Here is a 56,790-nt window from a genome sequence, read left to right as displayed (position 1 = left end):
GCGCGCGTGGCGGGACGGCGACGACTACGTGGTGAGCGGATCCAAGATCTGGACCTCGCACGCGGAGGTCGCCGACTGGTGCGAGCTCCTCGTGCGGACGACACCGGTGAGCGAGGACGTGCCCAAGCACCGCGGCATCACGTGGCTCGCGATGCCGATGGACGCCCCCGGCATCACGGTCCGTCCGTTGCGCACGCTCGCGGGCTCGACGGAGTTCGCCGAGGTGTTCCTCGACGAGGTGCGGGTACCGGCCGCGAACCGCGTCGGCGCGGAGAACGACGGCTGGCGCGTCACGATGGTGACCCTGTCGTACGAGCGGGGGACGGCCTTCGTGGGGGAGGTCGTCGCCTGCCGCCGGGTCCTGGGTGATCTGGCCCGCGAGGCCCGCAAGAACGGACGCTGGGACGACGCGGTCCTGCGACGCAGGCTCGGCAGGCTGAGCGCGGAGTTCGGTGCGCTGTGGCGCCTCACGCAGTGGAACGTCAGCGAGTCGCAACGGTCGGGGAGCGGGGTGCCCGGCATCGGCGGGTCCGTCTTCAAGCTGCGCTACTCGCACGCACGCCAGGAGCTGTACGAGGCCGCGAGCGAGGTCCTCGGCCCCGGCGCGCTCGACCTGGGGCACGAGTGGACCCTGGACCGGCTCTCCTCCCTCTCGTACACGATCGCCGCAGGGACCTCGCAGATCCAGCAGAACATCGTGGCCGAGCGGATACTCGGCCTCCCGAAGGGGCGGTGAGGGCTCGTATGGACTTTCAACTGACGGAAGATCAGCGGGCATTGAAGGCAGGGCTGCGCGAGCTGCTGGAGGGGCGGTTCGACGGGGCCGCCCTGCGGGACGCGGTGGTGGACTCCGGGGCCCCCTCGCTGGACCGGGCCCTCTGGCGGGAGCTCGGGGATGCCGGGTTCTTCTCGCTGCGGGTCCCGGAGGAGGAGGGCGGGGTCGGACTCGGGCTTCCGGAGGCCGTGTTGGTCTTCGAGGAGGCGGGGCGCGCGCTGCTCCCCGGGCCGCTGGTGGCCACGTTCCTCGCGGCCGGGGACGTCACGGGAGCGGCCCAGGGGGCGACCGTGGTGACGGCCGTCTCCGGCGGGCTCGACGGTGGGCTCGTTCCCTGGCTCGACGAGGCGGACGTGGTCCACGGGGACGTCTCGGGCGCCGTACCCCTGCGCTCCGTCGATCCGCTGACGCCGCTGCACCGGGTGCCCGGCGCCTGCGAGGGGCCCGCAGCCGGGGAGGCGGACCTGCTCATCGCCGCCGAACAGCTGGGAAGCGCGGGCAGGACCTGCGAGATGGCGGTCCGCTATGCCCGTGAACGTACCCAATTCGGGCAGCCCATCGGGGCCTTCCAGGCCGTCAAGCACCTCTGCGCGCAGATGCTCGTCCGCACCGAGGTCGCCCGCGCCGCCGTGTACGCGGCGTCAATCACCGGTGACGGAACGGACATAACGGCGGCCAAGCTGCTCGCCGACGAGGCGGCGGTGCGGGGCGCACGGGACTGCCTTCAGGTGCACGGCGGGATGGGCTTCACCTGGGAGGCCGACGTGCATCTGCATCTGAAGCGGGCCTGGGTGCGGGCCGGCCTCGGGCAGTCGGCGGCTCGGGCGGAGGAGGAGCTGGCGGCGGCGCTGTGAGCCTTCGCTGCGAGCCTTCGTGGTGGGCGCGGAGAGTGATCGACTTGTGAAGTCCCCGAAGTGGGGGGAGGCTACTGAGCGTCGATATCGGGTTGTGTCCTATGCGTGACTCGTCACGGCATGGAGTCGGGCTTCCGCTCCGGTACCTTGTGTGAGATGCGAGTGGTTCTGAGGTCGAGCCATGCCGGTGTTGCCCCTGAGGCGGCGCCGGGCCCGGCAATGCGCACCGCTCGCAGTGCAGGAAGGGGCTTCATGCCCGCCTGTTCGACCCCCCGCAGCGCGCGTCGCACAGTATGCCGCACGCGTACTCCTTCGCGCTGGAATATGCCTGAAGCGCTTGTTGGGGTGACTGAACGTCAACCATGCTGTCTCTCAAGGGGATCACGTTCCGTGACCCTGTGGAGTCGCGAGGCGATGTGTCCGCCGGTTCGGATGGTGTGAGCGGTGCAGGTGCTTCAAGTTCAGCTGGAGGTCAGGCCCGACCCCGCCGAGGTGGGGCGGGCCCGAAGGTGGGCGCGTTCGCGGCTCGCCGGTTCCGGGATAGGAGTCGACGAGCCACTGGCCGAGACACTGATCCTGCTGATCTCGGAGCTGGTCACCAACGCGGTGGTGCACACGGGCTGTCCGGCCGTGCTGCGCATGCGGCTCCCGGACGTCCCGGATGTGCCCGAGGAGGCCGCGGAGGCCGGACCCGGGACGGTCAGGGTCGAGGTGGCCGACGCCAGCGCACGCCCGCCGAAGCAGCGGCACGCGGACGGCGACGCGACCAACGGCCGGGGCCTGGAACTCGTCGACGGCCTCGCCGACCGCTGGGGCTGGCAGGCCGAGGGCGCGGGAAAGAGCATCTGGTGCGAGGTGGACCGGTGCGAGCCGGGCGTCGCGGCGGTCGCGTTCGACGGAACGACCTACGAGGACGTCGCGTACGAGGCGGTCTGAGCCCCGCACGGTTCCGGTCTGAGGCCCGCCCGGCGGCGCCGGGCGCCCGCATGCGCCGTCACGTGCCACGATGCGCGGCCGTGCGCGGTCGGTGCAAAAGCGGCATAATTCATTAATCACCGGACGGGTGTTGACGTACCGTGTCCGATTGATCACGCTTGTGTGCAGCGATTCGCCGCGAGGGGACGTCGAGGGACGGTGGTCTGTGGCCCGGTCCTTGACGAGACGTGGGTCGCCGTCGGCGCCGGTCCCTTCGCGGTCGTGGAGGGCGGGACCAGTGCGCCGGAGCCGGATGGCGGCGTGCGCGGCGACGCGCTCGGGGCGGGAGCCGGGGCGCGCCGCCATCCGAAGGCTCACAGCACCGCCACCGGCGCGACAGGCGTTCCCGTGCCGCCGATGAACGGCTCGGGCATCGCGGAGAGAAGGAAGCTGTAGCGGGAAACTTCTGCACAGGCTGTGGACAACTTTTCCAGATTCCAGTTCTGACCCTGCAGCATCCCCATCTCGACCAGGTCGAGCGCGTGCACGGGCAGCCAGAGGTTCTCGATCTCGGGCGGGAAGATCTCGAAGGTGAGGGTGTCGTTGGCGACCGCCGCGACATCGCGCGCGTGGAACCACTCAGGGGTGCGGACCGACAGGCCGGGCGACGGATATCCGTACGCGTGCTTGTCACCCGCCAGATAGACCTGGATCTGCCCGGTGCGTACGAGGACGATGTCGCCGGCGCGGACGGTGAGCCCCGCGAACTCCTCGGCCTCCGCCAGGTCTTCGGGAGTGACCGCGTGGTCCCCGGGCAGCCGGTCGACGCCCTTGGCGCGGGCGACGTCGAGCAGCACGCCGCGCGAGACGAGGTGCGGCACCTTGTCGATGCCGCTGAACTGCGCGCGGGTGTGGGCGGTGATGGTGTCCGCCGGGCGGCCGTTGTAGATCTTCCCCGAGTGTGAGGCGTGGGTGAGCGCGTCCCAGTGGGTGGCCGTCTGCAGGCCCATCGTGACGGCGTCGTCGCTGGTGGCGACCGTGCCGGGGCCGAAGAGCTCCTGGTTGATCTGCACCATCGTGTGGAGGGGGTTGACCCGGCCGGGTATCAGACCCGTCTGGACGCCGTCCTCCTTGAGGGGCAGCGCGAGCGGGACGCGGCGGCCGGTGCGGATGGTGGCGGCGGCCTCGCGGACCACCTCGTCGGTGATGAGGTTGAGTGTGCCGATCTCGTCGTCGGAACCCCAACGACCCCAGTTGTTCACGCGTTTGGCGATGTCATGGAACTCGGCCGGCAGTGACATGGGTCCTCCCTGGGTCTTGTCTTCCGGTATCTGACGGGTCATAGAATCTAACGGTCCGTCAGAAACCGCGGGAAGGGGCCGGACGTGGGGAACTTCTTGGCAGGCAAGGTGGTGGCCGTGACCGGTGCCGGGCGCGGCATCGGCAAGGCGGTCGCGCTCGCCGCCGCGGCCGAGGGCGCGAAGGTCGTCGTGAACGACTACGGCGTCTCCATGGAGGGCGCGCAGCCGACCAGCGAGATAGCCGACGGCGTGGTCAAGGAGATCCAGGCGGCGGGGGGCGAGGCGATCGCCGTCGCCGATGACATCTCGACCATGGCGGGCGGGCAGCGGATCGTGGACGTCGCGCTCGCCGAGTTCGGACGGATCGACGGTGTGGTGTGCGTGGCCGGGATCCTGCGGGAGCGGATGCTCTTCAACATGTCCGAACAGGAGTGGGACCCGGTGGTCGCCACGCACCTGAAGGGCACGTTCACCGTCTTCCGGGCCGCGTCGGCGGTCATGCGGAAACAGGGGACGGGGACGCTGATCGGCTTCACCAGCGGCAACCACCAGGGGTCCGTGGCGCAGGCCAACTACAGCGCGGCCAAGGGCGGGATCATCTCGCTGGTACGCAGCGCGGCGCTCGGCCTGAACAAGTACGGGGTGACGGCGAACGCGGTGGCGCCCGTCGCGCGCACGCGGATGTCCGCCAACGTCCCCATGGAGTTGAAGGAGATCGGGGAGCCGGAGGACGTGGCCGCGCTGGTCACGTATCTGCTGAGCGAGCGGGCCCGGGAGGAGAAGATCACCGGGCAGGTCTACACGGTCGCGGGCCCGAAGATCGCGGTGTGGGCGCAGCCGCGTGAGCTGCGGGCCGGGTATGTCGAGGGCGGCTGGACCCCGGAGAAGATCGCCGACTTCCTGCCGGGGACGGTGGGGGTCGACCCGATGCCGATGCTGGCCCAGCTGGAGGCGATGGCGAAGGCCGCCGCCGCCAAAGACCGGCCGAACGCGTAGGCGGGGCGGTGGAGTTCGGATTCGGCCCTGCGGACGAGGAGTTCCGCGCGGAGGCCAGGGCCTGGCTCGGCGAACACCTGACGGGGGTGTTCGCAGGGGCGTCGGGGCGGGGCGGGCCCGGCAGTGAGCACGAGGGCGTTGCGGAAAGGCGGGCGTGGGAGCGGGAGTTGGGGCGGGGCGGGTGGATCGGGCTCGGGTGGGACACGGACTCTCCCGCGTGCGGGAATCGGCGGGCGACGTGCGGGAATCGGCGGGCGACGTACGGGAATCGGCGGGCGACGCTCACCCAGCAGGTGGTGTGGGCGGAGGAGTACGCGCGAGTGCGGGCCCCCGGACGCTACGGCCACATCGGCGAGAACCTGCTGGCCCCGACCCTGCTCGCGTACGGCAGCCAGGAGCAGCGTGACGAGTTCTTGCCGCCCATCGCGCGCGGGGAGGCGCTGTGGTGCCAGGGGTACAGCGAGCCAGGGGCCGGGTCGGACCTGGCGGGGCTGCGGACGGCGGCGGTGCGGGACGGTGGGAGCGGTGAGATGTACCGCGTCACCGGGCAGAAGATCTGGACCTCGCTCGCCCGAGAAGCGGACTGGTGCTTCGTGCTGGCGCGGACGGAGGCGGGGTCTTCCGGACACCGGGGGATCTCGTTCCTGCTGGTGCCGATGGACCAGCCGGGACGTATCGAGGTGCGGCCCATCAGGCAGTTGACGGGGACGAGCGAGTTCAACGAAGTCTTCTTCGACGGTGCGGTGGCGCGTGCCTCGCACGTGGTGGGGGGCGTCGGCAACGGGTGGCGCGTCGCCATGGGGCTGCTCGGCTTCGAGCGGGGGGTCTCCACACTCGTACAGCAGATCGGGTTCGCTGAGGAGCTCGGGGGCGTGGTCCGGGAGGCTCTCGACAGCGGGGCCGTCGACGACCCCGTGCTGCGGGACCGGCTCGTGCGGCAGTGGGCCGAGTTGAAGGTCATGCGGTGGAACGCGCTGCGCACGTTGGGCAGTTCGGGCTCCGGTGGTGACGCGGGTGCGCCCAGTGTGGCCAAGCTGCTGTGGGGCGGGTGGCATCAGCGGCTGGGGGAGCTGGCCATGGCGGTGCGGGGGGCGGTGGGGGCAGTCGGCCCCGGGGACTGGCGCGAGGACACTCCGTACGAACTCGACGCCCTGCAAAGGCTGTTCCTCTTCACGCGGGCCGACACCATCTACGGCGGCTCGGACGAGATTCAGCGGAACATCATCGCCGAGCGCGTGCTCGGCCTGCCGAGGGAGGCGAAGGCGCGATGAGGGGTGTCGTTTTCGACAGGAGCAGGGCCGAGGGGAGCAGGGTCGAGGTCGTCGACGACCTTGAGGTACGGGATCCGGGGCCGGGGGAGGTGCTTGTCGCTGTCGCGGCGGCGGGCCTGTGCCACAGCGACCTTTCGGTGATCGACGGGACCATCCCTTTTCCGTCGCCGGTGGTGCTGGGCCATGAGGGGGCGGGGGTGGTGGAGGCGGTCGGTGCGGGGGTGACGCATGTGACTGCCGGTGATCACGTGGCGCTTTCGACCATCGCCAGCTGCGGGGCCTGCGGGGAATGCAATCGGGGGCGGCCGACCATGTGCCGGCGTGCGATCGGGATGCCGGACCAGCCGTTCTCGCGGGGCGGCAGGCCGATCCACCAGTTCGCGGCGAACTCCGCGTTCGCGGAACGCACGGTGGTGAAGGCCGTGCAGGCCGTGAAGATTCCGGAGGACATTCCGCTGACGTCGGCGGCGTTGATCGGGTGCGGGGTGGTGACGGGGGTCGGCGCTGTTCTGAACCGCGCGAAGGTGGACCGCGGGGAGAGTGTGGTGGTGATCGGGACCGGGGGCATCGGCCTGAATGTCCTCCAGGGGGCGAGGATCGCCGGGGCGACGCGGATCGTGGCGGTCGACGCGAACCCCGGCAAGGAGGGGGTGGCGCGGCAGTTCGGCGCGACGCACTTCTTCGCGTCGGCGGAGGCGGAGGGCGTGAAGGAGCTGCTGCCGACGGGGGCGGACCACGTCTTCGAGTGCGTGGGCCGGGTCGAGCTGATCCGCCAGGCGATCGACCTTCTGGACCGGCATGGGCAGGCGATCCTGCTGGGGGTGCCGCCGGCCACGGCCGAGGCGTCGTTCGTGGTCTCGTCCCTGTTCCTGGACAAGTCGATCCTGGGCTGCCGCTACGGTTCGGCGCGTCCGCAACGGGACTTCGCGCTGTACGCGGAGCTTTATCTGGCGGGGCGCCTGCTCCTTGACGAGCTGGTGACGGAGACGTACCCGGTGGAGGACTTCGCGAAGGCGGTGGGGGACGCGGAGGCGGGGCGGGTGGCGCGGGGGGTGCTGACGTTCTGAGGGGTCCCTGCGGGGCTTGGGCGGGGCGGTGCCGGTATGTCCGTCCTCGCTATCGTCCGGTGGCCGTCCCTCGCGTGCGCTGCCCGGTGCGGGTGTTCACTGGTCGCTGCGGGGCAATCGGGTGGGTGGGGGGGAAAAGCTTGTTCGGCCAGGGAAACCCCGGGAGCACCGCCTAAGCCTTCCGGGCGAAAGTGCGGCGGTAGGCAGTTGGAGTCACCCCAAGAGCCGCCTGCAAGTGCCCCCGCATCGACTGCGCCGTACCGAACCCCGCATCCCGCGCCACCCGGTCCACGGAGAGATCGCTGGACTCCAGAAGATGGCGGGCCCGCTCCACCCGCTGCTGCGCCAGCCACTGGCCGGGGCTGATCCCCACCTCCTCACGGAAGCGGCGTGTGAAGGTGCGTACGGACATGGATTCCTGATCCGCCATGTCGCGGAGCTGGATCGGCTCGTGGAGGCGGGCAAGGGCCCACGCCCGCGCAGAGGTCGTCGTCGCCAACTGGGGTTCCGGAACCGGGCGTTGGATGTACTGGGCCTGGCCCCCGTCCCGGTGCGGCGGCACCACCGTACGGCGGGCCACCTCGTTGGCGACCGCCGACCCGTGATCGCTGCGTACGACATGGAGGCAGAGGTCGAGGCCCGCCGCCACACCCGCCGAGGTGAGCACGTCTCCGTCGTCGATGAAGAGAACGTCCGGATCCACCGTGATCCGGGGAAAGAGACGCTGGAAGTGCTCCGCCGACGACCAGTGCGTCGTCGCCGTACGGCCGTCGAGATAGCCGGCCGCGGCCAGGACGTACCCACCCGTGCAGATCGAGATCAGGCGCGTGCCCGGTTTGATCCGGGCCAGGGCCGAGGACAGCTCCTCGGTCAGGACGCCCTCCTCGTAGACCGGGCCCAGCTCGTACGAGGCCGGGACCACCACCGTGTCGGCGGAGGCCAGGCACTCCGGGCCGTTCTCCACGAGGATCGCGACGTCGGCGTCCGTGCGCACCAGGCCCGGCGGGCGGACGGACGCGGTCACGACCTCGTACAGGAGCTCGCCGTCAGCGGCTCTCGCGCGACCGAAGATCCGCTGCGGGATGCCGAACTCGAAGGGGATGACACCGTCCAGGGCCAGGACCACCACCCGGTGGCGGGGAGCGGTCCGCTTCGAAGCGGCAGTCGTCATCGTCGGGGCCATGGCCCGATTCTAGCTAATGCTGTCCTTTGGGCCACTCGTTCAGGAGTGGACGGATCCGGATGCTGGTTGTCGTGACCCAGACAGACGTGAATCAGCCGGTCGAGCCGCCCCTGGAGGGGCCCCTGGAGGCGCCGAGGAGACGACGCCGCATCCACCGGGCGTGGTTCGTCGCCGCCGTCACCTTCGTGACGATCATCGGCGCCGCCGCGTTCCGCTCCCTGCCGGGCCTGCTCATCGATCCGCTGCACGACGAGTTCCACTGGTCGCGCGGCACGATCGGCCTCGCGGTCTCCATCAACCTCGCGCTGTACGGGCTCACCGCACCGTTCGCCGCCGCGCTGATGGACCGCTTCGGCATCCGGCGGGTCGTGGCGGTCGCTCTCATCGTGATCGCGCTCGGCTCCGGGCTCACCGTGTGGATGCAACACGCCTGGCAACTGCTGCTGTGCTGGGGGCTGCTCGTCGGCCTCGGCTCGGGGTCCATGGCCCTCGCCTTCGCGGCCACCGTCACCAACCGCTGGTTCACCACGCGGCGCGGACTCGTCACCGGCATCCTGACGGCGGCCTCCGCGTCCGGCCAGCTGATCTTCCTGCCGCTGCTCTCCTGGCTGGTGGAGACGTACGAGTGGCGTCCCGCCGCGGTGACCGTCGCCCTCGCCGCGCTCGCCGTCGTCCCGTTCGTGTGGCTGCTGCTGCGCGACCACCCGGCGGACGTGGGCCTGAAGCCGTACGGCTCCGAGGAGTTCGTGGAGAAGCCCCCGCCCGCCACGGGCGCCGCGCGGCGTGCGGTCACCGTGTTGTTCAAGGCGGCACGCACCGGGCCGTTCTGGCTGCTCGCCGGGACCTTCGCCATCTGCGGCGCCTCGACGAACGGCCTGATCCAGACGCACTTCGTGCCCGCCGCGCACGACCACGGCATGCCGATCACGGCGGCCGCTTCGCTCCTCGCCGTCATCGGTGTCTTCGACGTCGTGGGGACGATCGCTTCCGGCTGGTTCACGGACCGCTTCGACGCGCGGCGGCTCCTTGCCGTGTACTACGCGCTGCGCGGCGTCTCGCTGCTCTTCCTGCCGCTGCTCCTCGCACCGACCGTGCACCCGCCGATGATCTTCTTCATCGTCTTCTACGGCCTCGACTGGGTGGCGACCGTGCCGCCGACCCTGGCTCTCTGCCGCGAGCAGTACGGCGACGACAGCGCCATCGTCTTCGGCTGGGTGCTCGCCTCGCACCAGGTGGGAGCCGCGCTCGTGGCCGTCATCGGCGGTGTCGTACGGGACACCTTCGGGTCGTACGACGTGATGTGGATCGCCTCCGGTGCGCTGTGCGCGGCGGCGGCGCTGATGGCCTTGGTCATCAGGCGGGTGGGGGAGGAGAAGGTGGCGGAGCCCGCGCTTACGTAGCGGAAGTGCCGGATGAAGCGGGCGTGTCGAACCTGCCGAACTTGCCGCGGTGGAAGAGGAGCGGTTCGCCCTCGTCGGTGGCGCCGAGGGCGTCCACCCGGCCGACCACGATCAGGTGGTCGCCCCCGGTGTGCACCGCCTGGATCGTGCAGTCGACCCAGGCCGGTACGCCGGCCAGGCGGGGCGAACCGGTGACGGGCGCCGAGTCGTACACGACACCGGCGAACTTGTCGGCGCCGCTCACCGCGAAGCCGCGGCACAGAGCGCCCTGGTCGGCGCCGAGGATGTTGACGCAGAAGACGCCCGCGCGCGCGATGCGCGGCCACGTCGTCGACGTACGCGCGACCATGAAGGAGACCAGGGGCGGGGTGAGGGAGAGGGAGGAGAAGGACTGACAGGCGAATCCGGCCGGGCCTTCCTCGCCTTCGGATGCCGGTGCCGTGACAACGGTCACGCCGGTCGCGAAGTTCCCGAGCACGCGCCGGAACTCACCCGCGTCGAGCGGCGCACGCTCGTCGTCACCGACCGCCCGCAACTGCGGCCGCGGAAGGGCTTCGACCGGTCCGGCGGTGGTCGGCGCGCCGACCGACCTGAGGTATCGGACGACGGTGGCCGCCATCCCTGCATGTCCCATCACACCAGCCATTGAAGCTGACGGGTCGTCAGATGGGAAGGGGCGCGGGCTGCCTCATCGGCGGTGCGAGCGCCCGCGTATCTTCAGCCCATGAAGTGGGGGGACACACGGGACGGCGCCAGGGACCCCTGGGACGGCGCCAGGGACCCCTGGGACGGCGCCAGGGACCCCTGGGGCGGCGGAATGGCTGCGGCCAGCGCGGCGTGCGCCGCTCAGCTGCCCGCGGCCGGAGTGGTCGCCTTCGTGCTCTCCCTGGACAACGACAGCTACGGGGCAGCCGAGGGTGGCGCCATCGGCCTGGCCTGCGTCGCCCTCTTCCTGCCGCTGCTCCTTCCGGTCCTCGGCCTGGTGCACGCGTGCGTGCAGGTCGTTCCGGCGACGCTCATCGGGCGGGCGGCGCGGCGGAAGGCCGGACGGGGCCCGGAGTGGGCTTGGGTGCTCGGTGCCCAACTGCTGCCGGGTGCGGGGTGGGGGCTCCTCTTCGCCGCTCTGGGCGGACCGTTCGTCGAACCGATGCTGTGGGGGGCGGCCGGCGGGGTGCTGCCCGCGCTGGCCCTCGCGTACTGGGAGAGGCGGGCGGGTGAGGGGCCCGTGCGGCTGCGCAGAATCTGGTTCCGGTCGGGGCTCGCCTCGGTCGGGCTGTGCGTGATGCTCATGGCGGCGGCCGGTGTGGCCACCGCCACGGGACTCATCAAGGAGTACGAGCCGCCGCGGCTCAGCGGCGAGCAGCTCGCCGGGGTGTGGCGGGACGAGGACGGTGACAGAGCGGTGCTGAAGCTGACGGCGGACGGGCGCGCCGAGTTCGCGGAGCTTCCGGCCGACGAGGAGTACGAGTCCGGCATCGTCGCCCCCGACGACGTCCTGGACGAGACGGGGCTTTCGGGCTGTGAAGTGACCGGCACCTGGACGATCGGCGTCGACGACACCGACGGCCGGCCCATGGTCGACATAGAGCTGGACGGTTGCCAGGGCTCGCGGGCCTGGTCGATCGGCGGCACGGAGGACGCCCCCGAGCTGTTCGTGACGTCCGGCGACCCGGACGCCCCCGAGATCGAGAAACTGGTGAAGGACTGAGGCTGCCTTTCGCTTCGGGTGGTCTTGAGGCAGCCTCAGCGGCCCTCGTACGACGGTGAGCGTCGTTCCATGAAGCTGGTGACTCCCTCGTTCGCGTCCGCCGTCGTCATGTTGATCTCCTGCGCCGCGGCCTCCGCCGCGAAGGCTGTCGCGCGGTCCGATTCGAGGGAGGCGTTGACCAGCTGCTTGGTCAGGGCGATGGCGCGGGTCGGCCCCGTCGCGAGGCGTTCCGCCCAGGCGCGGGCCGTCTTCTCCAGTTCGTCGGCGGGTACGACGCGATTGACGAGCCCGAGCCGTTCGGCGTCCGCGGCCGGTACGGAGTCCCCGAAGAACATCAGCTCCTTGGCCCGCTGCGGACCGACAAGACGCGGCAGCAGATAGGCCCCGCCGCCGTCCGGCACCAGGCCCCGGCGGACGAACACCTCGATGAACTTGGCCTGTTCGGCGGCGACGACGAGATCGCAGGCGAACGCGAGATGCGCGCCGATCCCGGCCGCGGTCCCGTTCACCGCGGCGATCACCGGCTTCTCGCAGTCCAGGACGGCGGCGATGAGACGCTGGGCGCCCAGCTTGATCGTGCGGGCCACGTCACCGGGCACGCGCTCGGCGGTGGCGGGGGCTCCGCGCAGATCGGCGCCCGCGCAGAAGCCCTTGCCGGTGGCGGTGATCACGACGGCGCGGACGCCGGGGTCGGACGACGCGTCGGCGAGCAGCGAGATGACGCGTTCGCGCTGGTCCCAGGTGACGGCGTTCATGGCCTCGGGCCGATTGAGCGTGATCCACGAGACGCCGTTGTCAGTGGCGTGGAGTACCAATGAGTCGAGGGGATCAACTGGACGTTCGGGGGAGGTAGTCATGGGTGGATCGGCTCCATTTCGCTGCGGGGTGCTCGGGTGGGTGGGCGGGAGAGATTCGCCGCGAAGCGGCGTCCTGAGAACCAACTCACCGGCAGACGGCCAAGGCGTCCAGCGCGACAGCCCCCTGCCCCCGCGGCAACACCATCAGAGGGTTGATATCCAGCTCCGCCAGCTCATCGCCAAGCTCAAGCGCCATCCTCTGTACCCGCAGGACGACTTCGACGAGCGCATCGATGTCGGCGGGGGGCGCCCCACGGACCCCGTCCAGCAACGCACGCCCCCGCAGTTCGGAGAGCATCGTCAACGCCTGGGACTCCCCGAAGGGCGGCACCCGCACGGCCACATCCCGCAGGACTTCCACAAGAACACCGCCGAGGCCCACGGTCACCGTCGGCCCGAACAGCTCGTCCTGCGTCACGCCCACCACCATCTCGACGCCCCGCTCCACCATCTGGCAGACCAGTACGCCGTCCAGCGCGATCCCTTCGTAGCGGGCGATGTCGGTCAGCTCCCGGTAGGCGTCCCGCACCTGACTGGCCGAGGTCAGACCGACCTTCACCAGGCCCAGTTCGCTCTTGTGGGCGAGCCGCGCCCCGGACGCCTTCATCACCACCGGATAGCCGACGAGCCCCGCCGCCCGCACGGCCGCCGCCGCACTGGTCACCAACTGCTCGCGCGGTACGCGAATCCCGTACGCGCGCAGCAGCTGCTTCGCCGCGTGCTCGCTCAGCTGCTGACCGGACCGCATCAGGGCCTGGGCCTTGCGGAAGGAGGGCGAGGCCGTGCGCGGTGCGTCGGCGAAGGGGGAGCGGTAGCGGGTCGTGAACCGATGGTGGTCCAGATAGGCGCGCACCGCCGTGATGCAGTTGGCGAAGGTGCGGAAGGTGGCGACGCGAGACGAACCGAGCAGCGTCGTACGGTAGGCCTCCTCGGTGCCGACGGGCGAGCCCCACACCACGCACACCAGCTTGTCCGTCTGCTCCGCCGCGTCCACCAGGTCCTGCGCGAGTTTGTCGCTCATGGGTGGAAAGGGCCCGGTGATGGGGCAGATGAGCACCCCCACCTCCGGGTCGTCCAGGATCGCATCGATGATCTTCCGGCCGCGCCAGTCGCCCACCGGGTGCCCGCCGTTGTCGACGGGGTTGGCGACGTTCAGGTAGTCCGGTATCCACTGGTGCAGCTCCGCCTGCTTGGCGTCCGAGAGCGCGGGAAGCCGCAGCCCCGCCTCGGTCGCCATGTCCGAGAAGTGCGCGCCCGTGCCGCCCGAGATCGAATAGACGACGACGCCCTCGGCCTGCGGAGGCCTCGCGCGCGCCAACAGGGCTGATGTGTCCTGGAGTTCGTCGAGCCCGTCCACGCGGATCACGCCGTACTGCCGCATCGCCGCGTCGACGACCGTGTCCGCGCCGGTGAGCTTGCCGGTGTGTGAGGCGGCCATGCGGGCGCCGGTCTCGGTGCGGCCGACCTTGACCGCGACGACGGGCACGCCGCGCTGGGCGGCGCGGTCGGCGGCGAGCAGGAAGGAGCGGCCGTCCTTGAGGCCCTCGACGTAACAGGCGATGGCTCCGACCTCGGGGCGTTCGGCGAAGTAGGAGATGAAGTCGGAGGTCTCCAGGTCGGCTTCGTTGCCGGTGGGCGCCCAGTGCGAGAGGCGTACGCCGATCTCCTGCATCGTGAAGACGGGGCGCCCCTGGTGTCCGGACTGGGTGATCAGGGCGATCGCGGGGCCTTCGAGGTCGTCGCGGAACTTCTCGAAGGCGTTGAGGTTGGTGTTGGGCCCGAGCAGCCGCAGCCCCGAGCGCTCCACGGCGGCGGCCAGGCGGGCCTGGGCCGCCGCGCCCTCCTCGCCGGTCTCGGCGAAGCCGGAGGCGAAGGCGACGGCGAACTTCACCTTGGACTCGGCGAGTTCCTCGATCAGGGGAAGGGGGTCACTGACGAGCAGTACGGCCAGATCGACCTGTTCCGGCAGGTCGGCGACGGAGGGGAAACAGGGGGTGCCGAAGACGGACTGACGGGTGGGGTGCACGGGATGCAGCCGGGCACCGCCCCGCTCGGCCCAGTCCATGAGCTGACGCGTGATGCCGGTGTTCGGCCGCCCTTCGGCGTCCGAAGCGCCGACGACGGCGACGGACTCGGGCCGGAAGAACCGGTCCAGATCCGGTACGTCGGCGTGCAGGGGGCGTCCGCTGACGTCCAGGTCGTCCGCCGTGGCGGCCTGTCCGTGGACGGCGGGTGCCGGGGCTTCGCCGCAGGCCACAACACGCGCGCGGCGGGGGTCGGTGGTGAAGGTGCCGTATGTCGATCCAAGCATCGGTCCGCCCGCTCCTGTGGGAAAGGAAGTCAACTGACGCATAGTCAGATTACTGAACTGACGCTGTGTCAGGAACAGTGCTGCACGAAGAGTTGGGGCGGCCCTTTAGCAGTACCCAGGTGCCCTGGGGCGCTACTCCCCCTCCTGGGGCGGGGGCGCCGGGAGGGGGCAGTATCGGCCACTGGGGGGTTTGTGAAGGGTTGTGGGGTGGGTGCGGGTTCGTTCTGGCTGGTCGCGCAGTTCCCCGCGCCCCTTTGGGGCGCGAAGTGTTCGTCGGGTGTCTGCGGCGTCGTCTTGGCTGGTCGCGCAGTTCCCCGCGCCCCTATGGGGCGCGCCCCTTTGGGGCCTTGCCCGTCAGTGGGGCGCGCCCCATAGGGCGTTGGTCGTCAGTGGTGCGTGGTCAGTGTTCTTGTGATCGCCTTTGCGATTTTGTCGGCGTCCAGGGCCATTTCTCGCAGCATTCCGCTGATGGGGTTCGTGAAGCCGGTGAAGTAGAGGCCGGGAGCCGACTTCGGGGTGCGGGCGCCTCGGACGAGCGGGGCGCCCTTCTCGTCGAGTACGCCGAGGTCGCCGAGGAGCGGTTCCAGGGCGCGGCGGTAGCCCGTGGCCGCGATGACCGCCTCGGGGCCGATCCGGGTGCCGTCGGCCAGGACGACCTTGCCGTCCTCGAAGGAGTCGACGGCGGCGACCGGTTCGACCTTGCCCTTGCGCACCGCGTCGATGAGGCCCACGTCCTGGACCGGGATCGCACCCTCCTTGACGCGCGAGTACAGGCCGGTGTCCGGGCGGGGCAGCCCCTGCGCGGACAGGTCGGGGACGCTCACCTTCGCGATCGGGCCCGCGAGGCGGTCCACGAGCGGGACGGGCAGCCTGCGGCACAGGATGCCCGTGCGCTGTGCCGGCCAGCCCGCCGTGGACCGGCGGACGATGTGCGGCGCGGTGCGCACCGCGAGGCGGACGCGGGCCGCGCCGCCCGCGACGAGGTCGACGGCGATCTCGGCGCCGGTGTTGCCGACGCCCACGACCAGGACGTCCTTGCCCTCGTAAGGGCCGGGGTCGCGGTAGTCGCTCGCCTGCACGAGTTCGCCTGAGTACGTGTCGCGGCCGGGCCAGTCCGGCAGGTGGGGCGTGTGGTTGTACCCGGTGGCGATCACCACCGCGCTGCCGGTCAACTCCCGTCCTCCGGTGGCGTGCAGGAGCCATCCGGTGCCGTCGGCCGCCCGCTCCAGGCGGGAGACCTCGACGCCGGTGACGATCTCCAGCTGGTGGAACTCGGCGTACTTCTCCAGGTAACGCAGGACGTTGTCACGTGAAACCCAGCGCCCGAAGGAGCGCGGTATCGCGAGCCCCGGCAGGGCGGAGAGGCGGCGCGTCGTGTGCAGGTGCAGGCGGTCGTAGTGCGTGCGCCAGGAGGCGCCGATCTGGTCGGACTTCTCGAGCACGACCGCGCGTATGCCGCGAGCACGCAGCGCGGCCGCGGCGGAGAGCCCGCCGGGTCCGCCGCCGACGACGTACACAGGGCGGTCTTGCTGTGGCGCTTGTGGGGGAGTGGTGTCGGCCATGGACCTGAGAGTAATCACGTGGTCACTTGATGGGGGACGGTCAAGCCCCAAACCGGTTGCGAATTGATCACGGGTGTACGCGGTGCGCCCTCTGCCCGTGGGTTTCGCGCCACGTCGGCGGGCCCCCGCGACGTACGCCCTCATGCGTACGCCTCTTGCGCACGCGTCGGGCATGCGTTGAACTGACGTACCTGAACTGACGTACCGTCAGAAGCCCGTACCGGCCTGGGAGAAGTCGCCCGCATGAGTACTTCGAGTTCCGCGACCCCGCGCTTCGACCTCCCCGAGCCCGACGCCTTCACCCGCCCCTACTGGGACGCGGCGGCCGAGGGACATCTGCTGATCCGCCGCTGCGAGGGCTGCGGCAAGGCGCACCACTACCCGCGCGAGTTCTGCCCGCACTGCTGGAGCGAGGACGGCACCTGGGAGCGGGCGAGCGGTCGCGCCACGCTCTACACCTGGTCCGTGGTCCACCGGAACGACCTGCCACCGTTCGGCACCCGCGTCCCGTACGTCGCAGCGGTCGTCGACCTCGCCGAAGGTCCGCGCATGATGACGGAGATCGTCGACTGCGAGGAGGGTGAGCTGCGGATCGGGATGGCGCTGAAGGTGACGTTCCGCTGCCAGGAGGGCGGCGCTGCCGTGCCCGTCTTCAGGCTGCGTAGCACGCCGTAGCGCACCGTGCTACCTTCGAAGAATGACGGACGTGATAGAGCCTGCGAAGACGATCACCCAGCGCGAGCTCCGGAACAATTCCGCCGCCGTCATGGACGCGGTGGAGGCCGGCGAGACGTACCACATCACGCGTAACGGCGTAGAGGTCGCAGAGCTGCGCCCTGTCGTACGCAGGCGTGACCTCACTGCCGAGGAACTTGTGAAGAGGGCACGCAGGTTGCCTCACGTCGACCACGAGCAGATGCGGCGGGAGTCCGACGCGTTCTTCGGGGCTGAGGATCGCGTCGGGGAGGACGATCCATGGGAGCGCGTGCGTGACTGAGCGACATCCGATCGGCGTGCTCGACACGTGTGCATACATCGACCTCGGGGACCTCGAGCCTGCCGTGCTGCCGGTGAGAGTGCGGTTGACAGCTGTGACCATGGCGGAGCTGCAACAAGGAGTCGCCATGGCCAAGGACCCGGTCGCGCGGGCCGCTCGTGTGGAGAGGCTGGCGGACGCGCTGTCCGCTTTCGATCCGATGCCGTTCGATGGAGCCGCTGCCGCGCGGTACGGCACGCTGGTTTCTTTGATCATCGCGGCCGATCGGGACCCCCGCCCCCGAAGGCTCGACCTGATGATTGCCGCGATCGCCTCGGCCGAAGGCTTGCCGCTCTACACGCGGAACGTGGCCGACTTCAAGGGGCTCGACCGGCACCTCACGGTTGTGCCGGTATGAGCGCGAGGGTGCCGAGGGCGCGGCGGCGGTCGCGGTCGGCCTGACATCCGTGGGCGTCGAAAACCGTTTCGGCTGGGAGCGTGCCGTGCGGGATCATGACCCATGGACTCTTCTCCGCGTCCCGGGTACCCCAGTCAATCCGACCATGCCGAGCATGCCGGCCATCCTGCCTGGCAGTTGACCGCCGACCTCGACGAGTTCCATTCGCGCGCGGCGGCCTTCCTGCACTCGGCGCCCGCCCTGCACACCGCGCTGCTCAGCGTCACCGACATGCTGCGCACGCGCGGGCTCCATGTGTACGGGAAGGAAGACCCCCTCTTCGGAATCCGCGCCGATGGTGAGGGCGCCGTGAGCGGTGCCTTCCTGTGGACCCCGCCGCACTTCCCCGCCCTCAGTCCGCTCGCCGACGCTGCCGCGGCCGACGAGCTCGCCGGAGTGCTCGCCGACGCGGGCCTCGCGCCTGCCGGGATCGGAGCCGAGAGCGCCACCGCGGGCGCGTTCTCGGCCGCCTGGCAGCGGCGGACGAACGCCACCCCCGTCGTCCACTACCCACAGCGGCTGTACCGCCTCGGCACCCTCACCCCGCCCTTGCCCTCACCGGCAGGCGGCGCGCGCGTCGCCACCGGCGCCGACCGGGAGCTGCTCGCGCGCTGGCACGGGGAGTTTCACGAGGCCATCGGGGAGAAGGCCGCGATGGACGCCGGCGAATGGGCCGACGCCCGTATCGCCTACGGAGGCGTCACCCTCTGGGAGACACCGGACGGCGCCCCTGTCGCCATGGCGGGCAACACCCGGCAGGTCGCGGGCCAGGTCCGGATCGCCCCCGTCTACACCCCGGCCCACCTGCGCGGGCGGGGCTACGCGGGCGCGGTCACCACCGTGGTGAGCCGTGCCGCGCTGGCGGCGGGCGCGGACGAGGTGCTGCTCTTCACCGACGTCGACAATCCGACCAGCAACGAGCTTTACCAGCGGCTCGGGTTCAGCCCGGTGCGGGACTTCACTCAGTACGGCTTCACGCGGTGACCGCTTCACGCGGTGACGCGGTGACCTTCACGGCCACAGCAGCTCCTTGACCCAGCTTCCGTCCGACTCCCTCCGGTACCGCAGCCGCACGTGCCGGCGCCGCGCCTCCCCCTGGAAGAACTCGACCTCCGCCGGTTCGAGTACGTACAGCGTCCAGCTCGGCGCCGGGGCGTCGGGCTCCGCCTGCGCGTGCTCCCAGGCGGCCTGGCTGGCGGCCACCAGATCCCCGTACGAAGGCAGCACTTCGCTCTGCCTGCCGACCAGTGCCGACGCCAGTGCCCCGGGCGAACGGCGGGCGAGATCGGCGCGGCTCTCGGTGGCGCTCGCTGTCGTGACCCGGCCCCGCACCCGGACCTGACGGCCCTGGACGGGCCAGTAGAACCCGAGCGCGGCATCGGGGCGCGCCGCGAGCTGGCGGCCCTTCGCGCTGCCCGCGTGCGAGCCGAAGTGCCAGCCGGCCGCGTCCGCGTCGTGCAGCATCAGCGTCCGCACGTCGGGGCGGCCCGACTCGTCCGCCGTGGCCAGGGTCATCGTGTGCGGCTCCACCTGGCCCGCCTCGGCCACGTCCACGAACCACTGCCAGAACAGGGGGAGCGGGTCGGCGGGGGCGGTCGCCGGGTCGAACGGGGGCAGTTCGGTGTCCCAGACGCGGAGGGCGCGGAGGAGGGCGCGGCCGTGGGCGGTGTCATCAGGCCTGGTGTCGGTGTCGTCCATCCGGCGAATCTACGCGAGGGCAATGGCGCACCCCGGGGGTCACCACCGCGCACCCCGAAGAGCGGCCACCACGCACCCCGGAGAGTCGCCACCGCGCACCCCGGAGAGCGGCCACCACGCACCCCGGGGCCCCCACCGCGCACCCTGAAGAGCGGCCACCACGTACTCCGGAGAGTCGCCGCCCCCTCACGCTTCACCGCCCCAACACCACCGTCCCCGACGAGCAGAACCACCCGCCCGTCCCCGAAGCCACCGCCACCTCCGGGAGTCTTCCCCCCGCCTTCCGCACCTGGCGGCCCTCGCCCGCCTCGCCGCGCAGCTGTCGCACCGCCTCCACCAGCAGGAACAGACCCCGCATTCCGGGGTGTTGGGCCGAAAGGCCCCCGCCGTCCGTGTTCGTCGGCAGCTCGCCGTCCCGCAGCAGGCGGCCCTTCTCCACGAAGGCGCCGCCCTCGCCCTTCGCGCAGAACCCCAGGTCCTCAAGCGTCACCAGGGTCATGTAGGTGAAGGCGTCGTAGATCTCCGCCACGTCGACGTCCTCGGGGCGCACCCCGGCCCGTTCGAAGGCGAGGCGGCCGCTCACCGCCGCTGGGGAGACCGTGAAGTCCTCCCACTCCGACATCGTCGTGTGCGAGACGTGCTCGCCCGTGCCGAGCACCCAGACGGGGGTGGAGGCACAGTCGGCCACGTACTCCTCCGCCGCGAGGAGCACCGCGCATCCGCCGTCGGAACGTATGCAGCAGTGCAGCTTGGTGAACGGGTCCGCGATCATCGGGCCGCCGAGCACCTCGTCGACCGTGATCGGGTCGCGGTACATCGCGTCGGGGTTGGTCGCGGCGTTCGCCCGTGCCTGGACCGCGACGGAGGCGAGCTGTTCGAGCGTCGTGCCGTACTCGTGCATGTGGCGGCGCGCGGCCATCGCGTACTTGGCGATCAGGGAGTGGCCGTACGGGACCTCGAACTGGAGGGGTCCGCGCGCGCCGAACGACAGGTTCGACGTGCGCCGGCTCGCCTTGATGTCCGCCCTCGCCGTCGACCCGTACACGAGGAGTACGGCGTTGGCGCGCCCCGCCGCGATCGCGTCCGCCGCGTGGCCTGCCATGACCTCCCAGGTGGAGCCGCCGACGGAGGTGGAGTCGACCCAGCGCGGCTTCAGGCCGAGGTACTCGGCGACCTCGACCGGGGCGAGCGTGCCGAGGCCCGCGGACGCGATGCCGTCGATGGCCTCGCGGCCGAGGCCCGAGTCGGCCAGTGCTCGGCGGGCCGCCTGGGCGTGCAGGGCGTAGGGGGTGGCCTCGTCGACGCGACCGCAGTCGGAGAGGGATATGCCGACGACGGCCACCTTGCGGGGGCGAGCTGCCGTCTCACGGTGGCTTGCGGCGAGGGGAGTTGGCATGAATCTGACGGTACATCAGGTACGGGTGGCGCAGGGAGGTGTTACGTGTCGTCGCGGGCCTGTGCATCTGGCGGGTGCCGTCTTAGCATGACGACCCGTCAGATCCGGGTCGGGTCGCCCTCGTGCACGGCGCCGAGAGGCACGGCCGCGACCCGGGGGAGGAGCCCGCCGATGGACGCCGCCTTCACCGCGGAGCAGGAAGAAATCCGCCGCACCCTTCGTGAGCTCGTCACCAAACGCTGCGGGCCGGACGAGGTGAAGACCGCGGTCCGCACCCCCGCCGGATACGACGCCGGCCTCTGGTCCGCCCTCGCCGAACAGCTTGGCCTGCCGGGCATCGCCATCCCCGAGGCGTACGGGGGAGTGGGGTGCGGCTCGGCGGAGCTCGCCCTCAGTAGCGAGGAGCTGGGGCGCGCCCTCACCCCCTCGCCCCTCTTCGCCACCGCCGCGCTCGTCGCCCCGCTCCTGGAGCGCCTCGGCACCGACGAGCAGCGGTCGGAGCTGCTGCCCCGCGTCGCGGAGGGCGGTCTGACCGCCGCGCTCGCCGTGCCCGGCACCGGGCTCGCCACCGCGCTCGGCCTCGTCGGGGACAACCTCGGCGACTGGTCGGGCGGCGGCCGTGCGGGCGGCGTGCAGGCCAAGCTCTCGGATGGCGACGGTGACGGTGGCTGGCGGCTCTACGGGCAGGCCGAGCAGGTACTCGACGGGCACAGCGCGGGGCTGCTCGTCGTGGCCGCGCACACGGGGGGCTTCGCCCGTTCCCGTACGCTCCTCTATCTCGTGCGCGAGGGCGCCGCCGGACTTGTACGGGCCCGGCAGACCTCCCTCGACGAGACCCGGTCGCAGGCCCGCATCGAACTGCGGGACGTGGAAGCCGAGTTGCTCGGCGCCGCCGACGATGCCGATGTGCCGGGGGCGCTCGCCGCGGTCGGTGACATCGCCGCCACCGTGCTCGCCGCGGAAGCCGTGGGCGCCGCGGACCGGGCCCTTGAGCGGACCGTCGAGTACGTCAAGCAGCGCGAGCAGTTCGGGCGGGCGATCGGGTCCTTCCAGGCCGTCAAGCACCGGCTCGCGGATGTGTATGTGCAGGTGCAGGCCGCGCGGTCGGCGGCGTACTACGCGGCGTGGGCGGCCGGGGCGGACACTGAACAGGTGGGGAGTTCCGAACAGGTGGGGGGCCTCGCGCTCGCGCAGTCGCTCGACGCGCTGCGGGCCGCCGCGTCGGAGGCCGTGCAGCTGCACGGCGGCATCGGGTTCACCTGGGAGCACGAGGCGCATCTGTACTTCAAGCGGGCGTCGAGCGACGAACTGCTCTTCGGGCCCGTCCACCGGCTGCGGGCACGCGCGGCGGAACGGGCCGAGCTGTTCGCGCCCGCGGAGACGCCGTCGCCCGAAGCGCAGCCGAAGGCGGCCGTCTGATGCCGCCCGGTGTGCGCCTGATGCAGAAGGTGTCGTCCACCCGGACCTTCGCGAAGATCGCCCCGCACTTCATCCCCGCCATGGACCGCACGGTGCACCGCCTCACGCGCGGCAAGGTGCTGCTCAGCGCGAAGATGCTGCCGGGGGTGATCCTGACGGTGCGCGGCGCCAAGAGCGGGATTCCGCGGCGCACCCCTTTGGCCTGTATGCCGGAGGACTCGGGGAGTTGGATCCTGATCGGCTCCAACTTCGGCCGTCCGGGGCATCCCGCGTGGACCGGCAACCTCATCGCCCATCCGGATGCCGACGTCAGCTGGCAGGGCGCGGACATTCCGGTCAGGGCGCGGCTGTTGGCGGGCGACGAGCGGGCGGCGGCCTGGGAGGCGACGCTGAAGTTCTGGCCGCCGTACGCGACGTACCAGTCCCGTGTGGAGCGGGAGATCCGCCTGTTCCGTCTGGAGCGGCGTACGGACTAGGGGGAGCGGGCCGGCCGCCCGGTAAGCGAACTCAGCGGCGGATCACGGGTACGCCGTGATCCGCCGCTGAGGTGACAGGACTTGAGAAAGCGTCAGAAGAGATGTGCTGGATGCCCTACTTCGTCGGCTTCTTGCCTGTTACGCCCAGATGCACCAACAGCGCGAGGTTGGGCTTCAGTTCGGCCTGCTTGACGCCCCAGGTCTGGAAGCCCCGCTGGTGCGAGGCGACCGCGGCGAGCATGGCCACCAGGGAACCCGCCATCGCGGCCGGGCTCACGTCCTTGTCGACCTTGCCCTTGGCCTGGAGCTCCTTGACCGTGTCCGTAAGGGAGTTGTTGACCGAGTTCAGGATCTTCATGCGGATCTTGTAGAAGCGTTTGTCGCCCTCGGCGGCGCCCAGATCGACGACCCGCAGGATCGCGTCGTTCTTGCGCCAGAAGTCGAGGAAGCCGTCGACCAGCTCCTGTGCGGTCTGCCACCCCGCCTTGCCGACCCAGGAGCGGCCGTCGAGGAGCTGGGTCAACTCCGCGCCCTCGGCCGCCATTTGCTCGGCGATTTCGAGGACGGCGCCCTCTACGTCGGGGAAGTACTGATAGAAGGTCGCGGGTGAAGTCCCCGCCTTCCGGGCGACGTCGATGACTTTGACGTCCCGGTAGGGCGAGGAGCTGAGCATCTCGCTGAGGCAGTCGAGCAGCTTCTGACGCGTCGCCTGACCGCGCCGACCGGCCACGCGGCCGTCGACGGTACGTACCTGTCCTGTCATGCCGTCAGCTTACCGAGGGGTGATCGGAGCGCGATTCGGCCGAGTGCAAATGGGGTTGGGGGCTGTATCGCGGGGCGTATTTCTCTCGATTTCGCGCGCCGGAGGGGAGCCGTGCTCGAATAGTTCGCCTGTTCGAATCAAGTTTCGCTCACATATCTCCTTCTTCTTGCGTCTTCTTTGTCCCACAACACCCCGATCCCGCCCCGGGTTCGCAACCACCGCCCCGGACAGGAAGAATCAGGGTGCGTGCCGCCGTAGCGGCTCGGTGGTGAGACGCTGCACGGGGCCGCTCATACGGCGCCCGCGTACGGGGAGGTGGCAGGGCAAGTGGTGGATCAGCTGACGCAGCACGATCCGAGGCGGATCGGCCCGTTCGAGGTGCTCGGCCGGCTCGGAGCCGGTGGCATGGGCCTTGTCTACCTCGCGCGCTCCGCGTCAGGCCGGCGCGTGGCGATCAAGACGGTCAGGACCGAGCTCGCCGAGGACCAGCTGTTCCGCGTCCGCTTCACGCGCGAGGTCGAGGCGGCACGGGCCGTGTCCGGTTTCTATACGGCCGCCGTCGTGGACGCCGACCCGCGCGCGGCCGTGCCGTGGCTGGCCACCGCCTACGTGCCCGCTCCCTCGCTCGAAGAAATAGTGAATGAGCACGGGCCGCTGCCCACCCAGGCCGTGCGCTGGCTCGCGGCCGGCGTCGCCGAGGCCCTGGAGTCCATCCACGGCGCGGGCCTCGTCCACCGTGACCTCAAGCCGTCGAACGTCCTCGTGGTGGAGGACGGCCCCCGCGTGATCGACTTCGGCATCGCGTCCGGCGTCTCCAACACCCGGCTGACCATGACGAACGTCGCCGTGGGCACACCCGCGTACATGTCGCCCGAGCAGGCGAAGGACTCACGCAGCGTCACCGGCGCCAGTGACGTCTTCTCGCTCGGCTCGATGCTCGTCTTCGCCGCCACCGGGCACGCGCCCTTCCACGGGGCGAACCCCGTGGAGACCGTCTTCATGCTGCTCCGCGAAGGCCCTGACCTGGAGGGACTCCCGGAGGAGCTGCGTCCGCTCATCGAGACGTGCATGCAGATGGAGGCGCCGCTGCGGCCCAGCCCCGCCGACCTCCAGGCCCAGCTCGCCCCGCACCTCTTCGCCTCGGAGAGCGAGGACGGCGACAGCGGCACGGCGTCCGCGTGGCTGCCGGAGCGGGCCGTCGCGCTCATCGAGGCCCGCAGGGGCGGCCGCCCGCCCGCACGGGCCGCGCTCGCCTCCTCCGGCCGCAGCGGCGGCCGCGGTGGCGCCCCCGCCGTCGCGCCGCCCCCTCCGCAGCACGCGCCGCCGGTTCCGCCGACGCAGCCGCCGCCCTTCGGGGGCGTGCCGGACGCGGGCCCCGTGCACCTCGCCGGGGCGAAGGTGCCGATCGGTCCGGGACCGCGGGTGGCCGACGCACGGGCCGCCGCCGTGAGCCTGCCGCCCACCGACGGCGGGCTCGCCGCCTCGTGGTCGCGGTCCAAGGCCGCGGTGAACGGCGCCGACCCCGTCGTGCCCGCCCCCACCGCCGCGCCGGACGCGGGGGCCGCGTGGCGGCCGTGGCGCTTCCGGATGTCGAACGACGTGTGGGGTACGCCCGCCGTGGCGGGGAACCTCGTCTACGTCACGTCCTTCGAGGTCCATGCCCTGGACGTCGGCACGGGCCGCCGCAGCTTCAAGACGCGGGACGTCGCCTGGTCCATGGCGGTCGCCGACGGACGTATCCACGCCTCGGACGGCCCCACGCTCTACGCCCTCGACGGCGCCGACGGCACCGACCTGTGGCGCCTGAACACCGACGCCTGGGTGTACTCCCTGCAAGCCGACCGCGGCACCGTCGTCACCGGGACGCGCGGCGGCGGCGTACAGGCGTGGGAGGCCGCGAACGGCGAGAAGCTCTGGGAGATCACCGGGGCCCAGACCGACTTCGAGACCCCCGAGGCCGGACCCGTCGTCCACGACGGCACGGTCTACGTCTGGCAGAACGCGCGCCTGCGCGCCCTGGAGGCCCGCACGGGCGACGAGCGCTGGTCGTACCCCATCGGCGACGCGGCCTCCTGCGGCGGCGTGCCCGTGCGCCTCGCGCCCGCCCAGGACGGGTACGTGTACGTGTCCGCTGGGTCGCGTGTCCTGGCGATCGACGTGGCCGCGGGCCATGTCCGCTGGCACTTCGAGGCGCCCGCCGCGTTCTTGTGCCCGCCCGCGTTCGCGCCGGGTCCTGCCGTCACCGGCGGTGGCGTGTACCTGGCGGACTACCTCGGAACCGTGTACGCCCTCGACGCCACGGACGGCCGTGACCGGTGGCGCATCGCCACGGAGTCCCGGGCGTCCATCGAGCCGGTCCTGGTCGCCGACGGCCACGTCCACGTGGGCAGCGGCAAGGGGCTCTACACGCTGGACGCGGTGACGGGCACCCCGAAGTGGCGGTTCCAGGCGGGAGGCGAGGTCGTCGGCACCCCCGTCGTGGCCGACCGGCGTATCCACTTCGGCTCGACGGACCACCTGCTGTACACGCTGAAGGCGGACGACGGCCGCCTGCGCTGGAAGCTGGCCACGGGCGGCGAGATCACCGGGGCGCCGGTGGTGCGGGATGGCGTTGTGTACGCGTGCAGCAAGGACCGGTGCGTTTACGCGCTGGACGCGGAGCGGGGGACTGGCACCGCTCGGTCCTAGCGGACCTGGGGGCTCCTCGGGCGCGGGCCGCACCTCGTGACGGCCGTCGCACCAGCTCTGGAAGGGGCTCCGGACGGCGGCCGTCCACTCGTGACGTTACGCCGTGTGCATGAACCCCGCCAGGTGGCGGACGGGGCTCCGGGTCCCGTTACTGCCCTCGCTCACCTGATACGGAACCCGCTGCTTCGCCCTGTGAACAGCCCCGCCTGCCGCTCCGGCGGCAGATTGCCGAGCGCGATGAGGTGCGGTGCCTGGGCCAGGGCCTGGGTGCGGGCCGCCTCCTTCGCCGCCCAGAGCGCGCGTACCGTGCCCTGGACCGGCTCGGTCGGGTACGAGGCGATGACCTCGGCCGCGTGGGTCGCCGCCCCCAACAGGCCTTCGGCTGAGGTGAGTTCGGAGACCAGGCCCGTCTCGTACGCCCTCCGTGCGGAGACCCGCTCGGCCGTACCCATCAGCGACATCCTGGCGGCCTCGCCCAGCGGCATGCGCTGCGCCATGAGGATCGCCTCGTACGCGCTGACCATGCCGTACGTGGTGTGCGGGTCGAAGAACGTGGCGTGATCGGCGGCGATGACGAACTCCGCCTCGCCCAGAAGATAGAAGGCACCGCCGCACGCCATGCCGTTGACGGCGGCGATGAGCGGCTTCCACAGGTCGTTGGCCTTGGGGCCGACGGAGAGGAGCGGATCGTCCATCGAGTAGGGGGAGCCGGGCTGCGGGACGTCCGTGTCACGATCGATGCCCGTGCAGAACGCCTTCTCCCCGGCTCCGGTGAGGACGATCGCCCGCACGGTGTCGTCGAAGCGGAACTCCCGCCAGACTGTGACGAGTTGTGTGGCTGTATCGGTGTCGATGGCGTTGTGCCGGGCGGGGCGGTCCAGCGTGACGACCGCTACGCCCGTGTCCTTGTCGATCGCCGTACGCACGCTCATGGCCGCTCCAGGAGCCAGCGGGGCATCGCGATCCCGTCCACGTCGGTGAACGCGACCTGCACCTTCGCGCCGATGCGCAGGCGGTCGGGGTCGACGGAGTTCAGCGGGGCGTCCGGGGCGGCGACGAGGTTGCCGACCAGGCGGATGCGGGGGGCGTCGGCCAGCTCGACGATGATCGCGTTGTACGGGGCGTTTGCCGCGTACGCGGGGAGCAGGGGTGGGTGCGGCCTTACGTAGGACCAGATGCGCCCCCTGCCACTCATGCGGCGCCACTCGCTGTCGAAGGACTGGCAGTGGGGGCAGCAGGGCCTGGGCGGGAACCTCAGCTCACCGCAGGCGGTGCAGGCTTGTATCCGGAGCTCGCCCTGGGCCGCGTACTCCCAGAACGGGGCGCCGTCTGTGTCGATCGTGGGGGACAGCAGGGGCTCGGTGGTCGCGTCTGCCATGTCTCGGCCTCTTCCGGGTGCGGGATCGTCGTGGTTGCTCGCGCCACGCGGCGGAGCCGCATATCGATACAGCCCCGCGCCCCTACGGGGCCCGGAGTAGTACTGCCGACGTCGGCACTCCCTCGCCCGCCGTGACCAAACACGTGGCCGCATTCGGCACCTGCGCCGTGCTCGTGCCCCGCAGTTGCTTCACGCCCTCGTTGATGAGGTTGAAGCCGTGGACGTACGCCTCGCTCAGGCCGCCGCCCCCGGTGTTGATCGGCAGGCGGCCTCCGCTCTCCAGTGCGCCGCCCTCCGTGAACGCGCCACCCTCGCCCCGGCCGCAGAAGCCGTAGCCCTCCAGGGACAGCGGGATCAGGGGGGTGAACGCGTCGTAGATCTGGGCCACGTCCACGTCCTCCGGGGCGAAGTCCGCCTGTTTCCAGAGGTGGCGGGCCGCCGTCCAGGCGGGGCCCGTCAGCGGGTCGTCGTTCCAGTAGTTGACCATCCCGTGGTGCTGCGCGGGCAGCCCCTGGGCGACGGAGTGGACGTACACGGGCTTCTGCCGGCAATCCCGCGCCCGTTCGGCGGACACGATGACGCACGCCAACGCGCCGTCCGTCTCAAGGCAGTTGTCGAAGAGGCAGAGCGGCTCGCTGATCCAGCGTGACGACATGTACATCTCGCGGGTCAGCGGGCGTTCGTACATCATCGCGGCCGGGTTCTGGTTCGCCCGGTTCCTGCACGCGAGGGCGACATTGAAGAGGTGGTCGCGGGTCGCCCCGTACTCGTGCATGTAGCGGCGCGCCAGCATTCCGATCTCGTCCGCCGGGCGGAGCAGGCCGAAGGGGCGTGTCCACTGGGCAGGGGTGGGGAGTTGGACCGCCGTGTTCTTCCAGGGGCGCGGCCCGCTGCCGCGCTTGCGGGAGCGCCAGGCGATGCCGACGCTCGCCTGGCCGGTGGCGACGGCTGCCGCGAGGTGCGCGATGGTCGCGCAGGAACCGCCGCCCCCGAAGCCCACCTTGCTGAAGAAGGTCACGTCGCCCGCGCCGATCGCCTTGGCGACCTCGACCTCGTCCGTCTCCTCCATCGTGTACGAGGCGAAGGCGTCGACCTCGGACGGGGCGATGCCCGCGTCGTCGAGCGCGGCGACGATCGCCCGGCAGGCCAACGTCTTCTCGTCCTCGGGCAGTTGTTTCGCGAACGCGGTCTGCCCGATCCCGACTATCGCTGTAGCGTCTTTGAGTGAAGCCATGGGCAACGACACCTCCGCGAGTGGCGAGGCTCCAGGGCTTCGCCATACGTCGTCCCGACTGCTGACAGCGCGTCAGGTTACAGCTAATCTGACGGATAGTCAGCTACTGCGGCGGAGGGGCTTGCGATGCGCGGCGACCTGGAGTGGGGCAGCATCCCGGGACTTGTCCGGGCGGCGGCCGAGCGGTTCGGGGACCGGGAGGCGGTCGTCGAGGGACGCACCCGCATCTCGTACGCGGAGCTGGGCCGGCGCGTGGAGCGGGCCGCCGGCGCGTGCATGGCCAATGGGGTCAACTCCGGGGACAGAGTGGCCGTCTGGGCCCCGAACACCCTTGACTGGATCGTCTCGGCGCTGGGCGCGGTGTCGGCGGGCGCGGTCCTCGTCCCCCTCAACACCCGCTTCAAGGGCGCAGAGGCGGCCTACGTCCTGCAACGCAGCCGCGCGAAGCTGCTCTTCGTGACGGGCACCTTCCTCGGCACGTCGTACGTCGCCTCGCTGCGGCGCGCGGCCGTGGAGGGGAAGGGGGAGGGCCCGCTGCCCGGTCTCCCGCACCTGGAGCAGGTGGTGGTCCTCTCGGACGACGCCCCGGAGGACTTCCGCACCTGGAAGGACTTCGTGGCCAGCGGCGACGGGGTGAGCGGCGGCGACGTACGGGAGCGCGCGGACGGGGTCGACGGCGCGGCACCCTCGGACATCATCTACACCTCGGGCACGACGGGCCGCCCCAAGGGCGCGGTCATCACCCACGCCCAGACCCTGCGCTGCTACGGCGTCTGGAGCGAGCTCGCGGGCCTGCGGGAAGGCGACCGCTACCTCATCGTCAACCCCTTCTTCCACACCTTCGGCTACAAGGCGGGGATCATCGCCTGCCTGATGCGCGGCGCGACGATGATCCCGCAGCCGGTCTTCAACGTGGACACGGTCCTCGCGAACGTGGCGGCGGAACGGATCTCGGTCCTCCCCGGCCCGCCCACCCTCCACCAGTCCCTCCTGGACCACCCCGCCCGCGACCAGCACGACCTGTCGGCGCTGCGCCTGGTGGTGACGGGCGCGGCGGTGGTCCCCCTGCAACTGGTCGAGCGCCTGCGTACCGAGCTGCACATCGCCACGGTCCTGACGGCGTACGGCCTCTCCGAGGCGAGCGGCATCGTCACGATGTGCCGCCAGGGAGACGCCGCGCAGGTCATCGCCTCCACCTCGGGCCGGGCCATACCGGACACGGAGGTGCGGGTGGTGAGCCCAGGCGGCGAGGAGCTCTCACCGGGCCACCCGGGAGAGATCCTGGTCCGTGGACACAACGTCATGCAGGGCTACTTCGAGGACCCGGCGGAGACGAAGAAGGCGGTCACGCCGGGCGGCTGGCTGCGGACGGGCGATGTCGGGGTCCTGGACGGTGCGGGCAACCTCCGCATCACGGACCGCATCAAGGACATGTTCATCGTCGGCGGATTCAACGCCTACCCCGCGGAGATAGAGCAACTCATCGGCGTGCACCCGCAGGTCGCGGACGTGGCGGTGATCGGTGTACCGGACCCGCGCCTCGGCGAGGTCGGCAAGGCGTACGTGGTCCGGCGCGCGGGTGCGGTCCTCACGGCGGACGACTTGATCGCCTGGTCACGCCGCGAAATGGCCAACTACAAGGTCCCCAGGGCGGTCGAGTTCGTGACGGAGCTGCCGAGGAACGCGAGCGGAAAGGTCCTCAAGCGCGAACTGCGGGGCCGCAGGGCCTAGTTGCCGGCCTGGCGCTCCCCGGCACTGCGCTCGACGCAGAACTCGTTGCCCTCCAGGTCACTGAGGGTGACCCAGCCGCGCCCGTCGGGCACCCGGTGGTCGCCCACGACCTTGGCACCCAGCTTGACGAGCCGCTCGACCTCTTCGTCGCGGGTGCGGTCCTGCGGCTGAAGGTCGACGTGCACGCGGTTCTTGACGGTCTTGGCATCGGGCACGGTCACGAAGAGCAGCGTGAGTCCGTCGGCCTCGACGAGGGCTTCGGGGTCACCGGGAAAGTCGTCGTCAGCGATCTTCCCGCCGAGCACCTCGGCCCAGAAGGTGCCCTGACGGTAGGCGTCGGAACAGTCGAATGTGAGGTGGCGCACAAGAGAGGTCATGCGCCGCACTATCGGCGAGGAAGGCGGGGACTGTCCAACGAGTTTCCGACTCCCGCGCGTTCGCCGGCAGCTCCCTTCTTGAACGTCCGTTCTGAACGTAGGTTCTGAACGGGGATTCTGAACGAACGTTCAAGACTCCTGTACGGTGAACCCATGGGACACCGAGAACAGCTGATGACCGGCGCCAAGCGATGCCTTCAGGAGCGGGGGTACGCCCGTACGACCTCCCGGGATATCGCCGCCGCCGCGAACAACGCCCCTGTGGGGACGATCAACTACCACTACGGCTCCAAGGAGGCCCTGCTCAACGCCGCCCTCCTGGAGACCCTCATGGAGTGGGGCACGGCGATCATGGCTGTACCGCCGGAGGCCCAAGCGCCCGAGCCCCTGGTACAGATGTGGGCCCGCATCATCGGCTCTCAGGCCACCGACCGCCCCATGCTGGTCGCGAGCACCGAAGCCTTCGCCCAGGCCGAGCGCGCCCCTGAGATCCGCGAGCAGATCGCCGCCGCGTACGAGCGCGCACGCCCCGAAATGGCCGCCCATCTGCACGGCATCGACGCCGCCGCCGACCCGGACACGGCCCGCGCGGTCGGCTCGGTCCACATGGCCCTCGTCGCGGGCCTGACCCAGCAGTTGCTGATCGACCCGGACCACGCCCCGTCCGCACACGACGTGGCCGTCGGCCTGCGCGTCATCGCCCGACGGCTCGAAGAGGAAGCCGAGCTTGGAGGGGAAGCCGAGGCCGGAGAGGGAGCCGAGTCCGCCCCTTCCGCCGCCGACTGAACACGGGAGTGGAAGTGCCGAAGCCCTTCACCCACCTGCACGTCCACACCCAGTACTCGCTGCTGGACGGTGCCGCGCGGCTCAAGGACATGTTCAACGCCTGTAATGAGATGGGCATGACGCATGTCGCCATGTCCGACCACGGCAACCTCCACGGCGCGTACGACTTCTTCCACCAGGCCCAGGACGCGGGCGTGACGCCGATCATCGGCATCGAGGCGTACGTCGCCCCGGAGTCCCGCCGCGACAAGCGGAAGATCCGCTGGGGCCAGCCGCACCAGAAGCGGGACGACGTATCCGGTTCGGGTGGCTACACCCACAAGACGATCTGGGCGGCTGACAAGACCGGCCTGCACAATCTCTTCCGGCTGTCCTCGGACGCGTACGCCGAGGGCTGGCTGCAGAAGTGGCCGCGCATGGACAAGGAGACGATCTCCCAGTGGTCGGAGGGCCTGATCGCCTCCACCGGCTGCCCCTCAGGAGAGCTCCAGACCCGCCTGCGCCTCGGGCAGTACGAGGAGGCCCGCAAGGCGGCAGGCGAGTACCAGGACATCTTCGGCAAGGACCGGTACTTCCTGGAGCTGATGGACCACGGCATCGACATCGAACGCCGGGTCAGGGACGGCCTTTTGGAGATCGGCAGGCAGCTGGGAATTCCCCCACTCGTGACGAACGACTCGCATTACACATACGCGCACGAGTCCGTCGCCCACGACGCCCTGCTCTGCATCCAGACGGGCAAGAACCTCTCGGACCCGGACCGTTTCCGTTTCGACGGGACCGGCTACTACCTGAAGTCCACGGACGAGATGTACGCCATCGACTCCTCGGAGGCCTGGCAGGAGGGGTGCCGGAACACGCTTCTGGTCGCGGAGCAGATCGACACCACGGGAATGTTCGAGAAGCGCGACCTCATGCCCAAGTTCGCTGTTCCGGATGGCTATACGGAGGTCAGCTGGTTCCGGGAGGAGGTGGCCACGGGAATGCGGCGGCGATTTCCCGCGGGGGTGGGGGACGAGTACGCGCGGCAGGCCGAGTACGAGATGGACATCATCATCCAGATGGGGTTCCCGGGGTATTTCCTCGTGGTCGCCGACTTCATCATGTGGGCCAAGAACAACGGCATCGCGGTGGGCCCAGGCCGCGGTTCAGCGGCCGGTTCTCTCGTCTCGTACGCGATGGGTATCACCGACCTCGACCCCATCACGCACGGCCTGATCTTCGAGCGGTTCCTCAACCCCGAGCGCGTGTCCATGCCGGACGTCGACATCGACTTCGACGAGCGCAGGCGCGTCGAAGTGATCCGGTACGTGACCGAGAAGTACGGCGCCGACAAGGTCGCCATGATCGGCACGTACGGAAAGATCAAGGCGAAGAACGCCATCAAGGACTCCGCGCGCGTGCTCGGATATCCGTACGCGATGGGCGACCGCCTCACCAAAGCCATGCCACCGGACGCGGGCGGTAAGGGCATCGACCTCTCCGGCATCACGGACCCCAAGCACCCCCGCTACAGCGAGGCGGGCGAGATCCGGGGGATGTACGAGAACGAACCGGACGTGAAGAAGGTCATCGACACCGCGAAGGGTGTGGAGGGCCTGGTCCGGCAGATGGGCGTGCACGCGGCCGGCGTCATCATGTCCAGCGAGACGATCACCGACCATGTGCCGGTGTGGGTGCGCCACAGCGACGGCGTGACGATCACGCAGTGGGACTACCCCCAGTGTGAATCCCTCGGCCTGCTGAAGATGGACTTCCTCGGCCTCAGGAACCTCACCATCATGGACGACGCCGTCAAGATGGTCGCGGCGAACAAGGGTATCGATCTCGACCTCCTCTCCATTCCCTTGGCGGACTCCCGCACCTTCGAACTCTTCGGACGCGGCGACACGTTGGGCGTTTTCCAGTTCGACGGCGGACCGATGCGATCGCTGATGCGGCTGATGAAGCCGGACGAGTTCGAGGACATCACGGCGGTCACGGCGCTCTACCGCCCCGGCCCGATGGGCATGAATACGCACACGAATTACGCGCTGCGGAAGAACGCCCAGCAGGAGATCACCCCTATTCACCCGGAGGTGGCGGAGCCCCTGCGGGACGTGCTCGGCCTGACGTACGGCCTGGTCGTCTACCAGGAGCAGGTGCAGAAGGCGGCCCAGGTCCTCGCGGGTTACACGCTGGGTCAGGCGGATCTGCTGCGCCGCGCGATGGGGAAGAAGAAAAAGGAGGTCCTGGACAGGGAGTTCATCCCGTTCAGGGACGGCTGCCGGGAGCGCGGATACAGCGACGAGGCCATTCAGGCGGTCTGGGACGTCCTGGTCCCCTTCGCGGGCTACGCGTTCAACAAGGCACATGCGGCGGCGTACGCCCTGGTCTCGTACTGGACGGCGTACCTGAAGGCGAATTACCCGGCCGAGTACATGGCCGCCGTGCTGACGTCCGTCCGTGACGACAAGGACAAGTCGGCGGTCTATCTGAACGAGTGCCGCCGGATGGGGATCAGGGTCCTGCCGCCGAATGTGAACGCGTCGGTGGCGAACTTCGCGGCGCAGGGCGACGACGTCATTCTCTTCGGCCTCACGGCGGTACGGAACGTCGGCGCGAACGTGGTCGACGCGATCGTCAAGTGCCGCAAGGAGAAAGGGAAGTACAAATCCTTCCCGGACTATCTGGAGAAGGTGGACGCGACCGCATGCAACAAGCGGACGACCGAGTCCCTCATCAAGGCCGGGGCCTTCGACGAGATGGGGCACACGCGAAAAGGGCTGACCGCGTGCTACGAGCCCCTGATCGACAACGTCGTACAGGTGAAGCGGAAGGAGGCGGAGGGCCAGTTCGACCTCTTCGGCGACGGTGGCGGTAGAGGTGACGGGGACGGTGGCGGTGGCGGTGGGGCTGCGGAGACGAGGTTCGGGCTCGACGTCGAGTTCCCCTCCGAGGAGTGGGAGAAGACGTATCTCCTGGCCCAGGAGCGGGAGATGCTCGGCCTCTACGTCTCCGACCACCCCCTCTTCGGCATCGAGCACGTCCTCTCCGCCAGGGCCGACGCGGCGATCGCGAGTCTGACCGGGGGCGAGCACGCGGACGGCGCGGTGGTGACCATCGGGGGCATCATTTCCGGGCTGCAGCGCAAGGTGACCAAGCAGGGCAACGCGTGGGCGGTCGCCACGGTGGAGGACTTGGCGGGATCACTGGAGTGCATGTTCTTCCCGGCGACGTATCAGCTCGTCTCGACCCAACTGGTGGAGGACACCGTGGTGTTCGTCAAGGGCCGCCTGGACAAGCGGGAGGACGTGCCGCGCCTGGTGGGGATGGAACTGTCGGTCGCTGACCTCACGCACGCGGCCGCGGACGCGCCCGTCGTCCTCGACATGCACGAGCCGCAGGTGACCCCACGGGCGGTCGGCTGGCTGAAGGAGATCCTTCGCTCGCACCCGGGCCCCACGGAGGTGCGGCTGCGGGTGCGGGGGAGGGAGCGGACGACGGTGTACCGCCTCGGGTTCCGGGTCGCGGCCCGCCCGGAGTTCTGGGCGGACCTCAAGGCGGCGGTGGTGGTGGAGCAAGGGGGGTGAGGGGGCGGGGGTAAGGGGGATGAGGGTGCGGGGGTGAGGGTGCGGGGGCGGGGGGGTGAGGTCAGTCGGCCTTCTTGAAGACCTCGTAGAGGGAGAGGTAGTTGTCGGTCCCATGGCCGTCGGCGATCGCGCGCTCGGCGAGCTGCTGCATCAGCCGCGGCTGCTCGGCGTGGACGCCCTGCTCGACGCTGGCGCGGGTGATGTGCTCAAGGGCGTTGAGGTTCATCTCCATGGTGCCCGCGTCGCCGGGATAGTGGCCCGCGTCCAGGTCGGAGGCGTGTTCGCCGAGGGACGGGTTCACCACGGTCGGCATGAACCATCCGCAGGCGAGCTCGGCGAACTCGGCCGCCGGCACGTTCGCCGAGCCGACGAGGGCGGTGGCGTGCAGGAAGCCGTTGAGGGTCGCGTACATCATCTCCAGGAGGGCGGTGTTGTAGAGGACGGCGAGGCTCGGGTCCGCCCCGAGGTGGCGGGGGTCGCCCATGCTCGTCAGTGTCGTGCGGTGCTGCTCGAAGACGTCCTGCGAACCGCTGTAGAGGAAGACGGCCCCGGGCTGCCCGACGAGGTACGGCGGCACCATGATCGCCCCGTCGAGGTACGAGGCGTCGCGCTCGGTGGCCCAGGCGAGGGCGGCGTGGGCCTGGGCGGGGGTGCCGGAGTTGAGGTTGACGAGGACGCGGCCCTGAAGGGCGTCACTGCTGGGGCGGTCGGCGAAGATCTCGTAGAGGGTCTCGTAGTCCTTGAGGCATACGAGGGTGAGAGGGCTGACGCCGACGGCATCGGCGACGGTGGCGGCGAGCCGCGCACCCTTGGCGACGAGTGGGTCGGCCTTCTCCGGGGTGCGGTTCCAGACGGTGAGGGGGTGGCCCTGGGCGAGGAGCGCTTCGGCGAGGGCGATGCCCATGGGGCCGAGCCCGAGGAGAGTAACGGGGCTGAGCTGGGCGGAAGTTGAGCTCTGTGCTGTCATGAAGGGGACGTTAGAGTCTTACATCGGTGTGAGAGTCAACTCGGATCTCACCGGGATCTCACCGGGGTGGTGGTCGTCACATGCGTATAGGTGCCTTGTCCCAGCGGACGGGAGTCAGTGAACGCCTTCTCCGCTACTACGAGGAACAGGGCCTGCTGCGGCCGCTGAGGCGGCCGAGCGGCTATCGCGAGTACGGCGAAGAGGACGTCCGTACGGTGCGGAGCATCCGCACCCTCCTGGCCGCGGGCCTCAACACGAGAGTGATCGCGGAACTCCTTCCCTGTATGTACGTCGACGGGGAGGGGGACCAACTGGCTCCCGCGTGCCCCGGCATGCTGCCCGACCTGGAGCGGGAGCGTGCGCGGATCGACGCGGCGATGGCCGATCTGGCGGCGGCGCGGGAGGTCCTGGAGACGGTCATCGCGGCGACGCCGCCCCGGGACGCAGAGGAGCCGGAGGCGTGCGGGGTGGACGGGCCCGTGGTCGGTTCCGTGGCCGGTCCTGTGGTCGGTCCTGCGGTCGGCGCGGGCTGAGCCATTTGCCGACTCGGCAAAGTTCCTCGCGGGCGGTGGAGGGACGGGCCCAGGATCATGACGTACGACGCATCCAGTGATCCGGGAGGAACCATGCCGCACCCCACGCAGCACCACCGACTCGTGGACGTCCCCGGCGGCCGGATCCACCTGGTGGAGCAGGGCACCGGCCCGCTCGTCCTCCTCGTCCACGGCTTCCCCGAGTCCTGGTACTCGTGGCGCCACCAGCTCCCGGTGCTCGCCGAGGCGGGCTTCCGCGCGGTGGCGATCGACGTGCGCGGCTACGGGCGCTCGTCGAAGCCGCGTGAGGTGGAGGCGTACCGGATGCTGGCGCACGTCGCCGACAACGTAGGAGTAGTGCGGGCCCTGGGGGCCGAGACCGCGACGATCGTGGGCCACGACTGGGGCTCGGCGATCGCGGCGAACTCGGCGCTGCTGAGACCGGACGTGTTCACGGCGGTGGGCCTGCTGAGCGTGCCGTACGCGCCGAGGAACGGCGTCCGTCCGTCGGACGCGTTCGCCCGGATCGGCGGTGAGGCGGATGAGTTCTACGTCAGCTACTTCCAGGAGCAGGGGAGGGCGGAGGCGGAGATCGAGCCGGATGTGCGGGGCTGGCTCGCGGGGTTCTACGCGGGCCTGTCGGCGGACACGATGCCGTCAGCCGGCGACCCGAGCCTCCACTTCGTACCCCGGGGCGGAAAGATGTCGGACCGCTTCGTGGGCGGAGGGCGCCTGCCCTCGCTCCCTTCCTGGCTGACGGAGGCCGATCTGGACGTCTACGCGGCCGAGTTCGAACGCACCGGCCTGACCGGCGCGCTCAACCGTTACCGCAACGTCGACCGCGACTGGGAGGACCTGGCCGCGTGGGACGGAGCCCCGATCGTCCAGCCTTCGCTCTTCATCGGCGGCGACCAGGACGCGTCGACGACATGGCTGGCCGACGCGATCAAGGCGTACCCGGAGTCGCTGCCCGGCCTGGTGTCCTCGCACATCCTGGAGGGCTGCGGGCACTGGGTGCAGCAGGAGCGGGCGTTCGAGGTGAATCGGCTGCTGGTGGAGTGGCTGAGGGAGTGAGGGCGTGAGGGCTTGGAGTCGTGAGGGAGTGAGGGCGTGAGGGCTTGGAGTCGTGAGGGCTTGGAGTCGTGAGGGCTTGGAGTCGTGAGGTCGCGAGGTCGTTTCAACCGCAGGCCGGGCGTCAGTGGCCGATGGGGGGCTCCATGCAGCCGGTCTCCGGGAAGTGGCCGTTGGTCTTCACGCCGTAGTTGGTCGGTTGCACGAAAGCGGTGACGCAGGCGTGGTCGCCCACATAGAGACCGATCGACGCGCCTTCAGGCGTGATGTCTTCGCCGTTCTCGTAGCGCGAGTGCATCTCTTGCACGTCGAGCTCGCCGCCGAGCAGCTTGCCTCCGCTGGTCGACCTGCGAATCTCGTACCCGAGCTTGCCGGTGAGCGCGGCCTTCACGCTCTCCGGGTCCCACTTCTTCTGCTGGTGGAGCCGCTTGAGGACGGGCGCCATGCGGGCGGCCTCGGCCTGGGCGGCTTCCTCGTCCGCCGGAGACATGTCGCCGGGGCGGCGGTAGGCGTTGTTGTCACCGTTGTGGGGCGCGCCGTCGACGACGCCGGGCTCTACGTAGGGGGAGGCGCCGGGGGAGGGGGAGCCGCTGGGACTCGGACTGTGCCTGGAGCGAGCGCTCGACTCGGCGGTGGTGTCGTGCGGCTGGTCGCCGCAGCCGGTGAGTGATGCCATGGCGGCGCCCACGAGGAGAGCGGACACCGCGCCGAGGCGCCGCCGCTGAGTTGAGGTGACCATGCAGACCATGCGGACCATGCGGACGACTCTGCCACGAGTGTCCGAGGCGCATGGCCCGCCTCCGGATACAGCTAGGACACGGTCTGCGCCCGGAACTTCTCCACGAGTGCGGCGGGGGCCTTGTCGGGTGAGCCGGCGTCGTACGGGGGCTGGGGGTCGTACTCGATGAGCAGCTGTACGGTCTGCGCGTGCTCGTCGCCCGCGATCTTCCCGGCGAGGGTGAGGCCCATGTCGATCCCGGCGGAGACGCCCGCGCCGGTGACGTACTTCCCGTCGAAGACGACGCGCTGCCCGGTGGAATCGACTCCGAACTGCTTGATCTGCTCGAGCGCCAGCCAATGGGACGTGGCGCGACGGCCGTTGAGGAGCCCGGCGGCCGCGAGGATGAGGGAGCCGGTGCAGACGGAGGTGGTCCAGGTGGTGGTGGCGTCGACGGCGCGCAGCCAGTCGAGGACGGCTTCGTTCTCGAGATCGGGCTCCGGACTTCCCGGTACGACGACGATGTCCGGGCTGCTGACCTCGGCGAGGGACTTCGTGGCGACGAGGGAGAGGGCGCGGGTGTCGTCGAGGACGGGACCGGCTTGCTCGGCGACGAAGACGACTTCGGCGCCGGGAAGTCCGGCGAGGGTCTGGAAGGGGCCTATCGCGTCGAGGACGGTGAACTTGTCGTAGAGGAGGATGGCGATCTGCATGGGGGTTCCCTTCCCGGATGCGGCGAGGCGAGGCGAGGTGAGGCGAAGCGAGGTGAGGTGCAGTGCACGGCATTGCAGTGGCTCAAGTCTTGTGTCGCGCCCCGATGCCCGCAATGACGAGCAGCCCACCTTTTCTGCCAGGCGCGGGCGACCGGCGAACCCGTGGCTATCCACGGCTATCCACGGTCATCCACGGTCATCCACAGGGGCGCAGATATCCACAGGCTGATACGCGCGACGCCAAAAAGCGGCAACCTGGGGCGATGGGGGGTTCAAGGGAGCCGCGGGGTGCGAGGAAGTGGGGTGGGCTGCGGGAGTTGGCCGTGGAGGGGGTGTTGCTCACGTGCTGGGCCAGGGAGGCGGGCTGGCCGACGAGCACGCTGTCCAGAAGCCTGGCAGCCGAGGGGTGGACACGCATTCCGGGCGGTGGCTGGGCGGAGCCCGGGCGCGCGGTTGATCTGACGGTGCGTCTCTGGGCCGGGCAGTTGACGATGCCGGGCCTGGTGGCGAGCCACCGGTCGGCGGCGAAGCTGTGGCGCATCGAAGTACTGCGGGAGGAGCTGGAGTTCACCGACCCGCAGGGAACCCGCCGCAAGACGGGCGCCCACGTCCACTGGCGTCCTCTGCCGCCCGCCGAGATCACCGTGGTGGGGGATCTCCGGGTGACGACGGTCGCGCGTACGTTGGCGGATCTGCTGCGCGGTGGCCCGCGGGAGGAGGCCCTGGTGGCGCTCGACTCGGCGCTGAGCAGCCGCCGTTACGGGGGTCGCTGCTGGCGGGGACCGCTGATCGGCGGCCTCGACACCGTGGCCGCGGCCTTGGATTCCCCGCCGGCTGCGGGGGCTGCGGGGGCGGCGAGGGCGCGTCGGTGGCTGGCGTTGGCTGACCCGGGGGCGGGCTCACCGGCGGAGACGGTCGCCCGGCTCCGGATGGGGGACGCGGGGCTGCGCCCGGAGTCCCAGGCAGGGATCTTGACCCCGTCCGGCCGCCTACTGCGCCCGGACTTCTTCTTCCGCGGGGAGGGCGTGGTGGTCGAGATCGAGGGCTATGCCTACCACGGCACCCGCGAGGCCCACCGCCGGGACCTGGCCCGCTACAACGACCTCGCGTCGTGCCCCGAGGTGAGGGTGGTACTGCGCTTCGGTGCAGAGGAGGTCTTCAACGCACCGGAGGCGTTCGTGGAGAGGGTGCGAGCGGCGGTAGCAGGTCAGGGCGAGACCGGGAGCTTCGCTTGACCTGGGTCGGGTGGTGGCCGGGGCCGCCCGGTACTCCGAAGTGTGGCGGTTCCGGTGGCGCAGTAAAGGGCGCTCCTACGTCGCGTCGGCTACGCCGATTCCGCTGCGCTCCACCCTTGACTGCCCCACCTCCACCGCAGGAGCTTTTGTTGACCGGGCGGCCCAGGAAGGGGGCGTAGGGGGGCTTGAGGGACTCTTCGGTTTGCTGCCGGGTGCGGACTGGTTCTTCCGGGCCGACCGTCACGGAGGAAGCCGACTGCCCGGCCGATCGGCTCGGCTTCGGGGGTGGGGCGGGTCTCCTGCCGGGTGCGGACTGGTTCTTCCGGGGCGGGCGTCACGGGGATCAGGGGCTGCCCGGCCGACCGGCCCAGCTTCGGGGGTGGGGCGGTTTGCTGCCGGGTGCGGACTAGTTCTTCCAGGGCGAGCGTCACCGGGGAGGCCAGCTGCCCGGCCGACCGGCCCAGCTCCGGCGGCGGTGGCGGAATTTAGCGCCGGGTGCGGACTGGTTCTTCTGATGCGGAAGCCAGGCGATGCTCCTCGACCCGGTCGGTCGGCTCCGCTCCGGTGGCGGGAGCAGGTCTCGCTGCCGGGTGCGGACTGGCTCTTCTGGCGTGAGCCTCACGAAAGAGAACACGCGGCCTTGGCGGGTGGCGACGATGAAGGGGGGATGACAGGGGTGGGCGTGATGGGTGTGACTTGATTCGACACCTAGGGCGGTCACATATCGGGCATCTTGGGTACATGGAGGGGTGTTTGGGGAGTGAATGCAGGAAAGTCCCATGTACTGGGGGCGGCTGGGTGGCGTGTCGTGGGATTCTCTTGCGTTCCACCCTCTGGCCCGCCCCGGCCTACAGTTGGCGATGATGAAGCGGCTCGAAAGGGCGAGGCGAGCTAGCAGAGTGCCGCGCTTCTTAGACCCCGCATAAGCCGTCCCGCGCCCGGCAGCGAAACCGGCCCCCGCCCCGGGAGTTGAGCCGCTCGGCCGGGCCGCACGTCATCTCCCGTGAGGCTCACGCCAGAAGAGCCAGCCCGCACCCGGCAGCAAACCCGCCCCCGGAGCTGGGCCGGCCGGGTCGAGGAGCATCGCCTGGCTTTCGCCCCGGAAAGAACCAGTCCGCACCCGGCAGGAACACCTTTCACCACCGCCGGAGCTGGGCCGGTCGGCCGGGCAGCCGGCTTCCCCCGTGACGCGCGCCCCGGAAGAACCAGCCCGCACCCGGCAGGAGACCCGTCACCGCCACCGGAGCCGAGCCGGCCGACCAGGTCAAGGAGCATCGCCTGGCTTCCGCATCAGAAGAACCAGTCCGCACCCGGCGCTGAAACCCGCCCCCACCCCCGAAGCCGAGCCGGTCGGCCGGGCAGTCCCTGATCCCCGTGACGCCCGCCCCGGAAGAACCAGTCCGCACCCGGCAGCAAACCGAAGAGTCCCTCAAGCCCCCCTACGCCCCCTTCCTGGGCCGCCCGGTCAACAAAAGCTCCTGCGGTGGAGGTGGGGCAGTCAAGGGTGGAGCGCAGCGGAATCGGCGTAGCCGACGCGACGTAGGAGCGCCCTTTACTGCGCCGCCGGAACCGCCACACTTCGGAGTACCGGGCGGCCCCGGTCACCACCCGACCCAGGCCAAGCGAAGCTCCCGCCCGTTCTTGGGTGCGGTCCCGGTGGGGGACCATCAGCGCCGGGACGGTGGACCCGGCGCTGGTGGGGGGAGGCAAGTACGCGCGGCGCGAGTTGGCTGCCGCCTACCCCACCCTGGCGCTGCGCTGCCGCCCCCAGACATGCGTCGACCGCGGTGGCTCCCCCTCCGCGCCACCGCGGTCGACTTCCCGTCAGGATGTAAGTCTCTAGGCGTCCTTCGCCGGCGGGGCGGGCGTGTGGCCCTCGCCCTGCGTGGTGGCGGTGCCGTCCTTCGCCGGCGGGGCGGGCGTGTGGCCCTCGCCCTGCGTCGTGGCGGTGCCGTCCTTCGGCGGAGCGGGAGTGTGGCCCTCGCCCATGGTGGTTATACCGGTGCTCTTGTCGATTTCGCTCATATGAGACAACTCCTAAGCTCTGGTGGGGCTTCGGGATCGGATACGCCCGTTCGGCAACTCCCCCGAGGATCGCCGAACGGGCGTAGTGGGCCGCTTACCTTATCCGTAGGGCCCGTGCGACCCGTCTGCCCCCCGACGCGACGGATCGACCCCATGAGAGTGGCAGCCACTCATAAACGTTCGATGAACGCCCCTTCGGGCGTGGTCAGGCGGCCGTGACCGCAGCGAGGAGCTTCCTCACCTGAGCGGCTTCCGGCGCGCCCGCTCCCTCGTGGATGGCCAGCGCCTCGCGCCAGCAGGCCTGTGCACGGTCCACCTGCCCCAGGTCGACGAGGGACCTTCCCAGCAGGGTCAGGACATTGGCCCGCATCCACTCGCCACCGACGCATCCGATGGCGAGCGCCTGCTCGGAGTGCTGGGCCGCCTGCGCCGCATGGCAGTCCGCCAGATACACCTGGGCGATGCGGTAGTGCGTCGTCCCCTCCCACAGGCGCTGGCGGTTCTCGGCGAAGATCTGCAGGGCATCGTTCATCTGGTCGAGGGCTTCCGCGCGTCGATCCGCCCCGCTCAGGGCGAGCCCGAGCGCGTACTTCGCGTTGGCCAGCCGGAACGTGACCCCGAGGTCGCTGTATATGGCGATCCCCTGCCGGGCGAGGTCGATCGACTTGGTGGTGCGTCCCATCGCGAGGAGGGCCCGGGACAGGTTGCACAGGGCGCTCGCCTCGCTGTGACGGTTGCCGTCGGCGCGGAAGACCTCGATGGCCTTGCGCAGATGGGTCTCGCTCACTGCGGGCTGGTTGATGCAGTTGTTGATGATCCCCTGCTCGTTGAGGGCGTTCCCGGTGGTCCACGGGTCCCCGGAGTCCAAGGCGAGCGTGGCGGCACGCTCCAGTTCGACGGCGGCATCGTCGAAGCGCCCCACCTTGTTGAGGACTTGGGCAAGGCTCACCCTCGCCCGTCCTTCGGCACGCGCGTCGCCCACCGCGGCGGCGACCTCGCACGCGGCGCGCGTCGCCATCTCGTACCGGTACGAGATGGCCCCGGACTCCGCGAGGTCCTTCGCCGCGAGCAGCAGGTCCACCGCGCGTCGCAGGCTTTCCTTGCTCAGCGACTGCTGGACGCACGCCAGGATGCAGGAGGCCTCCGCATGCAGCCAGTCGAAGGCCTTGGTGCCGTCGGTGAAGGCAAGGCCGACCCGGTCGGCGCACTCCAAGTGGTCCACCGTCCGATCCCCCGGCCGCTCCAACGCATAAACCCCCGCCGCCGTAGCCAAGTAAAAGTCCAGCAACCGCGACATGGCCGCCCCCCGCTCACTCGGCGGCTCCTCATCCCGCTCGGCGCACGCACGCGCGTAGAGCCGGACCAGGTCGTGGTAGCGGTAGCGGCCCGGTGCCGCCGACTCCACCAACGACGTGTCGACCAAGGACTCCAGCAAGTCCTCCGTCTCCTCCACCGGCAGGTCCAGCACCGCTGCCGCCGCCGCCAGGGAGAGGTCCGGGCCGTCTGCCAACCCCAGCAGCCTGAACGCCCGTGCCTGCGCCGGCTCCAGTTGGCCGTAGCCCAGCTCGAACGTCGCCTTCACGGCCAAGTCGCCCGCCTGAAGTTCGTCCAGGCGGCGCCGCTCGTCCGCCAGCTTCGCGGCGAGGGTCGACACCGTCCAGGTGCGGCGGGCCGCAAGGCGGGACGCCGCGATGCGGATCGCCAGCGGCAGGAAGCCGCACGCCGCCACCACGTCCAGCGCGGCCTTCCGCTCCGACGTGACCCTCTCCTCGCCCACTATCCGCGTGAAGAGGAGCAGCGCCTCCTCGGGGCTCATCACATCCAGGTCCACCAGGTGCGCGCCCGCCAGGTCCACCATCCGGATCCGGCTCGTCACCAGGGCGGCGCAGCCCTCCATGCCGGGCAGCAGCGGTCGTACCTGGGCCGCGTCCCTCGCGTTGTCCAGGACCACCAACACCCTGCGTCCGTCCAGGACCGACCTGTACAGCGCCGCCCTCTCCTCCAAGGAGTCCGGGATCGCCGAGTCGGCGGTACCCAGGGCCCGCAGGAACGCGCCCAGTACCGTCTCCGGCTCCGCCGACCTCGAACCCGCCCCCTGTAGGTCCACGTACAGCTGCCCGTCAGGGAAATGCGAGCGCGCGACATGCGCCACGTGGACTGCCAGCGTCGTCTTGCCCACGCCGCCGATTCCCGCCAGCGCCGAGACCGCCATGACCCGGCCCTCCGCCGCCGAGAGGATCTCGCTCAGTTCGGATACGAAGGAGGCGCGACCCGTGAAGTCCGGGACCGTCGCCGGGAGTTGGGCCGGGCGCACCACCGTCGCCGCCGGTTCCGGAGCCGCTGCCGAGGGTTCCGCCAGCGCCGGGTCCGCCTGGAGTATGCGCTGCTGGAGTTCCTTCAGGCCCGGGCGCGGGTCCACCCCCAGTTCGTCCGCCAGGAGCCGGCGCGTGTCCGCGTACACCGCCAGGGCCTCCGCTTGGCGTCCGCTGCGGTACAGCGCCAGCATCAGCAGTTCGCGCAGGCGTTCACGCAGGGGGTGCGCGGCCGTCAGCGCCGTCAGCTCCGACACCGCCTCCGCGTGGCAGCCGACCTCCAGGTCCATGTCCAGGCGGGATTCCAGGAGCTGGAGGCGCCACTCCTCCAGGCGCGTGCGTTCCGTTTCCGCGTACGGCCCTGGGACGTTCGCCAGGGGTTCGCCGTCCCAGAGGCTCAGTGCCTTGTTGACCAGTGAACGGGCCTGGCACAGGTCGGACACCCCTCGCGCCTTCTCCGCCTCTGCCCACAGGTCTTCCGCGAGCGCCAGGTCGAGCGCGCCGTCGGCCACCGCGATCGCGTACCCGCCCGCCTCGCTGACCAGAACCCCGGCGGGGAGCACCTTGCGCAGCCGCGACGCGTACGTACGGACGGCGGCCAGCGCCTGCGAGGGCGGTTCGTCGCCCCAGAGGGCGTCGATCAGTTCGTGCGCCGTCGCCGTGCGGCCGTCACGCAGCAGGAGCGCCGCGAGCAGGGCGCGCTGCTGCGGAGAGCCCATGGACAGCTGCTCGGCGCCGTGCCATGCGCGTACGGGGCCGAGCACGCTGAAGTGCGGTCTCAGTTCCTCGGGGGCGTTCCCCGGGGCCGGACGCCGTTGGTCCGGTACTCGCGGTACACCGTCCATCGCTCCCCCTGCTGCCCTTCCGTGCCCGGCCGTCACCGTGCCTGGTCGTGCGCGCGGGTCTGCCCTGCCCGCGATTGTCGCCCTTTGCCTGGTTCCGTTCTCCACTTGGCTCTTGCTCCCCGCCAGTTTGCCTTGTTCATGGCGGATGCGTCAGCTGTGCGAGACGGCTCTCACAGGGTCCACGCACTCGACGGCCGGTATTGATCGGCGTACGAACGGCCGGTGGATGGCGGATGGAGGGCGGGATGGATGGCCGACAAGTAGCTGACAGGGAGCTGACGGGTCGTCAGATCAGCGCTACCGTGGAGCGCATGGAGCGCATGGAGCATATGGAGACCGCCGAGACCCCGCCGACGTTCCCGAGGATCATCTCGGTGGACGACCACACCGTTGAGCCCGCCCACGTCTGGCGGGACCGGCTTCCGTCGAAGTTCCACGACCGCGGGCCGCGCATCGTCCGGGCCCCCTTGAAGGAAATGAGCTTCCTGGGCGGGAAGTTCGCCCCCGTGATGGGGGAAAAGGGGGACGAAGGGCCCATAGGCGACTGGTGGATCTACGAAGATCTGCACCGGCCCCTCACCCGCCTCGACACCTCCGTCGGTTACGACAGGGACGAGATCAAGCTCGAAGTCATCACGTACGAGCAGATGCGGCCGGGGTCGTTCAGTGTGCCGGACCGCCTCGCCGACATGGACGTCAACCACGTCCAGTCCGCCCTCTGTTTCCCCACCTTCCCCCGCTTCTGCGGGCAGACGTTCACCGAGGCCAAGGACCGTGAGCTTGGGCTGCTCGGCGTGCAGGCCTACAACGACTGGATGGTGGAGGAGTGGTGCGGGCCCGAGGCGCACGGCCGCCTCATCCCCCTCACCCTCATTCCGCTCTGGGACGCCGAACTGGCCGCCGCCGAGGTCCGCCGCAACGCCGCCCGCGGGGTGCGCGCCGTCGCCTTCTCCGAGATCCCGCCCCACCTGGGCCTCCCGTCCATCCACACGGACGAGTGGGACCCCTTCCTGCGGGCCTGCGACGAGACCGGCACGGTCATCGCCATGCACATCGGGTCGAGCAGCAAGATGCCGAGCACGTCCGCGGACGCGCCGCCCGCCGTCGGGTCCACCATCACCTTCGCCAACTGCTGTTTCTCGATGGTCGACTGGCTGATGAGCGGCAAGTTCGAGCGCTTCCCGAACCTGAAGATCATGTACGCCGAGGGGCAGATCGGGTGGATCCCGTACATCCTGGAGCGCGCGGACGTGGTCTGGGAGGAGAACCGCGGGTGGGGCGGGGTCGCCGACAAGGTGCACCGGCCGCCGTCCGAGCTCTTCACCGAGCACGTCTACGGGTGCTTCTTCGATGACGCCTTCGGGCTGAAGAATCTGGACTCGATCGGTGTCGGGAACGTCCTGTACGAGACCGACTATCCGCACTCCGACTCGACCTGGCCCAAGTCCCGGGAAGTCGGCGAGTCCCAGATGGGTCACCTGGCGCCGGACGTGGTCGACCGGATCGTGCGGGGGAACGCGATCGAGCTGCTCGGGCTGACGACCGATGGGCTGTGGGCGGGGCCTGGCGCCTAGGGGTTGGCAGGCCTGGGAGGCCTGCCAAGCCAGGGGGGCCAGGGGTCCTGGGGATCCCGGGGCTTAGGAGCAGACAGGCTCCTCCGACCCCTTGCCTGACGACCCGTCAGCTACGACGATGAGTCCCGTCGCCGTATATGACAGACCGTCAGATCAAGGTGAGGGGTCGGGTTCCCATGGCTGCCAACGCGCTGGCGCACATATTCCCGCAAGGGCGACTGGTCTACGGGATGCAGCTCCCGATCCAGTCCCAGAGCGTCATCTACGCCGAGGCGTGGGAGGCGGAGGCCACCGCCGACGACCTCGCCGAGATCGCCCGCACCGCCGACCGGAGCGGCTTCGCGTACGTCGCGAGCTGCGACCACGTGGCCATTCCGCGGCGGCTCGCCGACACCATGAGCACCGTCTGGTACGACCCGGTGGCGACCCTCTCCTTCCTCGCCGGGATCACCGAGAACGTACGGCTGATGAGCCACGTCGCCGTCGTCGGGCTCCGGCATCCGCTCGTCAGCGCCAAGCAGTACGCCACCCTGGACCGACTCAGTGGCGGGCGGCTGATCCTGGGGGTCGGGGCCGGTCACGTACAAGAGGAGTTCGAGGCCGTCGGCGCCGACTTCGAACGGCGCGGGCCCGTGCTCGACGAGACCGTCGACGCTCTGAAGGCCGCCCTCGGGCCCGATGAGTACCCCGAACACCACGGCGAGCACTACGACTTCAGCGGGCTCGGCCAGCAGCCGCGCCCCGCGCAGTCCCGCGTACCCATCTGGGTGGGCGGCTCCTCGCCCGCCGCCGTCCGCAGGGCCGCCGTACGCGGTGACGGGTGGCTGCCGCAGGGCGACCCGCGCGACAAGCTGCCCGCGCAGATCGCCAGGCTCAAGCGGCTGAGGGAGGAGGCGGGGGTCGCGGAGCCGCTTGTCGTGGGGGCGATCGCCGAGCCCCTGTACGTGGGGGAGCCCGGCTGGTCCGTCGGACGGCGCACCCTGAGCGGGAAGCCGGACGCGCTTGCCGAGTCGCTGCGGGCGTACGGAGCGATGGGCGTGCAGCAGATCCAGGTGCGGTTCCGCTCGCGCGGGCGCACCGAACTCACCGACCAGATGGCGGCGTTCGCCGCCGAAGTCGCTCCGCACCTCAACTGAGACCCCGGGCACCCCCTCGTACCCCTCTGACCTCACGCAAGGAGACTCGTATGGGCAAGCTGGACGGGCGCGTCGTCATCGTCACCGGTGCGGCGCGCGGGCAGGGCGAGCAGGAGGCGCGGCTCTTCGCCGCCGAGGGCGCGCGGGTCGTCATCGGCGACGTCCTCGACGACCAGGGCGAGGCCCTGGCCAAGGAACTCGGCGGTGACGTGGCCAAGTACGTCCACCTCGACGTCGGCCGGGAAGCCGACTGGAGCGCGGCGGTCGACGCCGCCAAGGACGCCTTCGGGAAGATCGACGGCCTGGTCAACAACGCCGGGATCCTGCGCTTCAACGAACTCGTCAGCACCCCGCTCGAAGAGTTTCAGCAGGTCATCCAGGTCAATCAGATCGGCTGCTTCCTCGGCATCCGCAGTGTCGCGCCCGAGATCGAGGCCGCCGGCGGCGGGACCATCGTGAACACCGCCTCGTACACGGCGATGACGGGCATGGCGTACGTCGGCGCCTACGCCGCGACCAAGCACGCCATCCTCGGGCTCACCCGTGTCGCCGCGATGGAGCTCGCCGCCAAGAACATCCGCGTCAACGCCGTCTGCCCGGGAGCCGTCGACACCCCGATGACCAACCCCGCGCAGCTCGACCCGACCGCCGACCCCACCGAGGCGCGGGAGGCGGTCGCCGAGCTCTACAAGAAGCTCGTGCCGCTCGGGCGGATCGGCAGGCCCGAGGAGGTGGCCGCGCTCGCGCTCTTCCTGACCGGAGACGACTCGGCGTACATCACCGGGCAGCCGTTCGTCATCGACGGAGGGTGGCTCGCGGGGGTCAGCATCGTCTGACGGCGTATCAGGTATCAGGTATTGACGCTCCACCCGGCCGGTGGAACAGTCGACCTCATCAAGATCTGACGGTTCGTCAGAAACTCACGAGGATGGTGAACCTCCTTGGAATTCGGTCTCTTTGTACAGGGATACGTGCCCGCCAAGCGGGCCAAGGTCGACCCCGAAGCCGAGCACAAGGCACTCATCGAGGAGACCGAGTACGTCATCCAGGCGGACAAGTCCGGCTTCAAGTACGCCTGGGCCTCCGAGCACCACTTCCTGGAGGAGTACTCGCACCTCTCCGCCAACGACGTCTTCCTCGGCTATCTCGCCCACGCGACCGACCGCATCCACCTGGGCTCCGGAATCTTCAACCCCCTCGCCCCGGTGAATCACCCGGTCAAGGTCGCCGAGAAGGTCGCCATGCTCGACCATCTCTCCGAAGGACGCTTCGAGTTCGGGTCCGGGCGCGGCGCCGGGTCGCACGAGATACTCGGCTTCATGCCGGGCATCACCGACATGAACCACACCAAGGAACTCTGGGAAGAGACCATCGCCGAGTTCCCCAAGATGTGGCTCCAGGACGAGTACGTCGGCTTCCAGGGCAAACACTGGTCGCTGCCGCCCCGCAAGATCCTGCCCAAGCCGTACGGGAAGTCGCACCCGGCCATGTGGTACGCCGCCGGGTCCCCCCCTTCGTATGCGATGGCGGGCAAGAAGGGGCTCGGGGTGCTGGGCTTCAGCGTCCAGAAGGTCTCCGACATGGAGTGGGTCCTCGACTCGTACAAGACGGCCGTGAAGGAAGCCGAGCCGGTCGGTGACTTCGTCAACGACAACGTCATGGTGACCTCGACGGCGATCTGCGCGGAGACGCACAAGAAGGCCGTGGAGATCGCCGTCAGCGGCGGGCTCAACTATCTGCAGTCCTTGCTGTTCCGGTATCACGACACCTTCCCCCGCCCCGAGGGCATCCCCCAGTGGCCCGAGCTTCTCCCCGAGTACACCGAGGAGATCATCGAGCTGCTCATCGCCGAGGAACTGATGATCTGCGGGGACCCGGACGAGGTGCTCACGCAGTGCAAGCGGTGGGAGCAGGCGGGGGCGGATCAGCTCAGCTTCGGGCTGCCGATCGGGATTTCCCCCGAGGACACGAAGAACACGATCAAGCTGATCGGTGAGCACGTGATTCCGAAGATCGACACGGATCCCGTTCACCGGACCTCGCGCTTCCGGCAGTCCGCCGGGGCGTGAGCCTCTGACCGCCCCGGCTTCCCCTCCCGGACGGAGGCCGGGGCGTCCTTCGGGCCAACTCCGCACCGAAAACCATCGTCAAGGGGGACGACCTCGTCATGCTCGACCACCTCATCAAGGGCGCGACCGTAGTCGACGGAACCGGCGCCCCCGCACGCGTTGCCGACGTAGGTATCCGGGGCGGGCGCATCGCCGTCATCGCCGAACCCGGCACCGTCACCGAGCCCGCCACGACCAGCGAGGACGCCCGAGGGCGCGTCCTGGCCCCCGGATTCGTCGACCCGCACACCCACTACGACGCCCAGCTCTTCTGGGACCCCTACGCGACCCCTTCCCTGAACCACGGGGTGACGACCGTCGCCGGTGGCAACTGCGGCTTCACCCTCGCGCCCCTGAACCCCGCGCGCCCCGAGGACGCCGACTACACCCGGCGGATGATGTCCAAGGTTGAGGGCATGTCGCTGGTGGCACTCGAAGAGGGTGCGCCCTGGTCGTGGAACTCGTTCGGCGAATATCTCGACGCCCTGGAGGGGCGGGTCGCGGTCAACGCCGGTTTCATGGTGGGGCATTGCGCTCTGCGACGGTACGTCATGGGCGCGGACGCGGTCGGCGGGCAGCCGACCCCTGAGCAGCTCGACGAGATGCTGCGGCTCTTCCACGACGCCATGGATGCCGGCGCCTGGGGGCTCTCCACCACGCAGTCGTCCACACACTCGGACGGCGACGGGCAGCCGGTGGCATCCCGGCACGCGAAGCCCGACGAGCTGCTCGCGCTCAGCCGGGCCGTCGCCGAGCACGAGGGCACGCAGCTGGAGGCGATCGTCGCGGGCTGCCTGGATCAGTTCAGCGACGACGAGATCGATCTGTTCGTGGAGATGAGTGCCGCCGCGGGCCGGCCGCTCAACTGGAACGTCCTCACCATCGACGCCGCCGTGCCCGAGCGCGTGCCACGCCAGCTGATCCCCAGCGAGCGCGCCCGCAAGGCCGGTGGCCGGATCGTGGCACTGACGATGCCGATCCTCACCCCGATGAACATGTCGCTCGGCACCTTCTGCGCGCTGAACCTGATCCCCGGGTGGGGAGACGTGCTCGGCCTCCCCGTTCCCGAGCGCATCGCCAAGCTCCGCGACCCGGACGTCCGGGGCGAGATGCTGCGGCGCGCCGACAGCAAGGAGGCCGGGGTCTTCCGGCGGCTCACGCACTTCGACCGGTACGTCATCGGGGACACGTACTCCAAGGAGAACGAAGGCCTCACCGGCCGTGTCGTCGGTGACATCGCCGCCGAGCGCGCGCAGGAGCCCTTCCAGTGCCTCGTCGAGGTCTGCGCCAACGACGACCTGCGTACGGTCCTGTGGCCGATGCCCTCCGACAACGACCCCGACTCGTGGGCCCTGCGCCAGGAGACCTGGCAGCACGAGGACGTCATGCTGGGCGGCTCCGACGCGGGCGCGCACCTGGACCGGATGTGCGGCGCCCCGTACACGACCCGGTTCATCGGGGACTGCCTGCGGGGCCGCAAGCTGGTCGGCCTCGAGCAGGCGGTGAAGATGCTCACCGACGATCCCGCGCGGCTCTTCGGGCTGCGGGAGCGGGGCCGCATCGAGGAGGGCTTCCACGCCGACCTCGTCCTCTTCGACCCCGAGCGCATCGACGCGGGCAAGGCCACGCTGGTGCACGACCTGCCCGGCGACAGCCCCCGCCTCGACTCCAAGGCCATCGGCGTCGAGGCCGTGTGGGTCAACGGAGTCGAAGCCATCCGTGAGGACCGCGTGACGGGCGCGACGCCCGGCACGGTGCTCCGGTCGGGCCGTGACACCAGGACGGTGAGCACCAAGTGAGTGACCAACTCGCGGGCGGGCAACGGCTGTTCATCGGCGGTGAGTGGATCGAACCCGGCGGTGGTCACTACGAGGTCGTCAATCCGGCTACCGAAGGAGTCGTCGGCCTCGCCCCCGAGGCGAGCCGCGAGCAGGTGCACGCGGCTGCCGGCGCCGCCCGCGAGGCCTTCGCCACCTGGTCGCGTACGACACCCGAGGAGCGGGCCACGGTCCTGGACCGTGCCGCGCAGATCATGGAGCGCGACTTCGCCCCGTACGCGGAACTCGCGCAGGCCGAGAGCGGCGCGACGACCGGGACGGCGCGGGGTATGCAGGTCGCGGTGGCGGTGGCGCGCTTCAAGCGGTACGCGAAAGGCGCACTGGAGCCGGTGGAGACCGGCCTGCCCCCGCAGATCAACGAGGCAGGACCCATGGGGAAGGCGGGCGTCGTGGGGGCGCTCACCGTCCGCCAGCCGGTGGGTGTCGTCACCTGCATCACCTCGTACAACAACCCGTGGGCCAACCCCGCGGGCAAGGTGGCACCCGCCCTGGCCATGGGAAACACGGTCCTGGTGAAGCCCGCCCCGCAGGATCCGCTGTCGGTGTACCGGATGGCGGCCGCGCTTGAGGAGGCGGGAGCGCCGCCGGGAGTGGTGAACGTGGTGAGCGGGGCGCGCCCCGAGGTGGGCGAGGCGGCCGTGGACTCTCGGGACGTCGACATGGTGAGCTTCACCGGTTCGACGTCGGTGGGGCAGCGGATCGCCGAGGTGTGCGGCCGCGACATGAAACGCCAGCTGATGGAGCTGGGCGGCAAGGGCGCCGCGCTCGTCTTCGAGGACGCGGACCTGGACTCGGCGGTGGCGGGGATCGGGACGACGTTCTCCTTCTACAGCGGCCAGATCTGCACGGCCCCGACGAGGGTGATCGCGCATCGCGCGGTCCACGACGACCTGATCGAGAAGCTGAAGCAGTACATCGGTTACATGAAGGTCGGGGATCCGCGGGAGAAGGGGACGATCGTCGGCCCGGTGATCTCGGCGGCGCACCGGGACCGCATCGAGTCGTACGTGGAGCTGGGGCGGAAGGAAGGCGCGCGGGTCGTCGCGGGCGGCGAGCGCCCGGCCTCGTTCGAGAGGGGCTTCTACGTCGCCCCGACGCTGCTCGCGGACTGCACGAACGACATGAGGGTCGTCCGGGAGGAGATCTTCGGCCCGGTCGTGGTGGTGGTCCCCTTCGAGGACGAGGAGGAAGGCATCGCCCTGGCCAACGACAGCGACTACGGCCTCCTCGACTACGTCTGGTCGGGCGACGTGGCCCGCGCCTTCCGGGTCGCGCGGCGGCTGCGCGCGGGTGGGGTCGGCGTGAACACGATCGGCCGGAACATGGAGGCGCCGTTCGGAGGGTTCAAGAAGAGCGGGGTGGGCCGGGACGTGGGCTCGTACGCGCTGCACGCGTACAGCGAGCTGCAGTCGATCGTGTGGCCGGGGTGAGCGCTCGGAAAGCCGGAGAGAAGTCCGATATGTGGAATGCGGAAAGACGCTCGGGAAAATTTTGAACTGGGGCAAAACGGACAGGGCTGCGGTTCCCGCATACCGGACGGTCTGGCTTTTGCCTGGCAATGGATAGCCGTTTCGGTTGAGCGATCAAGCAATCAATGGCGGCTGACCTGATTCCTCCATCGATTACAAGACGAGAGATGCGGACGTCAATCCTCCGCATGTGGAAACCGCAGCCCTTAACGTCCTGTTCATGACCCAGTTGGACGTACGGCCCCAGGCCGGAGACACGGTAAGCGGCGCCCCCGACGGGGGCGTACGCGCCAAAGGGCTCGGCGGTAACTCCGTCGGCCTCATGGGCAGCGCCGTCATCGGCATCTCCACCGTCGCCCCCGTCTACTGCCTGACGTCGACCCTCGGCTCCACGGCCGGCGAGGTCGGCCTGGCCATGCCCGCGGTCTTCCTCGCGGGCTTCCTGCCGATGCTCCTGGTGGCCTTCGCCTACCGCGAGCTCAACAAGGCCATGCCGGACTGCGGCACCTCCTTCACCTGGACGGTCAAGGCCTTCGGGCCGCGGATCGGCTGGATGTGCGGCTGGGGCCTCGTCATCGCCACGATCATCGTCCTGTCGAACCTGGCAGGCGTGGCGACCTCGTACTTCTGGCTCCTGGCGGGCGAGATCACGAGCAGCGACTCGGTGGCGGCCCTCGACGACAACAAGGCCGTCCACATCGTCACGTGCCTGGCCCTGATCGCCGCGGCGACGGCGATCAGCTATCGGGGGATGACGGCGACCAAGGGCGTGCAGTACGCGCTGGTGGGGCTTCAGCTGGTCGTCCTCGCGGTCTTCGTGGTGATGGCCTTCCAGAAGGCGGGCAGTGCGGAGTTCCCCCTCTCGCAGGACTTCTCCTGGTCGTGGCTGAATCCGTTCGCGGTGAAGTCGTTCTCCTCCTTCACGGCGGGCCTCTCGCTCGCGATCTTCATCTACTGGGGCTGGGACGCATGCCTGGCCGCCAATGAGGAGACGACCGGCAGCGACAAGACCCCCGGCCGCGCCGCGCTCATCGCGATGGTGGTCCTCGTCGGCTCCTACCTCGCGACGGCCGTCGCCGCGCAGATGGTGGTGGGCGCGGGCACCAAGGGCCTCGGCCTCGCCAACCCCGACACCTCCGACAACGTCTTCGCCGTCCTCGCGGGCCCCGTGATGGGCCCGACCCTCGGCGTCCTGCTCTTCGTCGCGGTCCTCGCGTCGGCCGCCGCGAGCCTGCAGACGACGTTCATCCCGGTGGCCCGCACGGTCCTCGCCATGTCCTCGTACGAGGCGCTCCCGCCGTCGTTCGCACGCGTCCACCCGCGCTTCAAGACGCCGGGCCGCGCGACGGTCACGGCAGGCGTCGCGACCGCGGTCTTCTACACGGTCATGACGCTGGTCTCCGAGCACGTCCTGGTCGACACGATCTACGCGCTCGGCCTCATGATCTGCTTCTACTACGCGCTGACGGCCTTCGCCTGCACCTGGTACTTCCGCCGGGAGCTCTTCAACTCGGTCAGGGACTTCGTCTTCAAGGCCCTGCTGCCGGTCCTCGGCGGCATCCTCCTGACCGGCGTCTTCACCAAGACCCTGATCGACATGTGGAACCCCGCCTACGGCAGCGGCTCCTCCGTCTTCGGCGTCGGCTCGGTCTTCGTGATCGGCGTGGGCCTGCTGCTGCTCGGCGTGGTGATCATGCTGGTGATGGGCCGCAAGAGCCCGGCGTTCTTCCGGGGCGAGATCCTGAAGAGGGACACGCCTGCGCTGGTCGTCGCGGACTGACGCTTGCCCCTCAGCCCGCAAGCAGCCCCCGCAGCGACGCCTTCAGGTTGGTGATGAAGGCGTCGCGGTCTTCCTGGGGGATGAGGTCCAGGGACAGGTACGGGTTGAGGTCTTCCAGTTCGACCAGGAGCAGTTCTCCGGAGCGGGTGCGGCAGGCGTCGACGCGTTGGATGCCGTGGTCGACGGTGTTCCAGGTGATGAAGCCCTGGGCGAAGGCCAGGTCGGCGGGGGTCGGAGTGTAGGGCTCCAGGACCCAGCGCTTGTCGGGGTGCGGTGCGTGCAGGGCGTACTGGAAGGTGTCGTCGATGAAGTAGAACGACACCTCGTACGTGAAGTCGATGCGGGGTTGGACGAGGAACGTGTCCCCGGCGCCGACGTGGCTCTCCAGCTCGGCCCGGGTCAGGAACTTCAGGCCTATCGAGTCCGCGCCCTGCTTGGGCTTGATCACGTACTCGGCCGTGTCCGGGAGCCTTTCGAGGTTCGTCAGGCGGTCGACGGTGGGGATCACCGGGTGGCCTTGCGCCGTCAGGTCGACGAGGTACTGCTTGCCCGCCATGTCCGCGCTGCCCGTCAAGTGGTTGTGGACGCGCGCGCCGGTGGCCAGTGCCCGGGTGCGGAAGGCGTCGAACGCCGTCTGGTAGTTCAGGACCGGGCCGCTGTTGCGGATCAGCACCGCGTCGAAGGCGTCCATCAGGGCCTCCGCGTCCAGCGGGTGGCACAGCGCCGTGTCGAAGTCCTCGCGCAGGCGGGAGGCGAGCGCAATGTCCTCGTCGCAGTACCGGCGGCCCCGCGCCTCGTAGGTGAGGTCGGTGACGAACAGGACGCGGGGCCTTGTGGACGGCATGGGGGTCTCTCCTGGCGTGTGGGCTGGCCCTCGACTCTAAGGACGTCGGTGCTGCCCCTGCGCGCCGCCCCCGGGGTGGCTTAGCTCCGGCCCAGGAACACCGGGTTCGTGAAGGCCCTCAGTGGGCCCGGGAGGCCCGGTGTCACCGGGGCGTGGCGGATCTCGGCCCGTACGTATGCGGCGTACGACGGCGTTGTGCGCCATTCCGCCGTGCCTGTCCCGGAGGCGGGCAGGGCGGGGCTGGTGAAGAGGACGCCCTGGTCCGTGACGAAGCGGATCGTGCAGCCGGGGGCGCCCGTGACGTCCAGGCGGATCGTCACCGGGGCGTCCTGCTCGACGTAGAGGCGCTCGCCGATGCCCGCCTGCTTGCCCCTGCCGCCGGTGGCGGTGAACTTGAGCGTGACGTCCTTGGTCTCGGCGACGTAGCTGTGGCCTGCCCGGATGCCCGCCTGGATGGCCTCGCGGGTCAGG

48 protein-coding genes (2 of these 48 cut by a window edge) are annotated in these 56,790 nt (G+C 70.2%); 28 read left to right on the top strand and 20 right to left on the bottom strand.

Annotated features, from left to right (window positions below):
- From E5671_RS21955 to E5671_RS21945, 3 genes are all read left to right on the top strand, one after another.
- Nucleotides 1-736, top strand: the 3' portion of a protein-coding gene (locus tag E5671_RS21955) for an acyl-CoA dehydrogenase family protein (protein ID WP_160510337.1). Its footprint begins 431 nt before the window's first position; 736 of the gene's 1,167 nt are visible here — the last part of the coding sequence; its start codon lies beyond the left edge, outside the window; it ends in the stop codon at nt 734-736.
- 8 nt (nt 737-744) lie between these two features.
- A complete protein-coding gene (locus E5671_RS21950; RefSeq protein WP_160505666.1) occupies nt 745-1,629 on the top strand; it encodes an acyl-CoA dehydrogenase family protein in 885 nt (294 codons plus the stop codon).
- Between the two features lie 444 nt (nt 1,630-2,073).
- On the top strand, nt 2,074-2,565 hold the full coding sequence (locus E5671_RS21945; protein WP_160505665.1) for an ATP-binding protein: 492 nt from the start codon (nt 2,074-2,076) through the stop codon (nt 2,563-2,565).
- Nucleotides 2,566-2,918: 353 nt separating this feature from the next.
- On the opposite strand, the gene E5671_RS21940 is transcribed toward E5671_RS21945, so the two are convergent.
- Nucleotides 2,919-3,845: a cyclase family protein gene (locus E5671_RS21940; protein WP_160505664.1), complete on the bottom strand. Its 927-nt coding sequence runs from the start codon at nt 3,843-3,845 to the stop codon at nt 2,919-2,921.
- A gap of 84 nt (nt 3,846-3,929) precedes the next feature.
- On the opposite strand from E5671_RS21940, the gene E5671_RS21935 reads away from it, so the two are divergent.
- From E5671_RS21935 to E5671_RS21925, 3 genes are read left to right on the top strand one after another with little or no spacing between them, the layout of a single operon-like run.
- A complete protein-coding gene (locus E5671_RS21935) occupies nt 3,930-4,841 on the top strand; it encodes an SDR family NAD(P)-dependent oxidoreductase (RefSeq protein ID WP_160505663.1) in 912 nt (303 codons plus the stop codon).
- 8 nt (nt 4,842-4,849) lie between these two features.
- Nucleotides 4,850-6,112 carry an acyl-CoA dehydrogenase family protein gene (locus E5671_RS21930; RefSeq protein WP_160505662.1) on the top strand — a complete coding sequence of 421 codons (1,263 nt, stop codon included), beginning with the start codon at nt 4,850-4,852 and terminating at the stop codon, nt 6,110-6,112.
- Nucleotides 6,109-7,179 carry a Zn-dependent alcohol dehydrogenase gene (locus E5671_RS21925; RefSeq protein ID WP_160505661.1) on the top strand — a complete coding sequence of 357 codons (1,071 nt, stop codon included), beginning with the start codon at nt 6,109-6,111 and terminating at the stop codon, nt 7,177-7,179. The genes E5671_RS21930 and E5671_RS21925 overlap by 4 nt, the downstream gene beginning before the upstream one ends.
- A 172-nt stretch (nt 7,180-7,351) precedes the next feature.
- Here E5671_RS21925 and E5671_RS21920 read toward each other — a convergent pair whose 3' ends face one another.
- The gene (locus E5671_RS21920; RefSeq protein WP_237330215.1) at nt 7,352-8,362 is read right to left on the bottom strand and encodes a GlxA family transcriptional regulator; all 1,011 of its coding nucleotides are present in this window, start codon (nt 8,360-8,362) and stop codon (nt 7,352-7,354) included.
- Nucleotides 8,363-8,421: 59 nt separating this feature from the next.
- On the opposite strand from E5671_RS21920, the gene E5671_RS21915 reads away from it, so the two are divergent.
- Nucleotides 8,422-9,762 carry an MFS transporter gene (locus E5671_RS21915; RefSeq protein ID WP_443032673.1) on the top strand — a complete coding sequence of 447 codons (1,341 nt, stop codon included), beginning with the start codon at nt 8,422-8,424 and terminating at the stop codon, nt 9,760-9,762.
- Here E5671_RS21915 and E5671_RS21910 read toward each other — a convergent pair.
- Complete coding sequence (locus E5671_RS21910; RefSeq protein WP_202121209.1) at nt 9,755-10,408, bottom strand: flavin reductase family protein; 654 nt, start codon at nt 10,406-10,408, stop codon at nt 9,755-9,757. The genes E5671_RS21915 and E5671_RS21910 overlap by 8 nt on opposite strands.
- 78 nt (nt 10,409-10,486) lie before the next feature.
- Between E5671_RS21910 and E5671_RS21905 the strand changes: the two genes are divergently transcribed.
- Nucleotides 10,487-11,470: a hypothetical protein gene (locus tag E5671_RS21905; protein WP_160505659.1), complete on the top strand. Its 984-nt coding sequence runs from the start codon at nt 10,487-10,489 to the stop codon at nt 11,468-11,470.
- Between the two features lie 35 nt (nt 11,471-11,505).
- Here E5671_RS21905 and E5671_RS21900 read toward each other — a convergent pair whose 3' ends face one another.
- From E5671_RS21900 to E5671_RS21890, 3 genes are all read right to left on the bottom strand, one after another.
- Complete coding sequence (locus E5671_RS21900) at nt 11,506-12,327, bottom strand: enoyl-CoA hydratase/isomerase family protein (RefSeq protein ID WP_160505658.1); 822 nt, start codon at nt 12,325-12,327, stop codon at nt 11,506-11,508.
- An 85-nt stretch (nt 12,328-12,412) separates the two neighbouring features.
- On the bottom strand, nt 12,413-14,638 hold the full coding sequence (locus E5671_RS21895) for an acetate--CoA ligase family protein (protein ID WP_160505657.1): 2,226 nt from the start codon (nt 14,636-14,638) through the stop codon (nt 12,413-12,415).
- Between the two features lie 386 nt (nt 14,639-15,024).
- Nucleotides 15,025-16,200, bottom strand: coding sequence for a flavin-containing monooxygenase (locus E5671_RS21890; protein WP_160505656.1), 1,176 nt, complete (start codon nt 16,198-16,200; stop codon nt 15,025-15,027).
- Nucleotides 16,201-16,443: 243 nt separating this feature from the next.
- Between E5671_RS21890 and E5671_RS21885 the strand changes: the two genes are divergently transcribed.
- The 4 genes from E5671_RS21885 to E5671_RS21870 all read left to right on the top strand — a co-directional run bounded on the left by E5671_RS21885 (nt 16,444) and on the right by E5671_RS21870 (nt 18,617).
- Nucleotides 16,444-16,875, top strand: a complete 432-nt coding sequence (locus tag E5671_RS21885; protein WP_160505655.1) for a Zn-ribbon domain-containing OB-fold protein — start codon at nt 16,444-16,446, stop codon at nt 16,873-16,875.
- Nucleotides 16,876-16,897: 22 nt separating this feature from the next.
- Nucleotides 16,898-17,197, top strand: coding sequence for a type II toxin-antitoxin system Phd/YefM family antitoxin (locus E5671_RS21880; protein WP_160505654.1), 300 nt, complete (start codon nt 16,898-16,900; stop codon nt 17,195-17,197).
- Nucleotides 17,190-17,594, top strand: coding sequence for a type II toxin-antitoxin system VapC family toxin (locus tag E5671_RS21875; RefSeq protein ID WP_160505653.1), 405 nt, complete (start codon nt 17,190-17,192; stop codon nt 17,592-17,594). Before E5671_RS21880 ends, E5671_RS21875 begins: the two co-directional genes overlap by 8 nt.
- A 102-nt stretch (nt 17,595-17,696) precedes the next feature.
- Complete coding sequence (locus tag E5671_RS21870; protein ID WP_160505652.1) at nt 17,697-18,617, top strand: GNAT family N-acetyltransferase; 921 nt, start codon at nt 17,697-17,699, stop codon at nt 18,615-18,617.
- A 27-nt stretch (nt 18,618-18,644) separates the two neighbouring features.
- Here the strand turns inward: E5671_RS21870 and E5671_RS21865 are convergent, their stop codons facing one another.
- Together E5671_RS21865 and E5671_RS21860 are read right to left on the bottom strand one after the other, a co-directional pair.
- Nucleotides 18,645-19,331: a pyridoxine/pyridoxamine 5'-phosphate oxidase gene (locus E5671_RS21865; RefSeq protein WP_160505651.1), complete on the bottom strand. Its 687-nt coding sequence runs from the start codon at nt 19,329-19,331 to the stop codon at nt 18,645-18,647.
- Between the two features lie 193 nt (nt 19,332-19,524).
- Complete coding sequence (locus E5671_RS21860; protein WP_160505650.1) at nt 19,525-20,727, bottom strand: thiolase C-terminal domain-containing protein; 1,203 nt, start codon at nt 20,725-20,727, stop codon at nt 19,525-19,527.
- 171 nt (nt 20,728-20,898) lie between these two features.
- On the opposite strand from E5671_RS21860, the gene E5671_RS21855 reads away from it, so the two are divergent.
- Nucleotides 20,899-22,146, top strand: a complete 1,248-nt coding sequence (locus tag E5671_RS21855; protein ID WP_160505649.1) for an acyl-CoA dehydrogenase family protein — start codon at nt 20,899-20,901, stop codon at nt 22,144-22,146.
- The gene (locus E5671_RS21850; RefSeq protein ID WP_160505648.1) at nt 22,146-22,622 is read left to right on the top strand and encodes a nitroreductase family deazaflavin-dependent oxidoreductase; all 477 of its coding nucleotides are present in this window, start codon (nt 22,146-22,148) and stop codon (nt 22,620-22,622) included. The genes E5671_RS21855 and E5671_RS21850 overlap by 1 nt, the downstream gene beginning before the upstream one ends.
- Nucleotides 22,623-22,737: 115 nt before the next feature.
- Here E5671_RS21850 and E5671_RS21845 read toward each other — a convergent pair whose 3' ends face one another.
- Nucleotides 22,738-23,385 carry a TetR family transcriptional regulator gene (locus tag E5671_RS21845; protein ID WP_135335578.1) on the bottom strand — a complete coding sequence of 216 codons (648 nt, stop codon included), beginning with the start codon at nt 23,383-23,385 and terminating at the stop codon, nt 22,738-22,740.
- A gap of 327 nt (nt 23,386-23,712) precedes the next feature.
- On the opposite strand from E5671_RS21845, the gene E5671_RS21840 reads away from it, so the two are divergent.
- Nucleotides 23,713-26,073 (top strand): serine/threonine-protein kinase, encoded by a 2,361-nt coding sequence (locus E5671_RS21840; RefSeq protein ID WP_336605813.1) that lies wholly within the window; start codon nt 23,713-23,715, stop codon nt 26,071-26,073.
- 161 nt (nt 26,074-26,234) lie between these two features.
- Here the strand turns inward: E5671_RS21840 and E5671_RS21835 are convergent, their stop codons facing one another.
- The 3 genes from E5671_RS21835 to E5671_RS21825 form a co-directional block, all read right to left on the bottom strand.
- Nucleotides 26,235-27,005 (bottom strand): enoyl-CoA hydratase/isomerase family protein, encoded by a 771-nt coding sequence (locus E5671_RS21835; RefSeq protein ID WP_160505647.1) that lies wholly within the window; start codon nt 27,003-27,005, stop codon nt 26,235-26,237.
- Nucleotides 27,002-27,451 (bottom strand): Zn-ribbon domain-containing OB-fold protein, encoded by a 450-nt coding sequence (locus tag E5671_RS21830; RefSeq protein ID WP_160505646.1) that lies wholly within the window; start codon nt 27,449-27,451, stop codon nt 27,002-27,004. Before E5671_RS21830 ends, E5671_RS21835 begins: the two co-directional genes overlap by 4 nt.
- A gap of 82 nt (nt 27,452-27,533) precedes the next feature.
- Complete coding sequence (locus E5671_RS21825) at nt 27,534-28,685, bottom strand: lipid-transfer protein (RefSeq protein WP_160505645.1); 1,152 nt, start codon at nt 28,683-28,685, stop codon at nt 27,534-27,536.
- Between the two features lie 126 nt (nt 28,686-28,811).
- Here E5671_RS21825 and E5671_RS21820 point away from each other — a divergent pair, with 126 nt between their 5' ends.
- Entirely contained in the window at nt 28,812-30,416 is a 1,605-nt protein-coding gene (locus tag E5671_RS21820) for a FadD3 family acyl-CoA ligase (protein ID WP_160505644.1), read from the top strand.
- Here E5671_RS21820 and E5671_RS21815 read toward each other — a convergent pair.
- A complete protein-coding gene (locus tag E5671_RS21815) occupies nt 30,413-30,793 on the bottom strand; it encodes a VOC family protein (RefSeq protein ID WP_160505643.1) in 381 nt (126 codons plus the stop codon). The genes E5671_RS21820 and E5671_RS21815 overlap by 4 nt on opposite strands.
- 153 nt (nt 30,794-30,946) lie before the next feature.
- Here E5671_RS21815 and E5671_RS21810 point away from each other — a divergent pair, with 153 nt between their 5' ends.
- Both E5671_RS21810 and dnaE read left to right on the top strand, forming a co-directional pair.
- Nucleotides 30,947-31,579 carry a TetR/AcrR family transcriptional regulator gene (locus tag E5671_RS21810; protein WP_160505642.1) on the top strand — a complete coding sequence of 211 codons (633 nt, stop codon included), beginning with the start codon at nt 30,947-30,949 and terminating at the stop codon, nt 31,577-31,579.
- A 14-nt stretch (nt 31,580-31,593) separates the two neighbouring features.
- The gene (gene dnaE / locus E5671_RS21805; RefSeq protein ID WP_160505641.1) at nt 31,594-35,151 is read left to right on the top strand and encodes a DNA polymerase III subunit alpha; all 3,558 of its coding nucleotides are present in this window, start codon (nt 31,594-31,596) and stop codon (nt 35,149-35,151) included.
- Nucleotides 35,152-35,212: 61 nt separating this feature from the next.
- Here the strand turns inward: dnaE and E5671_RS21800 are convergent, their stop codons facing one another.
- A complete protein-coding gene (locus E5671_RS21800; RefSeq protein ID WP_160505640.1) occupies nt 35,213-36,118 on the bottom strand; it encodes an NAD(P)-dependent oxidoreductase in 906 nt (301 codons plus the stop codon).
- A gap of 80 nt (nt 36,119-36,198) precedes the next feature.
- Here E5671_RS21800 and E5671_RS21795 point away from each other — a divergent pair, with 80 nt between their 5' ends.
- Both E5671_RS21795 and E5671_RS21790 read left to right on the top strand, forming a co-directional pair.
- Complete coding sequence (locus E5671_RS21795) at nt 36,199-36,651, top strand: MerR family transcriptional regulator (protein ID WP_160505639.1); 453 nt, start codon at nt 36,199-36,201, stop codon at nt 36,649-36,651.
- A 93-nt stretch (nt 36,652-36,744) separates the two neighbouring features.
- Nucleotides 36,745-37,725: an alpha/beta fold hydrolase gene (locus E5671_RS21790; RefSeq protein ID WP_237330214.1), complete on the top strand. Its 981-nt coding sequence runs from the start codon at nt 36,745-36,747 to the stop codon at nt 37,723-37,725.
- Between the two features lie 121 nt (nt 37,726-37,846).
- Here the strand turns inward: E5671_RS21790 and E5671_RS21785 are convergent, their stop codons facing one another.
- The gene (locus E5671_RS21785) at nt 37,847-38,479 is read right to left on the bottom strand and encodes a hypothetical protein (RefSeq protein ID WP_237330213.1); all 633 of its coding nucleotides are present in this window, start codon (nt 38,477-38,479) and stop codon (nt 37,847-37,849) included.
- Nucleotides 38,480-38,532: 53 nt separating this feature from the next.
- A complete protein-coding gene (locus E5671_RS21780) occupies nt 38,533-39,153 on the bottom strand; it encodes a DJ-1/PfpI family protein (RefSeq protein ID WP_160505637.1) in 621 nt (206 codons plus the stop codon).
- A 263-nt stretch (nt 39,154-39,416) separates the two neighbouring features.
- Here E5671_RS21780 and E5671_RS21775 point away from each other — a divergent pair, with 263 nt between their 5' ends.
- The gene (locus E5671_RS21775) at nt 39,417-40,388 is read left to right on the top strand and encodes an endonuclease domain-containing protein (RefSeq protein ID WP_160505636.1); all 972 of its coding nucleotides are present in this window, start codon (nt 39,417-39,419) and stop codon (nt 40,386-40,388) included.
- Nucleotides 40,389-42,227: 1,839 nt separating this feature from the next.
- Here the strand turns inward: E5671_RS21775 and E5671_RS21770 are convergent.
- Together E5671_RS21770 and E5671_RS21765 are read right to left on the bottom strand one after the other, a co-directional pair.
- A complete protein-coding gene (locus E5671_RS21770) occupies nt 42,228-42,413 on the bottom strand; it encodes a sigma-like protein (RefSeq protein ID WP_160505635.1) in 186 nt (61 codons plus the stop codon).
- Nucleotides 42,414-42,618: 205 nt separating this feature from the next.
- A complete protein-coding gene (locus E5671_RS21765) occupies nt 42,619-45,570 on the bottom strand; it encodes an AfsR/SARP family transcriptional regulator (protein ID WP_160505634.1) in 2,952 nt (983 codons plus the stop codon).
- A gap of 311 nt (nt 45,571-45,881) precedes the next feature.
- On the opposite strand from E5671_RS21765, the gene E5671_RS21760 reads away from it, so the two are divergent.
- The 7 genes from E5671_RS21760 to E5671_RS21730 all read left to right on the top strand — a co-directional run bounded on the left by E5671_RS21760 (nt 45,882) and on the right by E5671_RS21730 (nt 55,475).
- On the top strand, nt 45,882-47,144 hold the full coding sequence (locus E5671_RS21760) for an amidohydrolase family protein (RefSeq protein ID WP_443032672.1): 1,263 nt from the start codon (nt 45,882-45,884) through the stop codon (nt 47,142-47,144).
- 176 nt (nt 47,145-47,320) lie between these two features.
- The gene (locus E5671_RS21755; RefSeq protein WP_237330212.1) at nt 47,321-48,280 is read left to right on the top strand and encodes an LLM class F420-dependent oxidoreductase; all 960 of its coding nucleotides are present in this window, start codon (nt 47,321-47,323) and stop codon (nt 48,278-48,280) included.
- A 50-nt stretch (nt 48,281-48,330) separates the two neighbouring features.
- On the top strand, nt 48,331-49,116 hold the full coding sequence (locus E5671_RS21750; RefSeq protein ID WP_160505633.1) for an SDR family NAD(P)-dependent oxidoreductase: 786 nt from the start codon (nt 48,331-48,333) through the stop codon (nt 49,114-49,116).
- A gap of 105 nt (nt 49,117-49,221) precedes the next feature.
- A complete protein-coding gene (locus E5671_RS21745) occupies nt 49,222-50,349 on the top strand; it encodes an LLM class flavin-dependent oxidoreductase (protein WP_160505632.1) in 1,128 nt (375 codons plus the stop codon).
- Between the two features lie 98 nt (nt 50,350-50,447).
- Nucleotides 50,448-52,187 (top strand): N-acyl-D-amino-acid deacylase family protein, encoded by a 1,740-nt coding sequence (locus E5671_RS21740; RefSeq protein WP_160505631.1) that lies wholly within the window; start codon nt 50,448-50,450, stop codon nt 52,185-52,187.
- Nucleotides 52,184-53,656 (top strand): aldehyde dehydrogenase family protein, encoded by a 1,473-nt coding sequence (locus E5671_RS21735; protein ID WP_160505630.1) that lies wholly within the window; start codon nt 52,184-52,186, stop codon nt 53,654-53,656. The genes E5671_RS21740 and E5671_RS21735 overlap by 4 nt, the downstream gene beginning before the upstream one ends.
- Before the next feature lie 259 nt (nt 53,657-53,915).
- Nucleotides 53,916-55,475: an APC family permease gene (locus tag E5671_RS21730; RefSeq protein ID WP_160505629.1), complete on the top strand. Its 1,560-nt coding sequence runs from the start codon at nt 53,916-53,918 to the stop codon at nt 55,473-55,475.
- Between the two features lie 10 nt (nt 55,476-55,485).
- Here the strand turns inward: E5671_RS21730 and E5671_RS21725 are convergent, their stop codons facing one another.
- Together E5671_RS21725 and E5671_RS21720 are read right to left on the bottom strand one after the other, a co-directional pair.
- Entirely contained in the window at nt 55,486-56,319 is an 834-nt protein-coding gene (locus tag E5671_RS21725; RefSeq protein WP_160505628.1) for a hypothetical protein, read from the bottom strand.
- 80 nt (nt 56,320-56,399) lie between these two features.
- On the bottom strand, nt 56,400-56,790 hold the 3' end of the coding sequence (locus tag E5671_RS21720; protein WP_160505627.1) for a CehA/McbA family metallohydrolase. The gene runs 1,151 nt beyond the window's last position; the window shows 391 of its 1,542 coding nt (coding positions 1,152-1,542); its start codon lies off the right edge, out of view — the gene reads right to left on this strand; the stop codon is at nt 56,400-56,402.

Source organism: Streptomyces sp. BA2 (genome assembly GCF_009769735.1).
Lineage (GTDB): Bacteria > Actinomycetota > Actinomycetes > Streptomycetales > Streptomycetaceae > Streptomyces.
The sequence above is the reverse complement of the archived record's forward strand: the minus strand, read 5'-3'. Positions and strand labels throughout refer to the sequence as shown.

Excerpts from the sequence above, each read along its gene's own strand:
- E5671_RS21820 (WP_160505644.1), top strand. The coding sequence starts at position 28,812 with ATGCGCGGCGACCTGGAGTGGGGCAGCATCCCGGGACTTGTCCGGGCG.
- E5671_RS21940 (WP_160505664.1), bottom strand. The coding sequence starts at position 3,845 with ATGTCACTGCCGGCCGAGTTCCATGACATCGCCAAACGCGTGAACAAC.
- E5671_RS21835 (WP_160505647.1), bottom strand. The coding sequence starts at position 27,005 with ATGAGCGTGCGTACGGCGATCGACAAGGACACGGGCGTAGCGGTCGTC.
- E5671_RS21895 (WP_160505657.1), bottom strand. The coding sequence starts at position 14,638 with ATGCTTGGATCGACATACGGCACCTTCACCACCGACCCCCGCCGCGCG.
- E5671_RS21920 (WP_237330215.1), bottom strand. The coding sequence starts at position 8,362 with ATGGCCCCGACGATGACGACTGCCGCTTCGAAGCGGACCGCTCCCCGC.
- E5671_RS21755 (WP_237330212.1), top strand. The coding sequence starts at position 47,321 with ATGGCTGCCAACGCGCTGGCGCACATATTCCCGCAAGGGCGACTGGTC.
- E5671_RS21890 (WP_160505656.1), bottom strand. The coding sequence starts at position 16,200 with ATGGCCGACACCACTCCCCCACAAGCGCCACAGCAAGACCGCCCTGTG.
- E5671_RS21870 (WP_160505652.1), top strand. The coding sequence starts at position 17,697 with ATGGACTCTTCTCCGCGTCCCGGGTACCCCAGTCAATCCGACCATGCC.
- E5671_RS21795 (WP_160505639.1), top strand. The coding sequence starts at position 36,199 with ATGCGTATAGGTGCCTTGTCCCAGCGGACGGGAGTCAGTGAACGCCTT.
- E5671_RS21910 (WP_202121209.1), bottom strand. The coding sequence starts at position 10,408 with ATGGCTGGTGTGATGGGACATGCAGGGATGGCGGCCACCGTCGTCCGA.
- E5671_RS21740 (WP_160505631.1), top strand. The coding sequence starts at position 50,448 with ATGCTCGACCACCTCATCAAGGGCGCGACCGTAGTCGACGGAACCGGC.
- E5671_RS21845 (WP_135335578.1), bottom strand. The coding sequence starts at position 23,385 with ATGACAGGACAGGTACGTACCGTCGACGGCCGCGTGGCCGGTCGGCGC.
- E5671_RS21830 (WP_160505646.1), bottom strand. The coding sequence starts at position 27,451 with ATGGCAGACGCGACCACCGAGCCCCTGCTGTCCCCCACGATCGACACA.
- E5671_RS21765 (WP_160505634.1), bottom strand. The coding sequence starts at position 45,570 with ATGGACGGTGTACCGCGAGTACCGGACCAACGGCGTCCGGCCCCGGGG.
- E5671_RS21730 (WP_160505629.1), top strand. The coding sequence starts at position 53,916 with ATGACCCAGTTGGACGTACGGCCCCAGGCCGGAGACACGGTAAGCGGC.
- E5671_RS21855 (WP_160505649.1), top strand. The coding sequence starts at position 20,899 with ATGGACGCCGCCTTCACCGCGGAGCAGGAAGAAATCCGCCGCACCCTT.
- E5671_RS21725 (WP_160505628.1), bottom strand. The coding sequence starts at position 56,319 with ATGCCGTCCACAAGGCCCCGCGTCCTGTTCGTCACCGACCTCACCTAC.
- E5671_RS21860 (WP_160505650.1), bottom strand. The coding sequence starts at position 20,727 with ATGCCAACTCCCCTCGCCGCAAGCCACCGTGAGACGGCAGCTCGCCCC.
- E5671_RS21750 (WP_160505633.1), top strand. The coding sequence starts at position 48,331 with ATGGGCAAGCTGGACGGGCGCGTCGTCATCGTCACCGGTGCGGCGCGC.
- E5671_RS21850 (WP_160505648.1), top strand. The coding sequence starts at position 22,146 with ATGCCGCCCGGTGTGCGCCTGATGCAGAAGGTGTCGTCCACCCGGACC.
- E5671_RS21775 (WP_160505636.1), top strand. The coding sequence starts at position 39,417 with ATGGGGGGTTCAAGGGAGCCGCGGGGTGCGAGGAAGTGGGGTGGGCTG.
- E5671_RS21825 (WP_160505645.1), bottom strand. The coding sequence starts at position 28,685 with ATGGCTTCACTCAAAGACGCTACAGCGATAGTCGGGATCGGGCAGACC.
- E5671_RS21770 (WP_160505635.1), bottom strand. The coding sequence starts at position 42,413 with ATGAGCGAAATCGACAAGAGCACCGGTATAACCACCATGGGCGAGGGC.
- E5671_RS21885 (WP_160505655.1), top strand. The coding sequence starts at position 16,444 with ATGAGTACTTCGAGTTCCGCGACCCCGCGCTTCGACCTCCCCGAGCCC.
- E5671_RS21780 (WP_160505637.1), bottom strand. The coding sequence starts at position 39,153 with ATGCAGATCGCCATCCTCCTCTACGACAAGTTCACCGTCCTCGACGCG.
- E5671_RS21790 (WP_237330214.1), top strand. The coding sequence starts at position 36,745 with ATGCCGCACCCCACGCAGCACCACCGACTCGTGGACGTCCCCGGCGGC.
- E5671_RS21905 (WP_160505659.1), top strand. The coding sequence starts at position 10,487 with ATGAAGTGGGGGGACACACGGGACGGCGCCAGGGACCCCTGGGACGGC.
- E5671_RS21880 (WP_160505654.1), top strand. The coding sequence starts at position 16,898 with ATGACGGACGTGATAGAGCCTGCGAAGACGATCACCCAGCGCGAGCTC.
- E5671_RS21865 (WP_160505651.1), bottom strand. The coding sequence starts at position 19,331 with ATGGACGACACCGACACCAGGCCTGATGACACCGCCCACGGCCGCGCC.
- E5671_RS21925 (WP_160505661.1), top strand. The coding sequence starts at position 6,109 with ATGAGGGGTGTCGTTTTCGACAGGAGCAGGGCCGAGGGGAGCAGGGTC.
- E5671_RS21950 (WP_160505666.1), top strand. The coding sequence starts at position 745 with ATGGACTTTCAACTGACGGAAGATCAGCGGGCATTGAAGGCAGGGCTG.
- E5671_RS21815 (WP_160505643.1), bottom strand. The coding sequence starts at position 30,793 with ATGACCTCTCTTGTGCGCCACCTCACATTCGACTGTTCCGACGCCTAC.
- E5671_RS21915 (WP_443032673.1), top strand. The coding sequence starts at position 8,422 with ATGCTGGTTGTCGTGACCCAGACAGACGTGAATCAGCCGGTCGAGCCG.
- E5671_RS21810 (WP_160505642.1), top strand. The coding sequence starts at position 30,947 with ATGGGACACCGAGAACAGCTGATGACCGGCGCCAAGCGATGCCTTCAG.
- E5671_RS21900 (WP_160505658.1), bottom strand. The coding sequence starts at position 12,327 with ATGACTACCTCCCCCGAACGTCCAGTTGATCCCCTCGACTCATTGGTA.
- E5671_RS21800 (WP_160505640.1), bottom strand. The coding sequence starts at position 36,118 with ATGACAGCACAGAGCTCAACTTCCGCCCAGCTCAGCCCCGTTACTCTC.
- E5671_RS21785 (WP_237330213.1), bottom strand. The coding sequence starts at position 38,479 with ATGGTCCGCATGGTCTGCATGGTCACCTCAACTCAGCGGCGGCGCCTC.
- E5671_RS21760 (WP_443032672.1), top strand. The coding sequence starts at position 45,882 with ATGGAGCGCATGGAGCATATGGAGACCGCCGAGACCCCGCCGACGTTC.